The organism is Actinomadura litoris, from assembly GCF_009733595.1.
In the GTDB taxonomy this organism is placed as follows: Bacteria; Actinomycetota; Actinomycetes; order Streptosporangiales; family Streptosporangiaceae; genus Spirillospora; species Spirillospora litoris.
The window spans coordinates 57,101-112,901 of the sequence record NZ_WOFH01000016.1 but is presented as its reverse complement, the minus strand read 5'-3'; the positions used below and the strand labels follow the sequence as shown (position 1 = coordinate 112,901).

The 55,801-nt window shown below is 74.7% G+C and carries 54 protein-coding genes and 1 riboswitch (1 of these 55 only partly in view); of the genes, 36 read left to right on the top strand and 18 right to left on the bottom strand.

Features of this window, described 5'->3' with window-relative positions; genetic code table 11:
• Positions 1-22: 22 nt before the first annotated feature.
• The 4 genes from gmk to metK all read left to right on the top strand — a co-directional run bounded on the left by gmk (position 23) and on the right by metK (position 3,513).
• The gene (gmk, locus tag GNZ18_RS35280) at positions 23-589 is read left to right on the top strand and encodes a guanylate kinase (protein WP_156220996.1); all 567 of its coding nucleotides are present in this window, start codon (positions 23-25) and stop codon (positions 587-589) included.
• 26 nt (positions 590-615) lie between these two features.
• Entirely contained in the window at positions 616-870 is a 255-nt protein-coding gene (gene rpoZ, locus GNZ18_RS35275) for a DNA-directed RNA polymerase subunit omega (RefSeq protein WP_021597645.1), read from the top strand.
• A gap of 59 nt (positions 871-929) precedes the next feature.
• A complete protein-coding gene (gene coaBC / locus GNZ18_RS35270; protein WP_156220995.1) occupies positions 930-2,150 on the top strand; it encodes a bifunctional phosphopantothenoylcysteine decarboxylase/phosphopantothenate--cysteine ligase CoaBC in 1,221 nt (406 codons plus the stop codon).
• Between the two features lie 169 nt (positions 2,151-2,319).
• On the top strand, positions 2,320-3,513 hold the full coding sequence (metK, locus tag GNZ18_RS35265; RefSeq protein ID WP_214617768.1) for a methionine adenosyltransferase: 1,194 nt from the start codon (positions 2,320-2,322) through the stop codon (positions 3,511-3,513).
• A gap of 59 nt (positions 3,514-3,572) precedes the next feature.
• Here the strand turns inward: metK and GNZ18_RS35260 are convergent, their stop codons facing one another.
• Positions 3,573-5,258 (bottom strand): DUF8823 domain-containing protein, encoded by a 1,686-nt coding sequence (locus tag GNZ18_RS35260; protein ID WP_312874922.1) that lies wholly within the window; start codon positions 5,256-5,258, stop codon positions 3,573-3,575.
• Positions 5,259-5,396: 138 nt separating this feature from the next.
• Between GNZ18_RS35260 and GNZ18_RS35255 the strand changes: the two genes are divergently transcribed.
• The gene (locus GNZ18_RS35255) at positions 5,397-7,547 is read left to right on the top strand and encodes a primosomal protein N' (protein WP_312874921.1); all 2,151 of its coding nucleotides are present in this window, start codon (positions 5,397-5,399) and stop codon (positions 7,545-7,547) included.
• Here GNZ18_RS35255 and GNZ18_RS35250 read toward each other — a convergent pair.
• Positions 7,544-8,389: a helix-turn-helix domain-containing protein gene (locus GNZ18_RS35250; RefSeq protein ID WP_312874920.1), complete on the bottom strand. Its 846-nt coding sequence runs from the start codon at positions 8,387-8,389 to the stop codon at positions 7,544-7,546. The genes GNZ18_RS35255 and GNZ18_RS35250 overlap by 4 nt on opposite strands.
• Before the next feature lie 94 nt (positions 8,390-8,483).
• On the opposite strand from GNZ18_RS35250, the gene GNZ18_RS41575 reads away from it, so the two are divergent.
• From GNZ18_RS41575 to GNZ18_RS35195, 12 genes are all read left to right on the top strand, one after another.
• Positions 8,484-9,488 (top strand): ABC transporter substrate-binding protein, encoded by a 1,005-nt coding sequence (locus GNZ18_RS41575; protein WP_216651549.1) that lies wholly within the window; start codon positions 8,484-8,486, stop codon positions 9,486-9,488.
• Positions 9,485-10,300: a siderophore-interacting protein gene (locus GNZ18_RS43890; protein WP_214617772.1), complete on the top strand. Its 816-nt coding sequence runs from the start codon at positions 9,485-9,487 to the stop codon at positions 10,298-10,300. Before GNZ18_RS41575 ends, GNZ18_RS43890 begins: the two co-directional genes overlap by 4 nt.
• Complete coding sequence (locus GNZ18_RS35240; RefSeq protein WP_156220994.1) at positions 10,290-11,279, top strand: FecCD family ABC transporter permease; 990 nt, start codon at positions 10,290-10,292, stop codon at positions 11,277-11,279. Before GNZ18_RS43890 ends, GNZ18_RS35240 begins: the two co-directional genes overlap by 11 nt.
• Positions 11,276-12,319, top strand: a complete 1,044-nt coding sequence (locus tag GNZ18_RS35235) for a FecCD family ABC transporter permease (RefSeq protein WP_312874919.1) — start codon at positions 11,276-11,278, stop codon at positions 12,317-12,319. Before GNZ18_RS35240 ends, GNZ18_RS35235 begins: the two co-directional genes overlap by 4 nt.
• Positions 12,316-13,185: an ABC transporter ATP-binding protein gene (locus GNZ18_RS35230; RefSeq protein ID WP_156220993.1), complete on the top strand. Its 870-nt coding sequence runs from the start codon at positions 12,316-12,318 to the stop codon at positions 13,183-13,185. The genes GNZ18_RS35235 and GNZ18_RS35230 overlap by 4 nt, the downstream gene beginning before the upstream one ends.
• A gap of 9 nt (positions 13,186-13,194) precedes the next feature.
• Positions 13,195-14,985, top strand: a complete 1,791-nt coding sequence (locus tag GNZ18_RS35225; RefSeq protein WP_156220992.1) for a hypothetical protein — start codon at positions 13,195-13,197, stop codon at positions 14,983-14,985.
• A gap of 151 nt (positions 14,986-15,136) precedes the next feature.
• Positions 15,137-15,682, top strand: a complete 546-nt coding sequence (def, locus tag GNZ18_RS35220) for a peptide deformylase (RefSeq protein ID WP_156220991.1) — start codon at positions 15,137-15,139, stop codon at positions 15,680-15,682.
• Positions 15,683-16,609 (top strand): methionyl-tRNA formyltransferase, encoded by a 927-nt coding sequence (gene fmt / locus GNZ18_RS35215; protein ID WP_312874918.1) that lies wholly within the window; start codon positions 15,683-15,685, stop codon positions 16,607-16,609.
• Positions 16,609-18,045: an RsmB/NOP family class I SAM-dependent RNA methyltransferase gene (locus tag GNZ18_RS35210; protein ID WP_156220990.1), complete on the top strand. Its 1,437-nt coding sequence runs from the start codon at positions 16,609-16,611 to the stop codon at positions 18,043-18,045. The genes fmt and GNZ18_RS35210 overlap by 1 nt, the downstream gene beginning before the upstream one ends.
• A 23-nt stretch (positions 18,046-18,068) precedes the next feature.
• Positions 18,069-19,016, top strand: coding sequence for a phosphatase PAP2 family protein (locus tag GNZ18_RS35205; RefSeq protein WP_156220989.1), 948 nt, complete (start codon positions 18,069-18,071; stop codon positions 19,014-19,016).
• 12 nt (positions 19,017-19,028) lie between these two features.
• Positions 19,029-19,700 carry a ribulose-phosphate 3-epimerase gene (gene rpe, locus GNZ18_RS35200; RefSeq protein WP_156220988.1) on the top strand — a complete coding sequence of 224 codons (672 nt, stop codon included), beginning with the start codon at positions 19,029-19,031 and terminating at the stop codon, positions 19,698-19,700.
• The gene (locus GNZ18_RS35195) at positions 19,697-20,329 is read left to right on the top strand and encodes an HAD-IA family hydrolase (protein ID WP_312874917.1); all 633 of its coding nucleotides are present in this window, start codon (positions 19,697-19,699) and stop codon (positions 20,327-20,329) included. The genes rpe and GNZ18_RS35195 overlap by 4 nt, the downstream gene beginning before the upstream one ends.
• Here the strand turns inward: GNZ18_RS35195 and GNZ18_RS35190 are convergent.
• Positions 20,326-21,807: a P-loop ATPase, Sll1717 family gene (locus GNZ18_RS35190; RefSeq protein ID WP_156220987.1), complete on the bottom strand. Its 1,482-nt coding sequence runs from the start codon at positions 21,805-21,807 to the stop codon at positions 20,326-20,328. The genes GNZ18_RS35195 and GNZ18_RS35190 overlap by 4 nt on opposite strands.
• 253 nt (positions 21,808-22,060) lie before the next feature.
• Positions 22,061-22,191: riboswitch (FMN riboswitch) on the top strand.
• Between the two features lie 71 nt (positions 22,192-22,262).
• On the opposite strand from GNZ18_RS35190, the gene GNZ18_RS35185 reads away from it, so the two are divergent.
• From GNZ18_RS35185 to GNZ18_RS35155, 7 genes are all read left to right on the top strand, one after another.
• Complete coding sequence (locus GNZ18_RS35185; protein ID WP_156220986.1) at positions 22,263-22,886, top strand: riboflavin synthase; 624 nt, start codon at positions 22,263-22,265, stop codon at positions 22,884-22,886.
• The gene (pnuC, locus tag GNZ18_RS35180; RefSeq protein WP_156220985.1) at positions 22,883-23,524 is read left to right on the top strand and encodes a nicotinamide riboside transporter PnuC; all 642 of its coding nucleotides are present in this window, start codon (positions 22,883-22,885) and stop codon (positions 23,522-23,524) included. The genes GNZ18_RS35185 and pnuC overlap by 4 nt, the downstream gene beginning before the upstream one ends.
• A gap of 69 nt (positions 23,525-23,593) precedes the next feature.
• The gene (locus GNZ18_RS35175; protein WP_156220984.1) at positions 23,594-24,820 is read left to right on the top strand and encodes a bifunctional 3,4-dihydroxy-2-butanone-4-phosphate synthase/GTP cyclohydrolase II; all 1,227 of its coding nucleotides are present in this window, start codon (positions 23,594-23,596) and stop codon (positions 24,818-24,820) included.
• Positions 24,817-25,320, top strand: a complete 504-nt coding sequence (gene ribH / locus GNZ18_RS35170; protein ID WP_156220983.1) for a 6,7-dimethyl-8-ribityllumazine synthase — start codon at positions 24,817-24,819, stop codon at positions 25,318-25,320. Before GNZ18_RS35175 ends, ribH begins: the two co-directional genes overlap by 4 nt.
• Positions 25,321-25,419: 99 nt before the next feature.
• A complete protein-coding gene (hisG, locus tag GNZ18_RS35165) occupies positions 25,420-26,295 on the top strand; it encodes an ATP phosphoribosyltransferase (RefSeq protein WP_214617781.1) in 876 nt (291 codons plus the stop codon).
• Positions 26,288-26,734, top strand: a complete 447-nt coding sequence (locus GNZ18_RS35160; RefSeq protein ID WP_246251057.1) for a PH domain-containing protein — start codon at positions 26,288-26,290, stop codon at positions 26,732-26,734. Before hisG ends, GNZ18_RS35160 begins: the two co-directional genes overlap by 8 nt.
• A 155-nt stretch (positions 26,735-26,889) precedes the next feature.
• A complete protein-coding gene (locus GNZ18_RS35155) occupies positions 26,890-27,378 on the top strand; it encodes a Uma2 family endonuclease (protein ID WP_312874928.1) in 489 nt (162 codons plus the stop codon).
• Positions 27,379-27,383: 5 nt separating this feature from the next.
• Here GNZ18_RS35155 and GNZ18_RS35150 read toward each other — a convergent pair whose 3' ends face one another.
• From GNZ18_RS35150 to GNZ18_RS35140, 3 genes are read right to left on the bottom strand one after another with little or no spacing between them, the layout of a single operon-like run.
• On the bottom strand, positions 27,384-28,019 hold the full coding sequence (locus tag GNZ18_RS35150) for a hypothetical protein (RefSeq protein ID WP_214617783.1): 636 nt from the start codon (positions 28,017-28,019) through the stop codon (positions 27,384-27,386).
• Complete coding sequence (locus tag GNZ18_RS35145; RefSeq protein WP_156220982.1) at positions 28,016-29,431, bottom strand: selenium-binding family protein; 1,416 nt, start codon at positions 29,429-29,431, stop codon at positions 28,016-28,018. Before GNZ18_RS35145 ends, GNZ18_RS35150 begins: the two co-directional genes overlap by 4 nt.
• A 10-nt stretch (positions 29,432-29,441) precedes the next feature.
• Positions 29,442-30,719 (bottom strand): sulfite oxidase, encoded by a 1,278-nt coding sequence (locus GNZ18_RS35140; RefSeq protein ID WP_173390989.1) that lies wholly within the window; start codon positions 30,717-30,719, stop codon positions 29,442-29,444.
• Positions 30,720-30,826: 107 nt separating this feature from the next.
• Between GNZ18_RS35140 and GNZ18_RS35135 the strand changes: the two genes are divergently transcribed.
• Genes GNZ18_RS35135 through GNZ18_RS35120 form a run of 4 tightly spaced genes read left to right on the top strand, consistent with a single transcriptional unit; the run spans position 30,827 to position 34,650 of the window.
• Positions 30,827-31,753 carry an AAA family ATPase gene (locus tag GNZ18_RS35135; RefSeq protein ID WP_214617786.1) on the top strand — a complete coding sequence of 309 codons (927 nt, stop codon included), beginning with the start codon at positions 30,827-30,829 and terminating at the stop codon, positions 31,751-31,753.
• Positions 31,746-32,894: a vWA domain-containing protein gene (locus GNZ18_RS35130; RefSeq protein ID WP_156220980.1), complete on the top strand. Its 1,149-nt coding sequence runs from the start codon at positions 31,746-31,748 to the stop codon at positions 32,892-32,894. Before GNZ18_RS35135 ends, GNZ18_RS35130 begins: the two co-directional genes overlap by 8 nt.
• Positions 32,887-34,011: an XdhC family protein gene (locus GNZ18_RS35125; RefSeq protein WP_156220979.1), complete on the top strand. Its 1,125-nt coding sequence runs from the start codon at positions 32,887-32,889 to the stop codon at positions 34,009-34,011. The genes GNZ18_RS35130 and GNZ18_RS35125 overlap by 8 nt, the downstream gene beginning before the upstream one ends.
• An 18-nt stretch (positions 34,012-34,029) precedes the next feature.
• Positions 34,030-34,650, top strand: a complete 621-nt coding sequence (locus GNZ18_RS35120; RefSeq protein ID WP_156220978.1) for a nucleotidyltransferase family protein — start codon at positions 34,030-34,032, stop codon at positions 34,648-34,650.
• 6 nt (positions 34,651-34,656) lie between these two features.
• Here the strand turns inward: GNZ18_RS35120 and GNZ18_RS35115 are convergent, their stop codons facing one another.
• Positions 34,657-35,127, bottom strand: coding sequence for a MarR family winged helix-turn-helix transcriptional regulator (locus GNZ18_RS35115; protein ID WP_156220977.1), 471 nt, complete (start codon positions 35,125-35,127; stop codon positions 34,657-34,659).
• A gap of 86 nt (positions 35,128-35,213) precedes the next feature.
• Between GNZ18_RS35115 and GNZ18_RS35110 the strand changes: the two genes are divergently transcribed.
• The gene (locus GNZ18_RS35110; RefSeq protein WP_156220976.1) at positions 35,214-35,690 is read left to right on the top strand and encodes a hemerythrin domain-containing protein; all 477 of its coding nucleotides are present in this window, start codon (positions 35,214-35,216) and stop codon (positions 35,688-35,690) included.
• 6 nt (positions 35,691-35,696) lie between these two features.
• Here GNZ18_RS35110 and GNZ18_RS35105 read toward each other — a convergent pair whose 3' ends face one another.
• Together GNZ18_RS35105 and GNZ18_RS35100 are read right to left on the bottom strand one after the other, a co-directional pair.
• Positions 35,697-36,068: a nuclear transport factor 2 family protein gene (locus tag GNZ18_RS35105; protein WP_156220975.1), complete on the bottom strand. Its 372-nt coding sequence runs from the start codon at positions 36,066-36,068 to the stop codon at positions 35,697-35,699.
• Positions 36,069-36,150: 82 nt separating this feature from the next.
• Positions 36,151-37,374 (bottom strand): DUF6986 family protein, encoded by a 1,224-nt coding sequence (locus GNZ18_RS35100; RefSeq protein WP_214617788.1) that lies wholly within the window; start codon positions 37,372-37,374, stop codon positions 36,151-36,153.
• A 154-nt stretch (positions 37,375-37,528) separates the two neighbouring features.
• On the opposite strand from GNZ18_RS35100, the gene GNZ18_RS35095 reads away from it, so the two are divergent.
• A complete protein-coding gene (locus GNZ18_RS35095) occupies positions 37,529-38,335 on the top strand; it encodes an SAM-dependent methyltransferase (RefSeq protein WP_156220973.1) in 807 nt (268 codons plus the stop codon).
• A 120-nt stretch (positions 38,336-38,455) separates the two neighbouring features.
• Here the strand turns inward: GNZ18_RS35095 and fmdA are convergent, their stop codons facing one another.
• From fmdA to GNZ18_RS35075, 4 genes are all read right to left on the bottom strand, one after another.
• Complete coding sequence (gene fmdA, locus GNZ18_RS35090; RefSeq protein ID WP_156220972.1) at positions 38,456-39,703, bottom strand: formamidase; 1,248 nt, start codon at positions 39,701-39,703, stop codon at positions 38,456-38,458.
• A gap of 85 nt (positions 39,704-39,788) precedes the next feature.
• Entirely contained in the window at positions 39,789-40,412 is a 624-nt protein-coding gene (locus GNZ18_RS35085) for an AmiS/UreI family transporter (protein WP_156220971.1), read from the bottom strand.
• Between the two features lie 13 nt (positions 40,413-40,425).
• Positions 40,426-40,704, bottom strand: coding sequence for an FmdB family zinc ribbon protein (locus GNZ18_RS35080; RefSeq protein WP_156220970.1), 279 nt, complete (start codon positions 40,702-40,704; stop codon positions 40,426-40,428).
• A gap of 190 nt (positions 40,705-40,894) precedes the next feature.
• A complete protein-coding gene (locus GNZ18_RS35075) occupies positions 40,895-41,962 on the bottom strand; it encodes a substrate-binding domain-containing protein (protein ID WP_156220969.1) in 1,068 nt (355 codons plus the stop codon).
• 61 nt (positions 41,963-42,023) lie between these two features.
• On the opposite strand from GNZ18_RS35075, the gene GNZ18_RS35070 reads away from it, so the two are divergent.
• Positions 42,024-42,461 (top strand): MarR family winged helix-turn-helix transcriptional regulator, encoded by a 438-nt coding sequence (locus GNZ18_RS35070; RefSeq protein WP_156220968.1) that lies wholly within the window; start codon positions 42,024-42,026, stop codon positions 42,459-42,461.
• A 14-nt stretch (positions 42,462-42,475) separates the two neighbouring features.
• Here GNZ18_RS35070 and GNZ18_RS35065 read toward each other — a convergent pair whose 3' ends face one another.
• The 4 genes from GNZ18_RS35065 to GNZ18_RS35050 are packed head-to-tail and all read right to left on the bottom strand — an operon-like array spanning position 42,476 to position 47,324.
• Positions 42,476-43,432: an aldose 1-epimerase family protein gene (locus GNZ18_RS35065; protein WP_156220967.1), complete on the bottom strand. Its 957-nt coding sequence runs from the start codon at positions 43,430-43,432 to the stop codon at positions 42,476-42,478.
• Positions 43,433-43,463: 31 nt separating this feature from the next.
• On the bottom strand, positions 43,464-44,888 hold the full coding sequence (locus GNZ18_RS35060; protein ID WP_156220966.1) for a YlbE family protein: 1,425 nt from the start codon (positions 44,886-44,888) through the stop codon (positions 43,464-43,466).
• A complete protein-coding gene (locus GNZ18_RS35055) occupies positions 44,885-46,345 on the bottom strand; it encodes an AllF/FdrA family protein (RefSeq protein WP_214617791.1) in 1,461 nt (486 codons plus the stop codon). Before GNZ18_RS35055 ends, GNZ18_RS35060 begins: the two co-directional genes overlap by 4 nt.
• 43 nt (positions 46,346-46,388) lie before the next feature.
• Positions 46,389-47,324: an oxamate carbamoyltransferase subunit AllH family protein gene (locus GNZ18_RS35050; protein ID WP_308166041.1), complete on the bottom strand. Its 936-nt coding sequence runs from the start codon at positions 47,322-47,324 to the stop codon at positions 46,389-46,391.
• A 224-nt stretch (positions 47,325-47,548) separates the two neighbouring features.
• Here GNZ18_RS35050 and GNZ18_RS35045 point away from each other — a divergent pair, with 224 nt between their 5' ends.
• The 5 genes from GNZ18_RS35045 (at position 47,549) to cutA (ending at position 55,085) form a co-directional block, all read left to right on the top strand.
• Positions 47,549-49,375 (top strand): PucR family transcriptional regulator, encoded by a 1,827-nt coding sequence (locus tag GNZ18_RS35045; RefSeq protein ID WP_156220964.1) that lies wholly within the window; start codon positions 47,549-47,551, stop codon positions 49,373-49,375.
• A 207-nt stretch (positions 49,376-49,582) separates the two neighbouring features.
• Positions 49,583-51,034 (top strand): uracil-xanthine permease family protein, encoded by a 1,452-nt coding sequence (locus GNZ18_RS35040; RefSeq protein ID WP_156220963.1) that lies wholly within the window; start codon positions 49,583-49,585, stop codon positions 51,032-51,034.
• 11 nt (positions 51,035-51,045) lie between these two features.
• Complete coding sequence (locus GNZ18_RS35035) at positions 51,046-51,921, top strand: FAD binding domain-containing protein (RefSeq protein ID WP_312874916.1); 876 nt, start codon at positions 51,046-51,048, stop codon at positions 51,919-51,921.
• Positions 51,915-52,427: a (2Fe-2S)-binding protein gene (locus GNZ18_RS35030; protein WP_156220962.1), complete on the top strand. Its 513-nt coding sequence runs from the start codon at positions 51,915-51,917 to the stop codon at positions 52,425-52,427. The genes GNZ18_RS35035 and GNZ18_RS35030 overlap by 7 nt, the downstream gene beginning before the upstream one ends.
• A complete protein-coding gene (gene cutA / locus GNZ18_RS35025) occupies positions 52,428-55,085 on the top strand; it encodes an aerobic carbon-monoxide dehydrogenase large subunit (protein WP_156220961.1) in 2,658 nt (885 codons plus the stop codon).
• A gap of 8 nt (positions 55,086-55,093) precedes the next feature.
• Here the strand turns inward: cutA and GNZ18_RS35020 are convergent, their stop codons facing one another.
• Positions 55,094-55,801: the 3' portion of a polysaccharide deacetylase family protein gene (locus tag GNZ18_RS35020; protein WP_156220960.1), read on the bottom strand. 138 nt of this gene lie beyond the right edge of the window; 708 of the gene's 846 nt are visible here — the last part of the coding sequence; the start codon falls outside the window, past its right edge; it ends in the stop codon at positions 55,094-55,096.

Genomic DNA, 55,801 nt, shown 5'->3' with positions numbered 1-55,801 from the left:
CATTCCTGCGCCGGACGGCTCCATGCCGCATGGCCCGCTCCTCCGGCGGCTGACGGTCCTCTCCGGGCCGTCAGGCGTCGGCAAGAGCACGGTCGTCGCCGAGATCCGGCGCTCACACCCCCGGGTGTGGCTGTCGGTCTCGGTGACCACCCGGTCCCCCCGGCCGGGTGAGACCCACGGCGTGCAGTACTTCTTCGTCGACGACGCCGGCTTCGACCGGCTCGTCGCCGAGGGGGAGCTGCTCGAATGGGCGGAGTTCGCGGGCAACCGCTACGGCACCCCCCGCGGCCCCGTCGAGGAACGGCTGGCGCGCGGCGAGCCGGTGCTCCTGGAGATCGACCTCCAGGGTGCCCGGCAGGTCCGCCAGGCGATGCCGGAGTCCCGGCTGGTGTTCCTCGCCCCGCCCTCGTGGGAGGAGCTCGTCCGCCGGCTCACGGGCCGGGGCACCGAGCCCCCCGAGGTGATCGAACGCCGGCTCGACGCCGCCCGCGTGGAGCTGGCCGCCGAGCAGGAGTTCGACGTGACGCTCGTCAACACCGCCGTCCAGGACGTGTGCGCCGAGCTGCTAGCCTTGATGGCTGATCGCTAGAAGCCGAACCTAGGGAAGGCCACCGAGTGGCAGCCAGCAATGAGGGCATCACCAACCCCTCGATCGACGAGCTCCTGGAGGTCGTCGACACCAAGTACGGCCTCGTGAGCATCGCGGCCAAGCGCGCGCGCCAGATCAACGCCTACTACGCCCAGCTGGGCGAGGGCCTGCTGGAGTACGTCGGCCCGCTCGTCGAGACGCAGGTGCAGGAGAAGCCCCTCTCCATCGCCCTGCGCGAGACCCGCGAGGGCCTCCTGAACGCCGAGCCCATCGAGGGCTGAGTCCGCCCCACCGGGCCCGCCGTGCCACGGGTCGGTCGCCTGATGGGAAAGTTGAGCGCATGACCTCCCGTAAGCCGCGTGTCGTGTTGGGCGTGGGCGCCGGCATCGCCGCGTACAAGGTGTGCGAGCTGCTCCGGCGGCTCACCGAGTCGGGGCACGATGTCCGGGTCGTGCCGACCGCCGACGCGCTCCGGTTCGTCGGCGAGCCCACCTGGGCCGCCCTGTCGGGGCACCCGGTCTCCGCGCAGGTGTGGGACGACGTCCCCGCCGTGCCGCACGTGCGGCTGGGGCAGGACGCCGACCTGGTGCTCGTGGCGCCGGCCACCGCCGACCTGCTCGCCAGGGCCGCGCACGGCCTCGCCGACGACCTGCTCACGAACACGCTGCTCACCGCGCACTGCCCGGTCGTGTTCGCGCCCGCGATGCACACCGAGATGTGGGAGCACCCCGCGACCCGCGCGAACGTCGAGACGCTGCGCTCGCGCGGCGCGGTCGTCGTCGAGCCCGCGTCCGGGCGGCTGACCGGCAAGGACACCGGCCCCGGCCGGCTGCCCGACCCGGGCGAGCTGTTCGAGGTCGCCCGGCGCGTCCTCGCGCGGGGCGCGGGCGACGCCGACCTCGCGGGGCGGCACGTCGTGGTGTCGGCGGGCGGCACCCGCGAGCCGATCGACCCGGTCCGCTTCATCGGCAACCGCTCGTCCGGGCTCCAGGGGTACGCGCTGGCGCGGACGGCGGTCGCCCGCGGCGCCCGCGTGACGCTGGTGGCGGCCAACGTCGCACTGCCCGACCCGGCTGGCGCGCGGGTCGTCCCGGTGGGGTCGGCCGAGCAGTTGCGCGCGGCGGTCCTCGCGGCGGCGGAGGAGGCCGACGCGGTCGTCATGGCCGCCGCCGTCGCCGACTTCCGGCCCGCCGGCTACCGGGACTCCAAGATCAAGAAGACCGAGGGCTCGGGCCCCGAGCCCATCGCGCTGGTGCAGAACGCCGACATCCTCGCCGAGCTCGGCCGGACGCGGCGCCCCGAGCAGGTGATCGTCGGGTTCGCCGCCGAGACCGACGACGTGCTCGCCAACGGCCGCGCCAAGCTCGCCCGCAAGGGCAGCGACCTCCTCGTCGTCAACCAGGTCGGCGAGGACCTCGCCTTCGGGCGCCCCGACAACGCGGCGGTCGTGCTCGGCGCCGACGGCTCCGAGACCGAGGTGCCGCGCGGCGCCAAGGAGGCCCTCGCCGACGTCGTCTGGGACCTCGTCGCCGCCCGCCTGAAGCCCGCGGCGCCCGGGTGAGCGGCCGAGCGGGCCTGCATCGCGGCTTTAGGGCGCCTCCAGCCGATCCCGCTAGACTCGCCCTCATCATCCAAGGGGAACCGGTGGAGGGGCGGCGTCCCGCCACCGGGCACGACAAACAATCCGTCCTGCGACGTCAGTCAGCAGCCGCTGCAAGGAGCTCACGTACGTGTCTCGCCGCCTGTTCACCTCCGAGTCCGTCACCGAAGGCCACCCGGACAAGATCGCGGACCAGATCAGCGACGCGATCCTCGACTCGATGCTCAAGGACGACCCGCGCAGCCGGGTCGCCGTCGAGACGATGATCACGACCGGTCAGGTGCATGTGGCCGGTGAGGTCACCACCGAGACCTATGTCGACCTCCCCGGCGTGATCCGGGAGAAGATCCTTGAGATCGGCTACGACTCGTCCAAGAAGGGCTTCGACGGGCACTCCTGCGGCGTGTCGGTGTCCATCGGGGCGCAGTCGCCCGACATCGCGCAGGGCGTCGACGACGCCTACGAGACCCGCGAGGGCGAGGGCGTCGACGACCTCGACCGGCAGGGCGCGGGCGACCAGGGCCTGATGTTCGGCTACGCCACGAGCGAGACGCCCGAGCTGATGCCGCTGCCGATCACGATCGCGCACCGGCTCGCGCAGCGGCTCTCGCACGTCCGCAAGAGCGGCGACGTCCCCTACCTGCGCCCCGACGGCAAGACCCAGGTCACGATCGAGTACGACGGCGACCGCGCCGTCCGCCTCGACACCGTCGTGGTGTCCTCGCAGCACGCGCCCGACATCGACCTGAAGGAACTGCTCACCCCCGACGTCAAGGAGCACGTCGTCGACCCGGTGCTCGCCGCGTTCGACCTAGACACCTCCGGCTACCGGCTGCTGGTCAACCCCACCGGCCGGTTCGAGATCGGCGGGCCGATGGGCGACGCGGGCCTCACCGGCCGCAAGATCATCGTTGACACCTACGGCGGCATGGCCCGGCACGGCGGCGGCGCGTTCTCCGGCAAGGACCCGTCCAAGGTCGACCGGTCCGCCGCGTACGCGATGCGGTGGGTCGCCAAGAACATCGTCGCCGCGGGCCTCGCCGACCGCGCCGAGGTGCAGGTCGCCTACGCGATCGGCAAGGCGCACCCGGTCGGGGTGTTCGTGGAGACCTTCGGCACGGAGAAGGTCCCGGCCGCGCGCATCCAGGCCGCCGTGCCCGAGGTGTTCGACCTGCGTCCGGCCGCGATCGTCCGCGACCTCGACCTGCTCCGCCCGATCTACCAGCAGACCGCCGCCTACGGCCACTTCGGCCGGCCGGAGCCCGACTTCTCCTGGGAGTCGACCGACCGCGCCAAGGACCTGGCCAGCGCCGCCGGCCTGTAACCGCGACGGAGAAGGGCCCCGGGGACGTCGTCCCCGGGGCCCTTCCCTGTGTCCGCGTGTCAGCTCGGGCAGTGGTTGCCGCGGTGCAGGCCGTACCGGGCGGCGATGGTGTAGCGGCCGGGGGCCTTGACGTCCATCCGGACGAACTCGCCCGCGCGGGCCAGGCAGCCGCCGCCCCCGCCGGTGACGCTAAGCCAGGGCGACCAGGAGACGCGCACCAGCGTCGATCCGGCGGCGGGCACGTCGACGACGAGCTGGCCGGAGTTGACGCGCCTCACCTTCGCCGGGGCGTCCACCAGCGGCGTCGGGCGCGAGACGCGGAAGATCCGCCAGTGCTCGTCGCTCCACACCTCGGTCAGGTAGGGCTGGCCCGCCTCGACGAGGTCGGCCTCGTCCTGCGCGGACCAGTCGGTCTCCTGGGTGGGCAGGACGACGTAGTGCACCGCCCACTTGTGCAGCCAGTCGCGGTAGGACGCGGCGGTGAGCGCGCCCTCCTCGTAGAACAGCGCGTGGCGCTCGGCGTCGACCTGCCGGTTCCAGCCGCGGGCGAGGATGAAGTGGCGGCTCAGCCCCGACGCCTCCCAGTGCGAGCGCAGCGGCACGACCTCGATGCGGGTGTCGTCGGCGCCGAGCGCCTTCATCTCGTCGATGAGGCCGCGGGCGTGCCGCGCGGCGGCGTCCGCCGGCTCGGTGTGGATCACGTCGTCGACGGGCTTCACGACCTGCCAGGACGCGGTGACGATGAACGCCGCCGACAGCACCGCGATCCGCGCCCGGCCGTGGGCGCGCGCGACCGCGGGCAGCAGGAACATGCCGCCGAACAGCAGCGAGAGCCGCTCGACGTTGCTGCCGACCGGCGAGGGGATGAGCCAGGTCAGCGTGATCCCGGCGAGGTAGACGGCCGCGCCGATCCGCACGATCTTCCACTCGCGGGGCGCGCACAGCAGCACCGCGACGACGCTGGCGATGGCGGGCAGCACGATCGCGTCGAGCGAGATCGGCTGGACGCCGCTGAAGGGGAACAGCAGGCTGGTCGTGCCGACGACCAGCGGCGGCCCGGCGGCCAGGCAGATCCCGGCGCGCCGCCGCCCGGTGAGGATCAGCGCGGCGGCCAGCACCATCAGGAACAGCCCGGCGACGGGGCTGGACAGCGTGGCCAGCAGGCCGAGCCCGACCATGGCCGCCGCGCGCAGCGCCGGGGTGCCGTACTCGGTGAAGACGACGATCGTCGCGGCGAGCGCGAACAGCAGGCCGAGCCCGAAGGTGACGCGCCCCGAGGCGGAGTTGCAGACCAGCGCGAACGCCGCCCACAGGCTCGCGGGCAGCGCGACCGGCGTGCGGAAGCGCCGCAGCAGGTAGGCGGTCAGCGTGGCCGACAGGGTGCCGGTCACCACCGCGACGGTCCGGATGCCGAACACGGCCATCAGGTAGGGCGACAGGACGCTGTAGGACGCCGGGTGCATCCCGCCGTACCAGGCGAAGCTGTAGGCGGTGTCGGGGTGCTTCCAGGCGAAGTCGGTCCAGGCGGCCTGGGCGGCGAGGTCGCCGCCCTCGGTCGCGAGGTACAGCGCCCACAGCAGGTGCATGACGGCGGAGGCGACGGTGGCCGCCACCACGGGATGGCGCGGGTTCGTCCACCGGCGCCAGTCGGCGAGGGCGGTGAGTGCCGTGGACCTCGGGGAGCGGCGCTGCGGCCCCTCCCGGGGCGGCGCGTCCGTCCGTTCTGGGGTATGCGCTGCTGTCACATCGCCTACGGAGCTCGTCGGGCGGCGAGGGGGCCGGCGGGCGCCGGGCGGTCTCCCGGCGACACCCGCCCCGTTCGAAGGGACCACTCACCCTAGCGTGCGGCGGTGACTGTCGGGTTGATCTGGTAGGACGGGGACGTGACCAAGGACGGCGGGGGCGCGGACCTGATCCCGGGCCTGGACGACCTTCCCAGGGCTCCGGCGGGCGGGGCGGGGCGGGCGTCCGGCGCGGGCGGGAAGGCGGGGGCGGGCGGGCGCAGGGGCGCGAAGAAGGGTGCGCGCCGTCCGGCCGACGATCTTCCGGTCGCGCGCGTGGCCGTCGACATGTCGCTGCCGCACCTGGACCGCCCGTTCGACTACCTGGTGCCGGCCGAGCTGGCCGCCAAGGCCGTCGCCGGGTGCCGGGTGCGGGTGCGGTTCGCCGGGCAGCTCGTGGACGGATTCCTGCTGGAGCGCGTGGCCGAGAGCGACCACGAGGGCCGCCTGGCCTATCTGGAGCGGGTCACCTCGTCCGAGCCCGTGCTGACCCCGGAGATCGCGGCGCTGGCCCGGGAGGTGGCGGTCCGCTACGCGGGGACGTTCGCCGACGTGGTCCGGCTGGCCGTCCCGCCCCGGCACGCCCGGGTGGAGGCCGAGCCGGTGCCCGAGGGCGGGCCGGTGCCCGAGGGCGGGCCGGCGGCCGAGGGCGGGCCGGCTCCCGGAGGCGAGCCGGAGGAGGCGGACGCCGCCGAGGCCGGCGGGTGGGCGGAGTATCCGGCGGGCGCGTCGTTCCTGGGCGCGCTGGAGGCGGGGAGGGCGCCCAGGGCGGTCTGGACGGCCCTGCCCGGCGACGGATGGGCCCCGGCCATCGCGCGGGCCGTCGCGGCGGCGCTGGCGGGCGGGCGCGGCGCGCTGGTCGTGGTCGCCGACGGGCGCGACGTCGCCCGCGTGGACGCCGCCCTGGCCGCCGAGCTGGGGGAGGGGCGGCACGTCGCGCTGACGGCGGAGCTGGGCCCGGCCGAGCGGTACCGCAGGTGGCTGTCGGTGCTGCGGGGACGGGCCCGCGCGGTGGTCGGCACCCGCGCGGCGATGTTCGCGCCGGTCGCCGACCTGGGGCTGGTCGTCCTGTGGGACGACGGCGACGACGTCCACGCCGAGCCGCACGCGCCCTACCCGCACCCCCGCGAGGTGCTCGCGCTGCGCGCCCACCGGACGGGCGCGGGCGCGCTGATCGGCGGCTTCACCCGCACCACGGACGCGACGCGGCTCGTCGAGAGCGGGTGGGCGCACGCGCTGGCCGCCGACCGGGCGCGGGTGCGGGAGGCGATGCCCCGCGTCCGGTACGTGGGGGAGGACGCGCAGCTCGCCCGGGACGCCGCCGCCCGCACCGCCCGGCTGCCGAACGTGGCGTTCGAGGTGGCGCGGGGCGCGCTCGCGGAGGGGCCGGTCCTGGTGCAGGTGCCCAGGCGCGGCTACGTGCCGGGCATCGCGTGCGGGCGGTGCCGGAGCCCGGCGCGGTGCACGGCGTGCCAGGGGCCGCTGGCCCTGTCCTCGTCCCACGCGGCCCCCTACTGCCGGTGGTGCGGGCGCATCGCGGGCGACTGGCACTGCCCCGAGTGCGGGTTCTTCCAGGTGCGCGCCGTGGTGGTGGGCGCGAAGCGCACGGCCGAGGAGCTGGGCCGGGCGTTCCCGGGCGTGCCGGTGCGGACGTCGGGGCGGGAGGCGGTCCTCGACCGGGTGGGGCCCGAGCGGGCGCTGGTGGTGTCGACGCCGGGCGCCGAGCCGTCCGCCGAGGGCGGGTACCGGGCGGGCCTGCTGCTGGACGGATGGGTGCTGCTGGGCCGTCCCGACCTGCGCGCCGGCGAGGAGGCGCTGCGCCGCTGGATGAACGCGGCCTCGCTCGTCCGCGCGGGCGCGCCGGTGGTCGTGGCGGCCGAGGGGTCGCTGCCGCCGGTGCAGGCGCTCGTCCGGTGGGATCCGGTGACCTACGCGGAGCGGGAGCTGGCCGAGCGGCGCGAGGTGGGCTTCCCGCCCGCGGCGCGGATGGCGTCGCTGACCGCGTCCCCCGCGGCGATCCGGGAGCTGCTGGCCGACGCGCGGCTGCCCGACGGCGCGGAGGTGCTCGGGCCGGTGCCCGTCCCGCAGGCGGGGGCGGGGGACGGGCCGGAGCGGGAGCGCGCGCTGGTCCGCGTGCCGAGCGCGGCGGGGCAGGCGCTGGCGCGGGCGCTGAAGGAGGCCCAGGGGGTGCGCAGCGCGCGCAAGGCGGCCGAGACCGTCCGCGTCCAGGTCGACCCCCTCGAACTGATCTAGCCGGCCGATCCGGCCGGCCGATCCGGCCCGCGGGGCCGCGCGCCGGCGTGGCGGCCGGGCGTGTACCCGTACTCCTTGGCGAACGCGGAGATGAACGCGGACGCGCTGGCGTAGCCGACCTGGTGGGCGACCGTGCTCACCGGGCGGGAGTCCAGGAGGGCCCGTGCGGCGCGCAGCCGCAGCGCCGTCCGCCACCGGGTGTAGGGCATGCCGAACTCGCGGACGAAGTCGCGCTGGAGGGTCTTGACGCTGACGCGGAGCCGCCGCGCCCACTCGTCGAGGCCGGTGGGGTCGGCGGGGTCGTGGGAGAGGGCGCGGGCGACGGCGAGCGCGAAGCCGGTCCCCGCTCCGGGGGCCGCGTCCGTCCCGGCCACGCTCGTTCCGGCCGGGGGTGCGCCGATCCCCGCCATGATGCGGCGCCTGGCCTCCAGCGCGGCGGCCTCGTCGCAGCCCCGGCGGGCGATCACCGTGACGAGCCGGGCCGCCTCGGCGTCGATCGGCACCGGGCCCGACCGCAGGTCGCCGAGCGCGGGCGGCACCTCGCGCAGGCAGATCCGGTAGACGGTCTGCCGGTCCCCGGCCCGCACCTCGTGGCTCGTGGCGCGCCGCGCCCAGAACGCCTCGCCCGCCCCGACGAACCGGACGGCCGGGCCGTGCGTCGTGGCGAGCGGCCCGTCGGGGGACCAGTAGAGCTGGTGCAGGAAGTCCTGGCGGCCCTCGCCGAAGGCCAGCGCGTCCGCCGAGCGGTACCGCAGGACGAGGATGCCGCCGGGGTCGCCGAGCCCGTAGCCGAACTCCTCGCAGGTCTCCGGGTCGGCGGCGCCATGACGCGTCAGCGACACAGGGTGTCCTCCCAGCGATATCGCGATGGTTAAGTAAGGCTTACCTTAGTAGCTCATCCAGCCCTCCCACCACGCACGACGAGGAAAGACGACCATGCCTTCTGCCAAGCCCTGGAGACTCGCGGCGGCCGCCGCGGCCGCGCTCGTCCTGGCGTCCGCGTGCGGGTCCGGCGGTTCGGACGGGGCGTCCGGCGTATCCGGCTCGTCCCGGACGCGGGTCTTCGACGCCGAGAACGGCGAGGTCGAGATCCCCGCCCGGCCCCGGCGGGTCGTGGCGACCGGCTACGCCGTGCCGGTGCTCATCGAGCTGGGCGCGCCGCTGGTGGGGATCTCCAGCTGGAAGCGCGGCATCCCGATGATGAGCCCGGCGGACCGCGCGTCCTACGACAGGCTCGCCAAGGTCGCGGGCGAGATGGCGGCCGAGACCAACTACGAGGCCATCGCCAGGGCCGACCCCGACCTGATCGTCATCGGGGTGCCGAAGCCGGTGCTGGGCGACCTGAACATGAAGCGGCTGGAGTCCATCGCGCCCGTCGTCGTGCTCGGGCCGTCCTCGCCGTCGGACTGGCGGGACCTGTCGCGGCGCCAGGCCGACGCGGCGGGGAGCCTCGGCGGCTACACCAAGGCCAAGGCCGCCTACGAGAAGCGGGCCGGGGAGGTCGCGGCCAAATACAGGGGCACGCTGGCGAAGCTGAGGTTCGGCCATGTCGGCGGGTACGGCAAGGTCGCCGCCGGGACCTTCATGCGCGAGTACGCCGGGTCCTGGGGCACCAACATCGCGGAGGACGTCGGCGTCAGGTACTACGGCGAGGTCAAGGACAAGAAGGGCGGCGGCGCGGGCGTCTCGGAGTACCCCTCGATCGAGGAGGTGTCCACGAGCCTCGGCGGGGCCGACGTGATCACCTACACGCTGGAGCCGGACGGGACGGTCGGCCAGGCCGTCGAGTACGTGCTGGAGTCGCGGATGTGGAAGGACCTGCCCGCGGTGAAGAGGGGCCGCGCCATCGGGCTGCGCTACACGCAGGCGGCGACCTACCCGTCCGCGGCCAAGGCCCTCGACGCCCTCGACCAGGCGCTCGCGCCGCTCGCGACGCCGTGAGGGCCGACCGCGGCGACCCGCGGGGGCGGGTCGCCGAGCACCACCGCGCCGGGACGGGCGTGGCGCGCGTCGGCTACCCGATCGAGGTCAGGGAGGCCGCGGTCGTGCGCCGCGAGCGGCTCACGCCGGCCATGCTGCGCCTCACCCTCGGCGGCCCCGGGCTCGACGGCTTCCACACCTACCAGGCCGACGACCACGTGAAGATCGTCTTCCCGGAGGCGGACGGCGTGCTGCGCGCCCCCGTCCCCGGCGAGCACCAGGAACTCCACTGGCCCCACCCGCTGCCGCCCACCCGCAAGTACACGGTGCGGCGCTACGACGCGCGGGCGCGCGAGCTGGACCTGGACTTCGTGCTGCACCCCGGCGGGCTCGCCTCCGCCTGGGCGGAGGACGTCCCGGTGGGGGAGCGGGTGACGATCGCCGGACCGCCCGGCGCCAAGGCGTTCGCCCAGAACTACGACCACTACCTGTTCGCGGTCGACGCCACCGCGCTGCCCGCGTTCGCGCGCTGGCTGGAGGAGGCCCCGGCGGACGTCTCGGCGCACGCGGTCGTCGAGACCGGGGACGCCGCCGACCACGCCTACCCGCTCGCCCGGCGGTACGGGGTCGGCGTCACCTGGCTGGAGCGCGGGGACGGGGCCCCCGCGCTCGCCGACGCCGTCCGCGACCTGCCCCGGCCGGACGGGCGGACGTTCCTGTTCGCGGCGGGCGAGGCCGACGCGATCCGGCCGCTGAGGGCCTGGAGCCGCGGGCGGATGGACGCGCTGTTCACCGGCTACTGGAAGCGCGGAGTGGCCGATCTTGACGACTGACCTTCGGCGGCGGTTCGCGGTGCTGGCGGTCGCGGTCGCCGCGCTGGCCGTGCTCGCGGGCGCCAGCCTGTGCGTGGGGGCGCGGTCCGTCCCGCCGGGGACGGTGTGGGCGGCGCTGACCGGGCACACCGCGACCGACCTGGAGGCGATCGTCCGCGACGTCCGGGTGCCGCGGACGGTGCTGGCCTGCTGCGCGGGCGCGGCGCTCGCCACCGCCGGGACGCTGATCCAGACCCTCACCCGCAACCCGCTCGCCGAGCCGGGCGTCCTCGGCGTCACCGCGGGCGCCGCGTTCGCGATCACGCTCGGCACCGTGGCCGGGCTGAGCGGGTCGCAGCCCGCGCGGATGGCGCTCGCGGTCGCCGGGTCGGCGCTCGCCGCGGCCGCGGTCTACGCGGTCGGGCGCTCGTTCCCGCTGCGGCTCCTGCTCGCCGGGGTCGCGCTCACCGCCGTGCTGGCCGGGCTGACGCTCGGGCTGCGGCTGGTGTACCCCGACGCGCTCGACGAGTACCGGTACTGGTCGGTCGGGTCGCTGGCCGGACGCGAGCGGACGCCGCTCGCCCTGCCGCTCGCCGCGATCCTCCTCGCGCTCGCCGGGACGGCGCTGGTGACCCGCCCGCTCGGCGGGCTCATGCTGGGCGACGGCGTCGCGCACGCGCTCGGGGCCCGGGTCCGGCGGACGCGGGTCGCCGTGCTCGTCCTCGTCACGCTGCTGACCGGCGCCGCGACCGCCGTGGTGGGGCCGGTCATGTTCGTCGGGCTGATCGTCCCGCACCTGGCCCGGCGGCTCGCGGCCGGGTCGCTGCCGTGGCTCGCGGCCTACACGGCGGTGCTCGGGTCGGTGCTGCTCGTCGCCGCCGACATCGGCGCGCGGCTGCTGCTGCCGACCGGCGAGGTGCCGGTCGCGATCGTGACGGCGTTCCTCGGCGGCCCGGCGCTGATCTGGGTCGTCCGGCGGCACGGGGCGGTGGCCCTGTGACCGGGCCGGACGCGGTCACCCTCCGGGTGGGGCCGGTCTCGGCGCTGGTGGAGCGGCGCGCGGCGGCGGTCTCGCTCGGGCTGGCCGCGGCGGTCGCGGCGCTCGCGCTCGCCGCGCTGTGCCGGGGCGACACGTGGGACCCGCCCGGCGAGGTCGTCCGGGGCCTGCTCGGACGCGGCGGATCGGCGCTCGTCGTCCGGGAGTGGCGGCTGCCGCGCGTCGCCGCCGCGATCGTCTTCGGCGCCGCCCTCGGCCTGGCGGGGTCGCTGTTCCAGAACCTGACCCGCAACCCCCTCGGCAGCCCGGACGTCGTCGGCCTCGACGCGGGCGCCTACACCGGCGTGCTCGTCGCGATCACCGTGTTCGGCGGCACCGCGGCCGGCCTCGCGCTGGGCGCGCTCGCGGGCGGGCTGGGCACGGCGGGCGCCGTCTACGCGCTGTCGCTGCGGTCGGGGGTGAGCGGGCTGCGGCTCGTGGTCGTCGGCGTCGCCGTGAACGCCATGCTGACCGCCGCGAACTCCTGGATCGTGCTGCGCGCCGACCTGGACGTGGCGATCGCCGCCACCGGCTGGCAGGCGGGCACGCTCAACGGCGCCGAGTGGGCGGCGCTGCGCCCGGCGTTCCTCGTCATCGGCGCGCTGGCGCTGCTGACGGCCGCGCTGGCGCGGGGCATGCGGCAGGCGGCGCTCGGCGACGAGGCCGCCGCCGCGTCCGGGCTCGGCCTCGGGCGGTTCCGGTTCCTGGCCGTGCTGGCGGGGGTGGGCTGCACGGCGAGCGTCACCTCCGCCGCCGGGCCGATCGTGTTCGTCGCGCTCGTCGCCCCGCAGATCGGCCGCCGGATCACCGGCGCGGCCGGGACGCCGCCGCTGCCCGCCGCGCTGACCGGCGCGCTGCTGCTGCTGGCCGCCGACCTCGCGGCGCAGACGGTGCTCGCGCCCGTCCAGCTCCCGGTCGGGGTCGTGACGACGGTGCTCGGCGGGGGCTACCTGTGCCTGCTGCTCCTCGGAGAGGTCGCGAGAGAGGCCGGACGAGCGCCATGACGAGCGACGCCAAGGGGCGCCTCAGCGCCCGCGACATCACGCTCGGCTACGGCGACCGCGTCGTGTCGACCCGGCTGAGCCTCGACGTCCCCGACGGCGCGTTCACCGCCGTCGTCGGCGCGAACGCGTGCGGCAAGTCGACGCTGCTGCGCGCCTTCGCGCGGATCCTGGCGCCCTCGGAGGGGGAGGTGGCCTTCGACGGGCGGGACGTGCGCGGCTACCGCCCGAAGGCCATCGCGCGGCAGGTGGGGTTCCTGCCGCAGGGCGTCGTCGCGCCCGAGAACATCCTCGTCCGGCAGCTCGTCGCCCGCGGCCGCTACCCGCACCAGTCGCTGCTGTCGACCTGGTCGGCCGGGGACGAGCGCGCCGTCGCCGCCGCGATGGAGGCGGCGGGCGTCGCCGACCTCGCCGGGCGCCGCGTCGAGAGCCTGTCGGGCGGGCAGCGGCAGCGCGCCTGGACGGCGATGGTGCTCGCGCAGGAGACCCCCTACCTGCTGCTGGACGAGCCCACGACCTACCTCGACATCACCCACCAGTACCAGCTCCTCGCGCTGCTCGCCCGGCTCCGCGACGAGGGACGGACGATCATCGCCGTGCTGCACGACGTCAACCAGGCGTGCCGCTTCGCCGACCACCTCGTCGCGATGCGCGACGGCCGGGTCGTCGCCCAGGGCGCGCCCGCCGACGTCGTCGACGCGGCGCTGGTCGCGGAGGTCTTCGGGCTCTCCTGCGTGATCGCGCCCGACCCGGTGACCGGCACCCCGATGGTCGTCCCGACGGCCGAGTACGGGGGGCGGGCGGCGCCCGTCCCGGGCCCGGCGGGCTCCCGGGCCAAGATGGGCGCGCCCGGCGGTGATGACCAATAGGGTTCTCGGGTGGCCGACAACTGGGTGGAGACGACCGCGGGCGAACTGCGGCTGTGGGCGGACGAGCACGGCGGGGGGCTGGACGAGCAGGGCGCCCGGCTGCTGCTCGACCTCGTCCGCGAGGAGATGGGGCTCGGCGCGCCCGAGGAGCTGACCCCCGAGGGCGTCCGCGAGCTGCTGCTGGAGGTGTTCCCCGAGTCGGTGGTGGCGGGCGCGGAGGAGGTCCCCGCCGTCCTGGACACCCTGCGCCGCCTCGTGGCGTTCCTGCGCGACACCCGCGCGGTGCCCGCCCCGCGCGCCGCCGAGCTGGCGGCGGAGATCGAGCGGAGCGCCCCGGCCTTCGCCGAGGTCGTCGCCGCCGCCGACACCGCCGAGCGGCAGGTCGCGGCCGAGGTCATCGCCGGGCTGATGCGCGCCGACGGCGTCCCGCTGGACGACCAGGGCGCCGTCGAGGCGTGGGTGGCCGAGTTCGAGGCGCTGCCCGAGGACGAGCGCTACGCCCGCACCGAGGAGTACCTGCGGCAGACCGAGGAGCTGGTCGTGCCGCCCGTCCGGCTGCCGGCCGAGGGCGAGCTGGCCGCCGCCGTCCGCGCGTCGGAGCTGACCGGGCGGGCCGTCGCGCTCGCGGAGTGGGCGGACGGGCGGGCGCTCACCGAGCACGACCAGCTCACCGAGGCCGACGCCGAGGCCGCCCGGGACGCGCTCGGCATGAAGCTCACGCGCGGGTACGCCCAGGTCGAGGACGAGGGGGCCCTGGAGCGGCTGTGGTGGGCCGCCGTCGAGGCCGAGGTGATCTCCGTCGCGGACGGCGCCGCCGGGCCGGGCCCCGCGCTGGAGGGCCTGCGGTCGGCCGACGACGCCGCGCTGCTCGCCGCCTGGCTGCCGCTGTTCGACGCCGTCGTGGTGCCCGAGCACGACCCCGAGGACGGCCTGGACGCGATGGAGCTCGTCCAGAACGAGATGACCGGCGTCCTGATCCACCTCTACGAGCAGGAGGAGCCGACCTCTCCCCACGACCTGCTCCAGGCGCTGCGCGAGCACGTCGGGGAGAGCTACGACCTCTCCGACGAGGACGCCATGTCCGGCCTGGTCGCCGACGCGTTCCTGCTGGAGCTCGGCGCGCTGCAGGAGTGGGGGATCGTCGAGGTCGCCGGTGACGGCGGCCGCGCGCTCACGCCGCTCGGCGTGTGGGGCGTCCGGGAGCTGCTGCTGGCCGACGGGTTCACCGCGCCGCTCGTCGGCGACCTGGCGGACGCGTCGGCGGCCGGGCTGGTCGAGGGCCTCACCTGGCACCGGCCCGACACCGCCGACGAGGAGATCGCCGGCTGGCTGGCCTCCCGGGACGCCAAGGACGCCGCCGCCGACCTCCTCGACGTCATGCGGACGGGCGGCCCCGGCGCCCGCAACCTCGCCGCCGCCGTCCTGCACCGGATCGGCCCGGAGGCCGCGCCGGTGGTCCGCGCCGCGCGCGAGCACCCGCTGGTCTCGCCCTACGCCGTGCTGTGGCTGAACGCGGCGGGCGACCCCTCCGGCCGGGAGCTGGCCCGCGAGGAGTACCTGTGGGTGTTCGTCGACACCGTCGCCGGGATGCTGGAGACCGCCGAGCCCGCCGACGCCGTCGAGGCGGCGCTGGCCGACGCGCCGCCCGGCCCGGAGCTGCTCGTGATGATCGACGAGCTGTGGCGCACCCACCACGACGACGTGGCCGACGTGCTGGAGGCCCTGGGCGACCACCATCCCGACAAGGCGACCGCCAAGGCCGCCCGCACCGCCGCCTACAAGGCGCGCTCGTCACGGTAGGAGCCCGGCGGGGAACCGCGGCGGGAAACGGGGCGGGGAACGCGGCGGGCAGCACGGCCACGTGTGCCGCTCCGTAGACTGGAGGCGGTATCGCGTCCCCTGACCGTCCCGTCCGGAAACGGCTTCCCCGCCCCAGGAAACGGAGTCCTCGTTGGCCGTCAAGCCCATCCGCATCTTCGGCGACCCCGTGCTGCGCACGCCCGCGGAGCCGGTGCGGGACTTCGACAAGGAGCTGCGGCTCCTCGTCAAGGACCTCACCGACACGATGATCGACGCTCCCGGCGCCGGCCTGGCCGCGCCGCAGCTCGGCGTGGGCCTGCGGGTCTTCACCTACTACGTCGACGACCGGCTCGGGCACGTGGTGAACCCCACCCTGGACCTCACCGAGGAGCAGGAGACCGGCGACGAGGGCTGCCTGTCCCTGCCCGGCCTGGCCTTCCCCACGCCCCGCTCGGTGGGCGTGGTGGCCAAGGGCTTCAACATGCACGGCGAGCCGATCACGCTGGAGGGCACGCACCTGCTGGCGCGCTGCGTCCAGCACGAGACCGACCACCTGGACGGCATCATCTTCATCGACCGGATGGACCCCGAGCAGCGCAAGGCCGCCATGAAGGCGATCCGGGAGGCCGAGTGGTTCGGCGACCCGGCGCCGGTCGTGAAGGAGTCCCCGCACCGCACGTTCGGGAAGGCGATCTGAGTGAGGCTGGTCTTCGCGGGCACCCCCGAGACGGCGCTCCCGTCCCTGAACGCGCTGCTGGCCTCCTCGCACGAGGTCGCCGCGGTCGTGACCCGCCCCGACGCGCCCGCGGGCCGCGGCCGCCGCCTGGTGGCCAGCCCGGTCGGCGAGCGCGCCGCCGAAGCGGGCGTGGAGGTGCTCAAGCCCGCCAAGGCGCGCGACCCGGAGTTCCTCGCCCGGCTGCGCGCGATCGCGCCCGACTGCTGCCCGGTCGTCGCCTACGGCGCGCTGCTGCCGCGCGAGGCGCTGGACATCCCCCGGCACGGCTGGGTGAACCTGCACTTCTCGCTGCTGCCCGCCTGGCGCGGCGCGGCGCCGGTGCAGCGCGCGATCCTGCACGGCGACGACATGACCGGCGCGGCGACGTTCGAGATCGAGGAGGGCCTGGACACCGGCCCCGTCTACGGCGTCCTCACCGAGCCCATCCGGCCCGACGACACCACCGGCGACCTGCTGGGGCGGCTCGCCGTCGCGGGCGCGACGCTGCTGCTCGACACGATGAACGGCATCGAGGCGGGCGTGCTGGAGCCGCGCCCGCAGCCCGAGGAGGGCGTCTCCACCGCCGCCAAGCTGAACCCCGACGACGGGCACGTCGACTGGCGGTCCCCGGCGCGGCACATCGACCGGCTGGTCCGGGCGTGCACGCCCGCCCCCGGCGCGTGGACGAACTTCCGCGACACCCGGGTGAAGCTGTGGCCCGTCCGGCCCGCGCCGGACGCCGAGGCGCTGAGCCCCGGCGAGATCCGCCCGGGCAAGAAGGAGGTGCTGGTCGGCACGGCCACGCATCCGGTCGCGCTGGGCGAGGTGCAGCCGCAGGGCAAGCGCCGCATGGCGGCCGCCGACTGGGTCCGCGGCGTCAACCTCATCGGCAAGGACGCGTTGCACTGATGGCCCCCGCCCGTAACGGCCGAGCCGACCACGGCAGGAACCGCAGGCCCGGCGGGCCCCGCCGGACCGGCCGCCCGCAGGACCTCGTCCGCCGCACCGCGTTCGACGTCATCCGCGCGGTCGAGTCCCGCGACGCCTACGCGAACCTGCTGCTGCCCGCGCGGCTGCGCGACCGCGGCCTCACCGGCCGCGACGCCGCCCTCGCCACCGAACTCACCTACGGGACGCTGCGCGGGCGCGGCACCTACGACGCGGTCCTCGCGCTGTGCAGCGACCGGGAGCTGCGCCGCATCGACGCGCCGCTGCTGGACGTCCTCCGCCTCGGCGCGCACCAGATCCTCGCCACCCGCATCCCGCCGCACGCCGCCGTCGGGACGGCCGTGGAGCTCGCCCGGTCGGTGTCGGGCCCCGGCCAGGCCAAGTTCGCCAACGCCGTGCTGCGCAAGGTCACCACCCGCGACCTGGACGCCTGGCTCGCGATCGTCGCGCCCGCGGACGCCGACGTCACCACCCGCCTGTCGGTCGCGCACAGCCACCCCAAGTGGATCGTGTCCGCGCTGCGGGACGCGCTGGGCCCCGACCGCGCCGAGATCGACGCGCTGCTGGCCGCCGACAACGCCCGCCCCCGGGTCACGCTCGTCGCCCGCCCGGGGCGCGCCACCGTGGACGAGCTGCGCGCCGAGGGGGCCGAGCCGTCCTCCTACTCCCCGTACGCGGCGCTCCTGCCCGAGGGCGACCCGGCGGGCATCGCCGCCGTCCGCGAGGGCCGCGCCGCCGTGCAGGACGAGGCGAGCCAGATGGTCGCGCTGGCCCTGGCGGCGGCTCCGCTCTCCGGCCCCGACGCCCGCTGGGCGGACCTGTGCGCGGGCCCCGGCGGCAAGGCGGGCCTGCTGTCGGCCGTCGCCGCCGGACGCGGCGCGCGGCTGCTGGCCGCCGACGTCCAGCCGCACCGCGCCGGGCTGGTCGCCCGCGCCGTGGACGCGCGCACCGGCGTCGTCGTCGCCGACGGCACCGCGCCCGCGTGGCGCCCCGGCGCGTTCGACCGCGTCATGGTCGACGCCCCCTGCACCGGCCTGGGCGCGCTGCGCCGCCGCCCCGAGGCGCGCTGGCGGCGCGGCCCCGAGGCGATCGCCGAGCTGGGCCCGCTCCAGCGCACGCTGCTGGGGTCGGCTTTGGACGCCGTCCGTCCGGGCGGGGTGGTCGCCTACGTCACCTGCTCGCCGCACCTGGCCGAGACGCGCGTGGTCGTGGACGACGTGCTCCGCAAGCGGGCCGGCGTCGAGCGGCTGGACGCGCCGTCCGTCCTGGCGGCGGTCGCGCCGGAGCTCGCCGGCCTGGGGGAGGGCCCCTACGCGCAGTTCTGGCCGCACCGCCACGGCACCGACGCGATGTTCCTCGCCCTGCTGCGCCGCGCCGATCCCGACGGGACGGACTGACCGGGAGGTACCCACCGCACCCCATGCTCACCGCCTTCATGCACGTGATGTCGTACTTCGGCAGCGCCGGGTTCACCATCCCGCTGCTCGCGGCGGTGTACTGGTGCGTCGACCCGCGCCTCGCGGCGCGGGCCACGGTCATCCTGTCGTTCGGGTCGGTGCTCAACACCGTCCTGAAGCTGGTCTTCCACGCGCCCCGCCCGTACTGGACCGACCCCGGCATCGTCGGACGGGAGTCCAGGGTCTCCTTCGGGATGCCGTCCGGGCACTCGCAGAACGCCGTGATCCTGTGGGGCTTCTTCGCGGCGCGCACGCGGCGGTGGCCGCTGTGGGCCGGTGCCGCCGTCGTCGTCGCCCTCATCGGCGCCTCACGCATGTACCTGGGCGTGCACTCGGCGGGCCAGGTCCTCGCGGGCTGGGCCGTCGGGCTCGTCGTGCTCGTCGCCGCGCTCGGCCTGGAGCCCATGGTCGTCCCCTGGTGGACGCGCCGCCCCCTGGCGGTGCAGATGGCGCTCGCCCTGGCGGTGTCCCTGGTGGGGGTCGGCGCGGCCTGGGCGGCCGTCCACGCGCTGCACGACTGGCGGTGGCCGGACGCGTGGGCGCGCGCCATCGCCGCCGCCGGGGGCCGCACCCGTCCCATCACGCTGAACGAGGTGGCCGCCGCCGCCGGCGGCCTCTGCGGGATCCTCGCGGGCCTCTCGCTGATGTCGGCCCGGGGCTGGTTCGACGCCGGAGGGGCCCCCGGGCGGCGCCTGGCGCGCCTCCCGGTGGGGGTCGCGGGCGCCCTGGCCCTCTCCGCGCTCGGGTACCTGCTCGGGGCCCATCCCGTCCAGGCGTTCGCCGTCCAGACCCTGCTCGGGCTGTGGGCGACCGCGGGCGCGCCGGAGGCGTTCGTGCGGCTCGGCCTGGCGCGCCGCCCGGCCCCTCCCGCGGGGCGGCCGGGTGACGGGCTCGCGGAACTGCGGCAATAGACTCATCCCATCATGGCTCCGCAGATCTCACCCAGCATCCTGTCCGCCGACTTCGCCCGCCTCGCCGAGGACGTCGCGCTCATCGCCGACGCAGCCGACTGGGTCCACGTCGACGTCATGGACAACCACTTCGTGCCCAACCTGACCCTCGGCCTGCCGGTCGTCGAGGCGCTGCTCAAGCACAGCGCCCTGCCGCTGGACTGCCACCTCATGATCGAGGACCCCGACCGCTGGGCCCCCCGGTACGCCGAGGCGGGGGCGGGCAGCGTGACCATCCACGCCGAGGCGGCCAAGGCCCCCATCCGCACGCTGCGCACCATCCGTGCGGCGGGCGCGCGCGCCGGGCTGGGCGTGAACCCCGCGACCCCCGTCGACGGCCTCGAAGACCTGCTGGGCGAGATCGACATGCTGCTGCTCATGACCGTCGAGCCCGGGTTCGGCGGCCAGAAGTTCTTGGACGTCGTGCTGCCGAAGATCCGCCGCGCCCGCGCCCTCATCAAGGACCGCGACCTGCCCGTCTGGCTCCAGGTGGACGGCGGCGTCAGCGCCGAGACGATCGAGCGCTGCGCCGAGGCGGGCGCCGACGTGTTCGTGGCGGGCAGCGCGGTCTACGGCGCCGACGACCCCGCCGAGGCCGTCCGGGCGCTCCGCGCCCAGGCCGCGGCCGCGGGGGGCGGGGAGTGATCCTGCCCTGCCGCGCCGTGCTGTTCGACGTGGACGGCACGCTCGTCGACTCCACCCCGCTGATCGAGAGCGCGGCCCGCGAGTGGGCCGCCGAGTACGGCATCGACCCCGACGAGTACCTCGTGGGCTCGCACGGCCGCCGCACCAGCGACCGCGTCGCCGACTTCCTCCCGGCCGAGGAGGTCGGCGCGGCCACCGCGCGCCTCGACGAGCTCGAAGCGGCGCGCAGCGACGGCATCACCGCGCTCCCCGGCGTCCACGACCTCCTCGCGTCCCTGGACGGCCTGCCCTGGGCCATGGTCACCTCCATGGACCGGGAGCAGGTGGCCGTCCGCACCCGCGTGGCCGGGGTCCCGCTGCCGGACGTCGTCGTCACCGCCGAGGACGTCGTGCTGGGCAAGCCCGACCCGTCCGGCTACCTGCTGGCCGCCGAACGCCTGGGCGTGGAGCCGTCCGGCTGCCTCGTCTTCGAGGACGCGCCCGCGGGCGTCGCCGCCGGACGCGCCGCCGGGGCGACGGTCGTGGCCGTGACCACCAGCCACCCCGCCGGGGAGCTGACCTCGGCCCACCACATCATCAAGGACATGACCTGGGTCAAGTCCGCCCCGGGGGGCCTGCGCATCTCCTAACCGGCGATCCCGAGGGACGCGTGGAACATCTCGTGGACCCGGAACCGCCGCGCCGCCGCCAGGTTCAGGTGGTGGACCTGGTGGCTGCCGAGGAACCGGCCGTCGGCGGTGGGCTGCGCGGTCAGCAGCCCCGCCCGCCACAGGATCTCGATGAGGTCGTCGGGGTCGCAGAACGGCAGCCATTCCCCGGTGCCGTGCGTGGGGACGTCCCCGCAGGCGAGTTCGAGGCAGAGCATCTCCAGCCGCTCGCGGTCGAGGACCGGCGGGAGGCTGCGGAACACCTCGAAGACGCTCAGCAGCCCCGGGTACTGGGAGCGGTACTCGGCGGCGATGTCCTTGGTCCGCTCGGCGGAGTAGCCGTACTCCGACCTCTCGATCGCCGCGTAGGGGACGGGCAGCCGCGACCCGCGCCCCCGCGCCTGCTCCAGCGCCTCCGAGCAGAACTGGATCAGCTCCCTCGGCCGGTACAGCGTCCGGCCGACCATGTAGCCGAACGCGGCGTCCCGGGCCGCGCCCGGCGGCCCGGCGAACACCGCCGACCAGCACGCCCGGTCCCCGGCACGCTCCAGCGCCTCGACGTCGAAGCCCTTCTCGTGCGCCGAGAAGCGGATCCGCCTGGCGATCATCTCCAGCAGCGACTCCTCCGTCCAGGAGATCTTCTCCAACTGGTCGCGGTGCTTCTGCGCGTCCTCGTACAGGGCGGGGATGTCGTCGTAGAGCTCCTGCCGCAGCGACACGTACACGCGCAGGTTCCGGTGCAGCCCGTTGATCGACATGCACGCCTGGAACAGCCCGGCCACGAACGCCTTCGCGTCCTCGGAGGAGTCCCACCCCCGGTCGAGCTCGTCGACGAAGACGACCACCCGCTGGCCGTCCAGCACCTTCCGAAGTGCGGGAAGCAGATTGTGTATCTCCTCCAGTTTGTAGAGCCGGTCCAGCTCGCGGGTCCGTATGCCCGCCTCGATAGGCCCGAGCTTGATGGATTCGAGCCTTTTCAAATAGGACACCAATAGTGAGAGGGTGCCGAGCGCCTGGGCGCCGTGGTTGTCCCGGATGTAGTGGTGGATCTCCCGGCCGCCGCCCTTGGTGAGCCGCATGCCCTTGCGCGCCACGGCCTTCATAACGAGAACGTAGATCAGGTATTTCCACGCCGCCGCGTAGGCGCCGTGCTTGGCCCACGCGCCCGCGCTCTCCGCCGCCATCGTCGAGCTGAGCAGCTCGTAGGAGTAGTCCTCGGGGGACAGCTCGATGACGTGGGAGCCCGCGGCGCGCTCCCGTCTCGCGAGCACCTGGAATATCGCGCTCTTCCCCGACCCGCGGGTGCCCATCAGAACCGTCTTCGAGCCCGAGCGCACCCGGTGGAACGCGGGCGACTCGACGAAGTACTTCTCCAGCCCCCGGCCGATATCGCGTTCCGCGGACGGCGTGCCGAAGTCCAGGACATCGAAGACCTTCTGCGGCAATGACACCTTCGCCATGGCTCCCCAATCCTTGGCGTGCATTTCTGGACGAGTGTCGCCCCCGCTCCCGTCACGATCAACCGTTATCCCGCGCCGAAAGCGGCGAGCAGCGCGGATGGTCGAAGCGGACAGGTCGGCCTCGGGATCGGCCCGTCCGAAAAGCGGCGCCGGGACCCCCGAACAAGCGAGCGCTTGTTCGACCACATGCGGCCGTGGCGTTCCTCACACCGGATCGGGAATGTGCGGCGTGGCACACTGGTTGCCAAGCAGTAAGCGTGCTCCGGGGTCGGTGCAATTCCGAACCGGCGGTGACAGTCCGCGACCCGGCCGAAGCCATCGGCCGGTTGACCCGGTGGAACTCCGGGACCGACGGTGAAAGTCCGGATGGGAGGCAGCGCGCAGTACGCCCCTGCATGGGGGCGCTGTTCCGCCACACGCACGTCCCCCGGAGCCTTACCTAGGAGGCCCGGGAGATGTTCACCGGCATCGTCGAGGAACTCGGCGAGATCGTGGCGATCGAGCACGACGGCGACTCGGCCGTCCTCACCATCCGCGGCCCGCTGGTCACGCGGGACGCCGTGCACGGCGCGTCGATCGCCGTCAACGGCGTCTGTCTCACCGTCGTGGACGTCCGGGGCGACACCTTCACCGCCGACGCGATCAGGGAGACGCTGGACAGGTCCAGCCTCGGCGCGCTCGGCGCGGGCTCCCGGGTCAACCTGGAGCGGCCCGTCCGGCTCTCGGACCGGCTCGGCGGCCACCTCGTCCAGGGCCACGTGGACGGCGTCGGCGAGATCATCTCCCGCGAGCCCGGCGAGCGCTGGGACGTCGTCACGATCTCCCTCCCCGCCCACCTGAGCCGCTACCTGGTCGACAAGGGCTCCATCACGGTGGACGGCATCAGCCTCACCGTCGTCGAGGCCGGGGCCGACCGGTTCAGCGTCGCGCTCATCCCCACCACGCTCTCCCTCACCACGCTCGGCCGCAAGGAGCCCGGCGACCCGGTGAACCTCGAAGCCGACGTCGTCGCCAAGTACGTCGAACGCCTCATCGGCGACAGGGCGGTCGGCGAAAGACTGGCCGGTGATCCGACATGAGCTGGCTCAACGCGGACTTCTCCCTGTTCGGCGAGCACATCCTGTGGACCGACCTCATCGGCAACGTCCTGTCCCTCGCCGTCGTGTGGCTCGCCATGCGCAAGACCCTCTGGACGTGGCCCGTCCAGCTCGCGGGCGCGCTGCTCCTGCTCGCCGCGTCCCTGCACGCGCACGTCCCCGGCAACGCCCTCAAGCAGCTCCTGTTCTGCGTGCTCGCCGTCTTCGGCTGGGCCATGTGGACCCGCGGCCGCCGCCGGGAGCGCGGCCTCGCCGTCCGGCGGGCGACCCCGCGCGAACGCGCCGTGCTCCTCGCCGCCCTCGCCGTCGGGACGGTCGTCGTCGCCGAGCTGTTCATCCACCTGGACTGGCTGAAGGTCGCCTGGTCCCCGTGGGCGAACGCCTACATCTTCGTCGGCAGCGCGGTCGCGACGTTCGCGCAGAGCCGCGCCCTCGTCGACTTCTGGGTCATCTGGGTGCTCGTCGACCTCGTCGGCGTCCCGCTGGCCCTCAACTCCGGGCTGTACGTCTCCGGCGCCGTCTACGGGATCTTCTTCGTGATGGTGGTCGCCGGGTTCAGGAACTGGCTCAGGGAGTCCCGGGACGTCCGGACCCCCCGCAACGAGGCGGTGACCGCATGAGCGGCCCTGCCGACCAGACAGCCGACCAGACAGCCCACCAGGTAGAAGACGGGACAGGCGGGACACGTGATGAGCGGTAACGACGACGGGATCTTCGACTCCATCGAGGCGGCGGTCGCCGACATCGCGGCGGGACGCCCCGTCGTGGTGGTCGACGACGAGGACCGCGAGAACGAGGGCGACATCATCTTCGCCGCCGCCAAGGCGACGCCGGAGCTGCTGACGTTCACCATCCGGCACACCAGCGGCGTGATCTGCGTCCCGATGACGGGCACGGACCTGGACCGGCTCCAGATCCCCCTGATGACGGCGCAGAACAACGAGCACATGCGCACCGCCTACACCATCAGCGTGGACGCGCGCGACGGCGTCACCACCGGCATCTCCGCCGCCGACCGCGCCCGGACGATCCGCACGCTGTGCGACCCGGCGACCGAGCCCCGCGAGCTGGTCCGCCCCGGGCACATCTTCCCGCTGCGCTACCACGAGGGCGGCGTGCTGCGCCGCCGCGGCCACACCGAGGCGGCCGTCGACCTCGCGCGGCTGGCCGGGCTCGCCCCCGCGGGCGTCCTCGCCGAGGTCGTCAACGACGACGGCACGATGGCGCGGCTGCCGGAGCTGCAGGTGTTCGCCAAGGAGCACGGCCTGAAGCTGATCTCCATCGAGGGGCTCGCCGAGTACCGCAGGCGCACCGAGGCCATGGTCACCCGCGTCGTGGAGACCCGCGTCCCGAACCGGTTCGGGACGTGGCGCGCCGTCGGCTTCTCCAGCGCCGTGGACGGCGGCGAGCACGTCGCGCTCGTCCTCGGCGACGTCGCGGGCGGCGAGGACGTCCTGGTCCGCGCCCACTCCGAATGCCTCACCGGCGACGTCCTGCACTCCGAGCGCTGCGACTGCGGCCCCCAGCTCGACGCGGCCATGGAGCGGATCGCGGCGGCGGGCCGCGGCGTCGTGCTGTACCTGCGCGGCCACGAGGGGCGCGGCATCGGCCTGCTCGCCAAGCTCCGCGCCTACGCACTCCAGGACGAGGGCCACGACACCGTCGACGCCAACCTGGAGCTGGGCCTGCCCGCCGACGCGCGCGAGTACTCCAACGCGGCCCACATGCTGCGCGACCTCGGCGTACGCTCCGTCCGGGTGCTCACCAACAACCCGGCCAAGCTGAAGGGCCTGGAGGGGTTCGGCCTGGACGTGCGGGGCCGCGAGGCCATGCCGGTCGTCGTCACCGACCACAACCGGCGCTATCTGACGGTCAAGCGGGACCGTCTCGGACACCGGATCGAGGGACTGACATGAGCGGCGCCGGACGCCCCGAGGACGCCACCGTCGAGGCCGCCGGGCTCACGCTCGGCGTCGCCTGCACCCGCTGGCACGCCCAGATCACCGACCAGCTGCTGGAACGTGCCCTCGCGGCGGCCAAGGCGTGCGGGGTGGACGAGCCCGTCGTGGTCCGCGTGGCCGGGGCGCTGGAGCTGCCCGTCGTCGCCCAGCAGCTCGCCCGCGACCTCGACGCCGTCGTCGTCCTGGGCGCCGTCGTCCGGGGCCAGACCGCCCATTTCGACTACGTCTGCGACTCCGTCACCTCCGGTGTGACCCGTGTCGCGCTCGACGAGGCGACTCCGGTGGGCAACGGGGTGCTCACATGTGACACCATTGAGCAGGCACTGGACCGCAGCGGGCTGCCCGACAGCCACGAGGACAAGGGATGGGAGGCGACCGTGGCCGCACTCGACACGGCACTGACCCTGAGAGGTCTGCGGCATCACGGTCACGCCGGGCACGTCCTGGAGCATTGACGGCGGGGCACGGGGGCCTGAGCGCCCCCGACCGACCCGCGCCACCGGGCTCCTGAGACGACCGGGTCTCCGACCGCTTCCCTTCCGAAAGGCTTTTCCGTGCTGTCACTCGTCCTGCCCAAGGGCTCGCTGGAGAAGGCGACCCTGGCGCTGTTCGACGCCGCCGACCTCACCGTCCGGCGCGCCTCGGACCGCGACTACCGCGCCTCCATCGACGACCCCCGCATCGACCGGGTGCGGGTCCTGCGCCCGCAGGAGATCCCGACCTACCTCGAACAGGGCCTGTTCGACCTCGGCATCACCGGCCGCGACTGGATCACCGAGACCGACTCCGACGTGGTCAGCCTCGGCGAGCTCCAGTATTCCAAGGCGACCTCCGACCCGGTCCGGGTGATCATGGCGGTGCCCGAGGACGCGCCCTGGCGCCAGGTGTCCGACCTGCCGGAGGGCGTGCGGATCTCCACCGAGTTCCCGGCGATGACCCGCCGCTTCCTCGACCGGCACGGGGTGAAGGCGACGGTCGTCCCGTCCTACGGGGCGACCGAGGCGAAGGTGCCCGACATCGTCGACGCGATCGTCGACCTCACCGAGACCGGGTCCTCGCTGCGCAAGAACGGCCTGCGCATCCTCGACACGCTGCTGACCAGCTACACCGAGCTGGTCGCCAACCGCGCCGCCTACGAGGACGAGGCCAAGCGCGCCGCCATGGAGGACGTCGCGCTCCTGCTCCAGGGCGCGATCCGCGCCCGGGGCAACGTGCTGCTCAAGCTGAACGTGGCGCAGAGCGACCTGCGCGCCGTCCTCGACATCATGCCCTCGATGTCCTCGCCGACCGTCACCTCCCTCGCGGGCGGCGACTCCAGCGCGGTGGAGTCCGTGGTCGCCAAGCGCGGCGTCAACACCCTGATCCCGGCGCTGAAGGCCGCCGGCGCCCACGACATCCTCGAAATCCCGATCTCGAAGATCGTTGACTGACGTCCCGGCCCTGCCGACCGTGTGGCGTCCCCGCGTCACCCGGATCGTCGCCTACGCCACGGCGGGCATCATCGTGCTCGGCATGATCGTGCTCGCCGTGGTCGTGGCGCCCCAGTTCAAGCTGTTCGACCGGATCCTGCTGGTCGTGTTCGGCCTGTTCGTCGGCTGGATCCTGCACATGCTGGCCCGCTGCCGCGTCCAGGCCGACGAGGCGGGCCTCACGGTCGTCAACCCCTTCCGCACCCGCCGCCTCGAATGGGCCGAGGTGATCGACGTGACGATGGGCGAGGGCGAGCCCTGGCCCACCCTCGACCTCGCCGACGGCACGTCCTTCGGCGCCATGGGCATCAACGGCGCCGAGAAGACCCTCGCCGCCCACCAGTTGGCCGAACTCCGAGCCCTCCTCCAAACCCAAGGCGAAGCCCCCAACCCCACCTGACCCGAGTCTTCCGTTGCGCACGATGTGTACAGCGAGAATCGCTTAGGGTAGCCGAATGGATCTGGATGAGCTTCCCGACTGGTTGATCCCTCCACCGGGTGGATTCACCGCTGATGACTTCCTGAGGATGGACACCCCCCCGGCATACGGAGCTCATCGACGGGAGCCTCGTCTTCGTCGGCCCCCAGGAGAAATGGCATTCCTTCGTCCTCCGGATGGTCGAGAACGAGCTGGACAAGCAGGCTCGCGACGCGTTGCGGGCCGTCCAGAGGATGGCCGTCGTGCTGGGCGCGCGGCAGGTGCCGGAGCCGGACGTGCTGGTCGTGACCGCCGAGGCGTTCGAGCGGGACGAGCCGTCCACCTACTACGTTCCCGAGGACGTCGTGCTGGTGGTGGAGGCCGTGTCGCCGGAGTCCGTCGACCGTGACCGGGACACCAAGCCGCGCAAGTACGCGGCGGCCGGGATCCGGCACTTCTGGCGGCTGGAGAACGAGGGCGGCGAGACGGCCGCGTACGTCTACGAACTCGGTTCGGCCACCGGTGTCTACGCGCTGACCGGGATCTATCGCGGCGTCCTCAAGGTCACGGTGCCTTTCGACATCGAGATCGACCTTGCGACCGTGGGGCGGCGCGCCCGGTATTGACGGGGTCAGAGGGCGGTCAGGACGGTTATGGTGCCGGCGCCTATGAGGGCGGCGGCCCAGAGGCGGTCCAGGTTGAACCAGGCGCGGCGGAGGACGGCCAGGCCGAGGATCTCATAGACGGCCACCGCGACGACGCCCGCGACCGTGAACATGGCGAGGGTGTGGACGGCGGTGACGAACACGCCCGTCGACAGCGCGCTGCCCGAGGCGTGCAGGCCGTGGTCGTGGCCCGCCGGAGCCGTCCCCGAGGAGGTCAGGACGGGCAGGAGCATCAGCCCCGCGCCGTGCACGGACGACATCAGGAACGACCAGCCGGCGAGCTGCCACAGCGAGATCCGCATGCCGACCCAGCGGAAGTGGCGCTGCGACAGCAGCCGCCACAGGCCGAAGCCGACGAGCAGGACGCCGCCGCCGATCGCCAGCGTCTGCGTCGCGACGACCGAGCGGGTCAGCGCGACCAGGACGGCGACCGCGCCGACCGAGGCGGCGTGGCCCGCGGCGATCGCCGGGAGCGCCTGCAGGACGAGTGACCTGCTGCGCTCCTGGAGGCCGCGGGCCACCGCGAACAGCCAGCCCATCGCGGGGTTGAGGCCGTGGAAGGCGCCCAGCGCGACGAGGGCCGCGAGCGAGCCGTCGGTCACGGATAGCAGTAGGAGTCGGAGGAGGCGTCGCCGCCCTGGAGGCGGGTCTGGTGGGGACGGCGGCCGCGGAACGCCTCGCCGTGCGGGAAGAACCGCTCGTCGAGCTTGAAGCCGTTCGCGGAGGCGTCGCCCGGGTCGGAGTCGAGCTTGGCCATCCAGGCGCCGACGCCGTCGGGGTAGAACTGGTCGTCCCAGGCGCCGTAGAGGGAGTTGGTGACGTAGACGCGGCGGCCGTCGCGGCTGACCTCGACCATCTGGGGGCCGCCGGACAGCGGCAGGTCGGGGGCGGCGGGGTGCGCGGCGCGGCCGGTGATGCCGCCGAGGCGCACCGAGCCCGCCTCGACCGGGTTGAAGGGGTCGCTGACGTCGTAGCGCTTCAGCTCGCCGGTGCCCCAGCACGAGACGTACAGCCACCGGTCGTCCACCGACAGGTCGATGTCGGTGACCAGCGGCGGGACGGCTCCGAACGGCGCGATCACGGGCGGCAGGCCGGCGGCGTCGGCCGGCTCGGCGGGGATCGTGATGACCTTCTTGGCCGCCCAGCCGTCGCCGTCGCGGTGCCAGGCCCAGACGGAGGCCGACAGGTCCTCCACGCTGACGACGACGCCGACGAACCCGTACTGCTTGGTGGGGTCGTGCGCGGGACGCAGCTCCAGCGCCATCTGGTGCTCGTCGCCGAGGTCGACGGTCTGGACGTGGCGGCGCTTGCGCAGGTCCCAGAAGTGCAGCGCGTGCCCGTACTTGCGGCCGAGCAGCAGCTCGCCGACGACCCCGTCCTCGATCATGGAGGGGGTGCCCCACTCGGAGGTCACGAGCACGTCGTGGGCGATGTGCCACCACGCGTCGTAGGCGAAGTACTGCGGGCCCCGGTCGACCTCCCAGCGGCCGAGGACGTCGAAGGAGGTGTGGTCGAGCAGCGCGATGCCGCCCGGGCCGTCCTCGCCGTTCGCGCCGCCGAGCGCGGTGAGGTACAGCCCCTCGGGCCCGCAGTGGACGGTGTGCGGGCGCGAGTACCCGGCGCGCTTGGCCAGCTCGTCCGGCTCCAGGATCTTGACGATCTCGGGCGCGGTCGGGTTCTCCTTGGTGTCGATGACATAGACCCGCGACGAGCGCAGGCCCGGCACGATCAGGTAGCGGCGCTCGACGTGCGGGTGCGGCGCGTAGGGGCACAGGGCGCTGCTGCACGCGTTCCAGCCGAAGTGGTGCAGCTCGTCGCCGAGGTAGGGCAGGTCGGTCCAGCCGACGACGTCGCCGTAGGACGAGGAGCCGGGGTCGACGTCCAGCACCGCGATCGCGTCCGGCTTCTCGGCGGCGCGGTCGAACGCGGCGACGTAGGCCAGCTTCTCGGGCGGCGCGGAGACCGCGTCCCGGGGCGAGGCGTAGAACGTCGGGTCTGGCTTCCACAGTGCCATGGGGTTCCTTTCAGGCGAGGGTGACCGGGTGCCGGACGACGGCGCCGAACAGGTAGCCGAAGGTGTTGAAGGGCGCGATGGGCGGCTGGGACGTGCCGGTCACGTCGGTGGCACGTGCCATCAGCTCGTACCGGCCCGGGGCGTGCGGGCGCCACGGGAACTCCCACCGGACCCACCCGCTCGGGCTCGCGTGCGCGTCGTGGAGCCGGGCCCGCCGCCAGGTCCGGCCGCCGTCGACGCTGACCTCCGTCCGCCGGACGCGCCCGTTGCCCGACCAGGAGCGCCCGCGCAGGACGTGGACGCGGCCCGCGCGCAGCGTGGCCTCCCAGGGCAGCTCGAACGCCGCCTTGACGTTCATCCGGGTGAGCGGGGCGCTGCCCTCGGGCGGGTGGCCGGGGCCGAAGAGGCGGTAGTAGCGCGTGTTCCACGGCGAGAACAGCGGCTCGTCGGCCACCTGGATGTCGCCGAGCCACTTGACGGACGCGATGCCCACCCACGACGGCACGACCAGCCGGACGGGGAACCCGTGGTCGGGCGGCAGCGGCGCGCCGTTCATCTCGTAGGCCAGCAGGACGTCCTTGAGCGCCTTCGCGACCGGGAGGGGGCGCCGCACGCGGCCGAGGTTCTCGCCCTTGTCCACATAGTCAGCGTCCAGCCCGCGGGGCAGGATGTCCACGGCCGCGGGGGTGAGACCCGCGCGCTCCAGGACGTCCGACAGCCGGACCCCGCGCCAGCGGGCGACGCCCACCGCGCCGAGCCGCCAGGGGGTGCCGGACACCTGCTGGCCCTGCTGCGCGGTGTAGAAGCCGCGCCCGTTGCCGGTGCACTCGATGGAGGCGGTGAGGGTCTCGGCGGGGAGTCCGAGCAGGTCCGCGTACGACAGCTCGAACGGGCGGTCCTCGGTGGGCGCGCCGCGCAGCCCGGTGCCCCACAGCTTGAGCCGCCACGTCCGCGCGTCGATCCGGGGCGTCGCGACGTGGTTGCGGACGAAGAACCGGTCGGCGGGCGTGAGGTAGCCCTGGCCGGACATGGCCTCCCAGCGCATCTCGGCGTTGGTGCCGTGCGGGATGAACAGCTCGGGGGGCAGCGGCTTGACGATCCCGGTGGCCGGATCCTCGGCGGCGGCCGCGGGGGCGGTGCCGATGGCGGCGCCGAGACCGGCGCCGGCGGACAGGCGCAGCAGCCCGCGCCGGGAGATCGAGCGGGCACGTTCGTAGTTCGCCTCGTCGGTCAGGTCTTGGGCCCGGCCGTCGCTGCCGGTCAGGGGCTCCCGGTCACCGATTCGCATGTGCATGATGCTGCTGAGTGACGTAACAAAAGTCAACAATCCCTACTGATTAAGATGGGAAGATCGTCCGCATATGCCCCCCTTGTGCCGCTGGGTAGCCTGAGATCGTGGGGGAGAGCGCGCCGGCGACCGCCGACCAGGTCGGTTCGCCCGCCGAACTGGCGGGCCTGCTGGAGCGGCACGCCTACCTCTGCGACGAGGGGCTCGCGACCGCGTGCTTCCTCGCGCTGCGGATGGGCCGCCCGCTGTTCCTGGAGGGCGAGGCCGGGGTCGGCAAGACCGAGCTGGCCAAGACGCTCGCGCTGGTGCTCGGCGCGCCGCTGATCCGGCTCCAGTGCTACGAGGGGCTGGACGCCTCGCAGGCGCTCTACGACTGGGACTTCCCCCGCCAGCTCCTGCACCTGCGCGCCGCCGAGGCCGCCGGGGCGCGCGACGTCGCCCGGCTGGAGGGCGAGCTGTACGACCGCCGGTTCCTGCTGGCCAGGCCGCTGCTCCAGGCGCTGGAGACGGCGCCGAGCGTCCTGCTGGTGGACGAGCTGGACCGCGCCGACGACGAGTTCGAGGCGTTCCTGCTGGAGGTGCTGAGCGACTTCACGATCACGGTGCCCGAGCTCGGCACCATCCGGGCCGAGCGCCCGCCGGTCGTGGTCGTCACCTCCAACCGCACCCGCGAGGTGCACGACGCGCTCAAGCGGCGCTGCCTGTACCACTGGCTGGAGCACCCGTCCTTCGACCGCGAGGTCGCGATCATCCGGCGGCGGCTGCCGGAGGCGACCGGGCGGCTGGCCGCCCGGGTCGCCCGCGCGGCGCAGCGGCTGCGCGGCGCCGACCTGCTCAAGCCGCCCGGCGTCGCCGAGTCGCTGGACTGGACGCGGGCGCTGCTCGCGCTCGGCGTCCGCGACCTCGACCCGGGGACGGCGGCGGTCACGCTCGGCGCCGTGCTGAAGTACCGCGAGGACCAGCGGCGCGTGCTCGGCGGCGGCCTCGACGCCCTGCTCGCCTCCAGCCTCGCGGGAGGCGACGCGGATGCGTGACGTCACCGAGACGATGGTCGGGTTCGCCCGGACGGTGCGCGCGGCGGGCGGCGGCGCGGGGCCCGAGCGCGTCCAGGCGATGCTCGCGGCGCTCGGCCACCTCGACGTCCTGGACCCGTCGCAGGTGTACTGGGCGGGGCGGCTGACGCTGTGCGCCGACCCCGCCGACCTCGCCCGCTACGACCGCTGCTTCGCCGCGTACTTCTCCGGCGCGACGGCCCGTCCGGGGCGCAGGCCGCCGCCGGTCGCGGTGCGGCGCGCGGCGCGTCCCGTCCTGGACGGCGCCGGAGCCGGGGAGCGCGCGGGTGAGCCCGAGGCGTCGGCCGCGAGCGGCGCCGAGGTGCTGCGCGACCGGGACGTGGCGCGGCTGACCGCGGCCGAGCGCGCCGAGGTCGCCCGGCTCATCGCGCTGCTGGAGGCGGGCGCCGAGCCGCGCAGGTCGCGCCGGTTCGCCCCCGCGCCCGCCGGACGCCTCGACCCCGGCCGGACGATCCGGGAGACGCTGAGGCGCGGCGGCGAGACGGCCCTGCTCCGGCACCGCGCGCACCGGACCCGCCCGCGCCGCGTCGTGCTGATCGTGGACGTCAGCGGGTCGATGAGCCCCTACGCCGACGCGCTGCTGCGGTTCGCGCACGCCGCCGCGCGCTCGGGCGGCGCCGCCGTGGAGGTCTTCAGCGCCGGGACGCGCCTCACCCGCCTCACCCGCGACCTGCGGCACCGCGACCCCGACACGGCGATGGCGGCGGCGTCGGCCGCCATCCCGGACTGGAGCGGCGGCACCCGCCTCGGCGAGGAGCTGAAGGAGTTCCTCGACCGGTTCGGGCAGCGCGGCCTCGCCCGGGGCGCCGTCGTCGTGATCGCCTCCGACGGCTGGGAGCGCGGCGACGCCGCCCTCCTCGGCGACCAGATGGCGCGGCTGCGGCGGCTCGCGCACCGGGTCGTGTGGGCGAACCCGCACAAGGCGCGCCCCGGGTACGAGCCGCTGACGGCCGGGATGGCGGCGGCGCTGCCGCACGTCGACGACTTCACCTCCGGCCACAGCCTCGCGGCGCTGGAGCACTTGGCCCGGCTGATCGCGGGCGGCGCGAACGGGGCCGCCCGGAGGGAAGCCGGTGGGAGAGAGGAGACGGGCCTTGCGTGACGTGCTGGACGACATCGCCGGGTGGTACGCGTCGGGGGAGACGTTCGGGCTGGCGACGGTCGTGCACACCTTCCGCAGCGCGCCGCGTCCGGCGGGGGCGGCGATGGCCGTGTCGGCGGGCGGGGAGGTCGCGGGCAGCGTGTCCGGCGGCTGCGTCGAGGGCGCGGTGTACGAGCTGGCGCGGAGCGTGATCGCGAGCGGCGAGCCCGTCGTGCGGCGCTACGGGGTCAGCGACGACGACGCGTTCGCGGTCGGGCTGACCTGCGGCGGCATCCTGGACGTGCTGGTGGAGCCGGTCGGCCCCGCGACGTTCCCGGAGTTCGCCGAGGTGGCCGAGGCGATGCGGGCCCGCGAGCCGGTCGCGGTCGCGACCGTCGTCGGCGGTCCCGGGCGGCTCGGGGCGCGGCGCGTCGTCTGGCGCGACCGCGCGTCCGGTTCGCTCGCGCCCGGCGAGCCGCACGCCGCCCGGCTGGACGCGGCGGTCGACGACGACGCGCGCGGCATGCTCGCCCAGGGCCTCACCGGCTCGCGGCACTACGGCCGCGAGGGCGAGCGGCGGCTGGACGACCTGACCGTGTTCGTGCACTCCTTCGCGCCGCCGCCGCGCCTGCTGGTGTTCGGCGCGATCGACTTCGCGGCGGCGGTCGCGCGGATCGGCAAGTTCCTCGGCTACCACGTGACGGTGTGCGACGCGCGGCCCGTCTTCGCGACGCCCAAGCGCTTCCCCGACGCCGACGAGGTCGTGGTGAAGTGGCCGCACAAGTTCCTGGAGGAGTCGCGGGACCTGGTCGACGAGCGGACCGCCGTCTGCGTCCTCACCCACGACCCGAAGTTCGACGTGCCGCTGCTGGAGGTGGCGCTGCGCACCGGCGCCGGGTACGTCGGCGCGATGGGGTCGCGCCGCACCCACGACGACCGGCTGGCGCGGCTGCGCGAGGCGGGCCTGACCCCCCGGGAGCTGGCCCGGCTGCGCTCGCCGATCGGCCTCGACCTCGGCGCCCGCACGCCCGAGGAGACGGCGGTGTCGATCGCCGCCGAACTCGTCCAGCTCCGCTGGGGCGGCTCGGGGCGACCGCTCACCGACACCGGCGGCAGGATCCACGCCGCGCAGGGGTGAGCGGGCTACCCTCGCGTGATGACCCTGCACGGCGCCAACTCACGCGGTGTCTTCCCGAAGGACGAGCCCCCGGCGGGGCTGCTGCTCGCGGCGGGGGAGGGCCGCCGGTTCGGCCGTCCGAAGGCGCTGCTGGAGCTGCGCGGCGAGCGCCTGGTCGACCGGGGCGTGCGGACGCTGCGGGACGCGGGCTGCTCGCCGGTCCTCGTGGTGACCGGCGCCGCGCAGGTCGAGGTGATCGGCGCGGTGGTCGTCCCGAACCCGCGCTGGCGGGAGGGCATGGGCTCCTCGCTGCGCGCCGGGCTCGCCGCGCTGCCGCCCGGCTGCCCCGCCGCCGCCGTCGCGCTCGTCGACCAGCCGCTGGTCACCGCGGCGGCCGTCGCGCGGCTGGTCGGGGCGTACGAGGCGGGCGCGGGGATCGCCGTGGCGACCTACGGCGGCGCGTGGCGCAACCCCGTCCTGCTGCGGGCCGAGCACTTCGCGGGCGCGTCGGACGCGGCGTCCGGCGACCGGGGCGCGCGCGGCTACCTGCGCGCCCACCCGGACCTCGTCACGCCCGTCCCGTGCGACGACGTCGCCGCCCCGGACGACATCGACACCCCCGAGGACCTCGCCGCGCTCCTCGACGCGGGCCTCGGCTGACGCCGCTCAGCGCGCGCGGGCCTCGGTCACCGCGCGCTCGTAGGCGAGCAGGGTGTCGATGAACATCCCGCGCTGGGCCGGGGTCAGCGGCTCCAGCGCGGCGCGCCACGCGCCCGCGCCCCGGCCGAGCCAGCCGTTGACGGCGGGCAGGTGCTCGGCGGCGACGCTCACGATCGTCCGGCGCCGGTCGGCGGGGTCCTCGGCGCGGACGAGGATGCCCTGCCTGCTCAGGTCGCCGACCATCAGGCTCACGGTCGCGGGCGCGACCTCCAGCCGCGCGGCCAGCTCGTTGACGCCCATCGGCCCGTCGAACAGCAGGTAGGCCAGCAGGGACAGGTGCCGGGGGGCCAGGTCGAAGCCGGCCAGCTCGTCGGGGACCCGGATCCGCTTGGCGGCCGACACCAGCCGGGGCATCAGCAGCAGCATCGTGCGGATCCCGTCGTCGACGCCGGGTCCCGCGTGCTCATCGGTTGACATGCGCTGGCCGTCCAAAATAGCTTTGTTTTGCAAAAGACTTTGCTCTCAAAGCAAAGTCTGCCGGGCGTACCCAGGATAGGAGACCGATGACCGAGAACCCCGCGAACACGAGCACGCGACCCGGGCCGGGCGGTGTGGCGCTCGGCGACGCGCTGGTGCGGATCCACGACGACCTGCGGGTTCGGCTCGCCGCCCTCCGGGACGAGGTGCTCGCCGCCCTGGACGGCCGGGCCCCGGCTCCGGATCTCGGGGCGGAACTCCGCGAGCACTGCGCGGCCGTGTGCGGCGCCCTCGGCGAGCACCACGACAACGAGGAGACGCGCGGCTTCCCGCTGCTGGAGAGGGAGGCCCCGGGCCTGGCGCCGGTCCTCGACCGGCTGCGCCGCGAGCACGTCGAGGTGGAGCGGGCCCGGCGGAGCCTCCAGGCGCTGCTGGACGACCTCGGTGCGGCCGACCCCGCACGCGTGCGCGCCGAGCTGGACCGGATCACGGCCCGACTCGACGCGCACTTCGCCTACGAGGAGGATCAACTCCGCGAGGCCCTGAACGGCATCTCGGTCTGAGGGGCGTCAGGGCGCCTGCTGCGGCGACAGGTGGAGGCTCACGATGCGCCACGTGTCGTCCCGCCGGAGGTAGACCTGCGTGACGCGGAACCTGCCCTCCGTCGGGCGCCCCTGGTGGGTGGCCTCCTGGACCTGCGTGCCGATCGCGATCGCGGTGTCGCCGAAGACCCGCACCCCGACGGCCCTCAGCGTGAACGCGGTGACGTTCAGGCCGCCCTGGTAGCGGCCGAGCCACTGCTCCTTGGTGAGGACGTAGCCCACCGGCCCGACGGCGCGGAAGTCCTCGTCGAGCAGCTCGTCCAGCGTCCCGGCGTCCATGGCGCGCTCGGCGTCCGCCCACCGGCCGCTCAGCTCGCGCACCCGTTCTTCAGCCGACATGGCATCCCCCTTCTGAGTGAGTACTCACTCAAAGCTAGTCGAGGGAATGTCCGGCGGCAACCGCCGCGGGAAGCGGGAGGGGTCAGGAGACCTCGGACGCGGGCAGCGCGCTCTCGTCCAGCGCGCCGCAGTCGACGGCGCGGCGCAGCCGGCCGACGAGCGCGGTGATGGTCGCGGGCTCGTCCAGCACCCCGGCGCGGCCCGCCGCCTGGTCGTGCCAGGCCCGGACCCGCCCGATGACGTCGTCGACGCCGGTCAGGTGGAAGGCGTAGACGACGGCGTACCGGCTCGGCAGGTGCGCGGGGTGCAGGTCCCAGCCCTGGTAGAAGCCGCGCCGCAGCGAGTGCCTGACGTGCTCGGCGTGCACCGACCAGGCGGCGTTGACCTCGTCCGGCCCGTCGTTGCGGGGGATGACGTTGGTCGAGCCGTCCGACAGCCGGACGCCGGTGCCCGCGAACGCGACCTGCATGAGGTCGCGGGCGAAGTCGCAGGCCGGGTGGTCGAGGCGCTGCTCCTCGGGGGGCAGCCCGAGCGCGGCGGTGTAGTCGAACACGCCGAAGTGCGCGGCGGTGAGGCGGCCCGCGGCGGCGCCCGGGTAGCGGAGCAGGGCGACGCGCCCCTCCTCGTCCAGGAGCGCGTCGGGGGTCTCGATCTGGATCTCGAACCGCAGGATGCCCGCCGGGAGGCCGAGCGCGGTCTCCAGCCGCTCCAGGTACTCGGTGAACAACTCGACCTGGCCGGAGTTCTGCACCTTGGGGAAGGTGATGGTGAACCCGCCGGGCAGCCGCCCGAGCCGGTCGCGCAGCGTCGTGAGGAACCCGTCGAGCGTGCGCATCGCGCGGTCGTGGCCGCCGTCGGCGAACGACTTGACCCGCACGCCCCAGTAGTGGGGGAGGCTCTTGACCTGGTAGGCGGCGGCGACGGCCTCGGCGACCTGCTCGACGTGCGCGTCCTCCTCGGCGTCGCCGCGCACGCCGTAGCCGTCCTCGAAGTCGATCCGCACGTCCTCGACCGGCTCGCCCGCGAGCTTCGCCGCGACCCGCTCCCGGACCAGTCCGGCGATCTCCGGGTCCATCCCGAAGGCGGCGCCGAACGAGCCCGCGCCGGGCGTGTGGGTGTTCAGCAGCCGCAGCGCCTCGGCGCCGAAGTCGGCGGGCGCCGTGCGGGAGAACCGGTCGGCCGGGACGTAGACCGTGTGCACCGGCTGGCGCCCCTCGGCGGGCCCCGGACGGCGCTCGGCGTGGCGGGCGCGCAGGGCGGCGACGCGCGCGGACAGGTCGTCGAACGAGGAGACACTGAGGTTCACCCCGTCATGATCCCGCATGTCGCAGCGGCGCGGAAGCGATCCGGCGCGGTTGGCCGCCGATCTGCGGACGGGCGGTGGGCGGGTGGTGGGCGCTTAGCGATCAAGAAGGCATATGATCCCGAAAACAGGTCCCACTTCAGTTTCGGGGTTGTACATGACGGACAGTAGTATTGACCTAAAGACGGACATACCGCACTCCGCACGTATTTACGACTACATTCTCGGCGGAAAAGACAATTACCCCGCCGACCGGGAGGCCGCGGGCGCCATCGTCGCCGACTGGCCGAACCTCCCGAAGTCGATGCGCGCGAACCGGAACTTCATGGCGCGGCTCGCGCACCACCTGGCCGCCGAGCACGGCGTCCGCCAGTTCCTGGACATCGGCACCGGCCTCCCCACCTCGCCGAACCTGCACGAGGTGGCGCAGTCGGTCGCGCCGGAGTCGCGCATCGTCTACGTCGACAACGACCCGATCGTCCTCGTCCACGCGCGGGCCCTGCTGACCAGCACCCCCGAGGGCCGGACCAGCTACCTCGACGCCGACTTCCTCGACCCCGAGGCGATCCTCGGCTCCGCGCAGCTGCGCGACACCTTCGACCTGAGCCGCCCGGTCGCGGTGAGCCTGATCGCCATCGTGCACTTCATGCCCGACGACGCGAAGGTGCAGGCGATCCTCGACCGGCTCATGGAGCCGCTGGCGCCCGGCAGCCTGCTCGCCGTCTCCGCGTGCACCGCCGACAGCGCGCCCGAGGAGGTCACCGCCGGGGTCGCCGCCTACAACGCGAACGGGATCTCGACCGTCGCCCGCGACAAGGAGCGCTTCGGGCGCTTCTTCCGCGGCCTGGAGCTGCTGGACCCGGGCGTCGTCCTCGTCAACCACTGGCACCCCGACGCGGAGGCGGCGGCCGTCGACGACGCGCACGTCCACATGTACGGGGCCCTGGCCCGCAAGCCCGCCTGACGCCCGCCGGTCGGCCCGACGCCCGCGAGCCCGCCTGGAAAGGGCGGGCGGCCCCCACACGCCACATCGCGTGGGGGCCGCCCTGAGCGGGTCCTGTCCCGTTTCGAGGAGACGGCGCGGTCAGGACGAGACGGCGCAGCTCCCGCGGTCGGCGCGGCGCGGCCCCTCGGCGGTCGGGCGGATGTCGAAGTCGAAGATCTCGGTGGGCAGGTAGAGCGAGCAGCAGGCGTTCGGGATGTCGACGACGCCGCTGACGCGCCCCTCGATCGGCGCGGCGCCGAGCAGCAGGTACGCCTGCTCGCCGCTGTAGCCGAACGTCTTCAGGTACTCGATCGCGTTGAGGCAGGCGTTGCGGTAGGCGACGGTCGCGTCGTTGTACAGGTTGGTGTCGGTGTCGTGGTCGACCGAGATGCCGATGAACGACAGGAACTCGCTGTAGCGCGGCTCGACGTTGCCGGGCATGAAGATCGGGTTCGTGGTGACCCCGTACTTCTCCATGCCGCCCTTGATGATGTCGACGTGGAAGTCGATGAAGCCGCCCATCTCGATGGCGCCGCAGAAGGTGATCTCACCGTCGCCCTGGCTGAAGTGCAGGTCGCCGCCCGACAGCAGACCGCCCGGCACGAACACCGGGTAGAACACCCGCGCGCCCCGGCTGAAGTTCTTGATGTCGTGGTTGCCGCCGTTCTCCCGGGGCGGGACGGTCCGCGCGCCCTCGCGTCCGACCGCGTCGAGCTCGGCGCCGGTGAGCGTCCCGGCGAGCACGCCCTGCTCCAGCGGCGGCAGCGCGAGCGGGGGCACCCGGTCCGGGTCGGTGGCGATGAGCGCCCGCTCCCGCCGGTTCCACTGGTCGAGCAGTTCGGGCGAGGGTGCGGTGCCGAACAGGCCGGGGTGGGTGATGCCGGTGAAGCGCACGCCCGGGATGTGCCGTGACGTGGCCTGCTGGCCGTGGAAGTCCCAGATCGCCTTGTAGGCGTCCGGGTACTGGTCGGTGAGGAAGCCGCCGCCGTTCTGCTTGGCGAAGATCCCCGTGTAGCCCCAGCCCTGGCCGGGGACCGAGCCGGTCTCCTGCGGGATCGGCCCGATGTCGAGGATGTCGACCACGAGCAGGTCGCCGGGCTCGGCGCCCTCGACGGCGATCGGGCCGCTGAGCATGTGGCAGGGCGACAGGTCGACGTCGCGGACGTCGTTCGCCGAGTCGTTGTTGCCGATCTGCCCGTCGGTCCACTCCCGGCACTCCACCCGGAACTCCGATCCCGGGCGGACGGTCGCCGCCGCCGGGATCGCGTGGTGCCACCGGTTGTGGCCGGGGTGCGCCTGGTCGCGCATGGACCGGGCCTGGTCGACGCTGAACACTACTTCGGGCATCTGTGCCTCCGTCTGGGTGCTGTGCCGTGCTGTGCTGTGCCTTGCTGTCTCGGTGCTGGGTCTGTGTGTCGCGGACGTGGACGGGTCAGGCGGCGGGAGGCGTCGGGGGAGCGGAGGACGTGCGGCGCGGGCCGACGAGGACCCACAGGCCCGCGACGGCGACCACGGCGCAGACCGCGAACGGGACGGCGAGCGCCGGGCCCGTCGTGTAGTGGTCGGTCAGCAGGAGGAACGCGGGGAGCACGGCCGTGCCCCAGGCGGCGACGAACGTCACCCAGCCGGTGTAGCGGGTGTACTCCTCGCGCTTGAGGCCGAGGACGACGAAGAACAGGAACCACAGGAACGACCAACAGAGCCAGATGACCCCGAACGGGTGGTCCTTGACGTCGAAGAAGTTGATCGCGGAGAAGACCAGCGCGGTCACCGAGACGAACAGCGAGAACCAGCCGACGCCGGTGGTGTCGAGCCCGGCCAGCAGGCCGATGCCGACGTAGAGGTAGGTGAACCCGAACAGGTAGATCCCCGACGCCGCCGTGATCGCCGCGAGGTCGTCCCCGGCCTTCACCAGCAGCAGCGTCGGCAGCACGACCTGGAGGGCCCCGACGAACAGGTTGAGCAGGGCCGCCGCCCGCGCCTCGACGCGGCCGAGCAGCATCATGGCGTTGATGAACAGCACGGCTCCGACGTAGAGCAGGCCCACGTTTCCCATGACCGGCTCCCCGCTAGGGCCGCGGCAGCTTGGCGTGGCGGGGGTCGCTCGGCGGCGCGGGGCGGCGCGGCTCCGCGGACCGGGTCACGACGCGGGGCTCGTGCGCGGACGCCTCCTGCGCGGCCCTGGCGCGCGACAGCGGGCTCCCGGCGCGTCCGAGGGCGGGGGCGGTGAACACCCGCCGCGCGGCGCCGCCGCATTCCGCGCAGGGACGCTCGGGGGCGGCCTGCCCCATCGGGAGTGCGAGGTCGAAGCTGCCGCAGCCGGAGCAGCGGTATCGGTACGTCACCATGGCGGGCCTCCCAGCCGATTTACTTCCCACAGAAACTATTTCTTGGGGAAGTATCTGTCAATGACGGATCCGGCGGACGGAAGCGCCGTGGAACCGGCATCGGAACCGATGCCCTCGATTGCGAGGACGAATCGGATCGGCGGAGGTCAGACGGTGGATTCCCCCCGCCGGCGGGGGAGGACGGGCGGAATCAGAGGCAGTGGATGACGTCGAAGTCGAGGCCGTCGGCGGCGGCGAGGAAGACCCGCTGGCGCAGGTGCCGGTCGCGCATCTCGACCGCGCCGCGCGGGCCGTCGTAGCCGAGCCCGTCGGAGACCGCGCGCATCCGGCGCGCGTCCACGCTCTGCGCCCGCCGCGCCAGCTCGCTGAACAGCCGGACGCCCTCGTAGCAGGACTCGCCCAGGCTGTTGAGGACGGGCGCCTCCGCCCCGAAGCGGCGGTGGTAGCGGGCGCCGAAGTCCAGGCCCCCGGCGGTCGGCAGCGACTCGAAGTAGCCCGCCGCCGCGAACAGCCCGCGGGTGCTGTCGGCGCCGGTGGCCAGCAGCATGTTCTCGTCCATCAGCGGGCTGAAGCGGACCAGGTCGCGGTCGAGCCCCGAGCGCGCGAACGCCCGGTTGAAGGCGACCGCGTCGTCGCCGACCAGCAGCATCAGCACCCCGTCGGAGCCGCTGCGCGCCAGCCGCGCCAGCACCTCGCCGTAGTCCTGCGTGCCGAGCCCGACGAAGAACTCCGCGCTGATCTCGCCGCCGAGGCCGTCCAGGTAGCCGCGGATCGCCCCGGCCGTGAGCCGGGGCCACACGTAGTCGTCGCCGACGATCGCCCAGCGGCGCACGCCCAGCTCGTCGGCGAACCAGCGCAGCGCGGGCCGGAGCTGGCGGCCCGGCGTCTCGCCGGTCAGGAACACCCACGGGGCGCGCTCCCCGCCTTCGTAGAGCGGGGTGTAGACGTAGGGGACCCGCCCGGCGACGCGCGGCGCGACCAGCTCGCGCACGGCCGAGATGTGCCAGCCGGTGACGGCCTGGACGGCGCCGGAGGAGACCAGCGAGTCGACCTCCGCCGCCACCCGCTCGGGGGCGGCGCCGCCGTCGACCACCGTGAACCGCACCTCGCGGCCCAGCACGCCGTGGTGCCCGTTGATCTCCTCGGCCGCGAGCCGCGCGCACAGCTCGCAGGACGGGCCGAAGATCCCCGCGGGGCCCTGCAGCGGTATCACCAGCGCGATCGTGAGCGTTTCCGTGTCGCCGGGCGTCGAGACCATCGGCAGGTCCGCATGGTTGAGAGGTGAATAATTCGTCTGTGAACGGTACCCTGTGCCTCCGATGGAGGCAATAAGCACAGGACGCAGCGAAAGGGACTTTTCCCAGCTCCTCGCGCTCGTCGACCGCCGGGTCGCGGCGCGGCTGGCCGCCGTGCTCGCCGAGGGCGGGCGCGGGCTGGACGAGTGGCGCGTCCTCGGGCTGCTCGCCGACGGCCGGGGCCACGCGATGACGGAGGTGGCCGAGCACGCGATGCTGCCGCCGCCGACGCTCACCAAGCTGGTCGACCGGATGGTGTCGGCCAACCTCGTCCACCGCCGGGTCGACGACGCCGACCGCCGCCGCGTGCTGGTGTTCCTCACCCCGCGCGGCCGCGAGACGCACGAGACGCTCGCCGGGGCGGTCGACGCGGAGTGGGCGCGGCTCGCCGACGCCGTGGGCCCGGAGGAGATGGCGCTGCTCGGCGCCCTGCTCTCGCGCGTCGCCGCCCGCCTGGCCTGAGGCGTCCCGCGCGCTCAGGGCGCGACGGCGTGGATCCCCCAGGTGCCGGTGAAGGCCGCGCCCGGCGCCAGCTCGATGACGTCCTCGCCCGACACGAACGCGTTCGGCGGGCACGTCATCGGCTCGACGGCGAGGCCCGCGCGGGGCTCGGCCGCCTCCTCGGCGGTGTAGATCTGCGTCCACGGGTGCGCCTCGTCCGACCAGAGCGCCACCGCGCGCCCGGCGCCCGCCAGCGTCACCGTGGAGCGCCCGTCGCCGTCGCGGGCGAGGCCGGTGAAGGTGTTGTCGATCAGCCGGTCGCCGAGGAGCGGGCCCGTGCGCAGGTCGCGGTCGGTGCCGGTGACGTCCAGCGGCGGGCCGGAGGGGAGCTTGCGCGGCCCCACCGGCAGGTACCGGTCCGCGAGGAAGGTGACCGTGCACGCGTCGATCGGCACGCCGACGGTCAGGTACGGGTGCGCGCCGTGCCCGTAGGGGGCGGTGACGTCCCCGCGGTTGGAGGCGGTCAGCCGGACGGTGAGCCCCCGCTCCTCCGACAGCGCGTACTCGACGTCCAGGTCGAGGCGGAACGGGTAGCCGGCGGTTCCGAGCAGCCGGTGCCGGAGCCGCACCCGGTCCGGCTCCCGCAGCACCGCCCGCCACGGCGCCCAGCGCACCAGCCCGTGGATGGCGCAGTCGTGGTCCGGATCGGAGACGTCGAGCCGGTGGGTCGCGCCGCCGTAGGCGTAGCGGCCGCGGTCGAGCCGGTTCGGCCAGGGGGCCAGCAGCTGCCCCGACGCGGCGGGCGCGTTCTCCCCGGCGCCGTGGGCCAGCACGAGCGGCCGCCCCTCGTGGGTCAGCTCGCGCAGGGCGGCGCCCGCCTCGGTGACGACGGCCTGGTACGGCCCGGCGATGAGCGCGTGCTGCTCACCGGTGATCGGCCCGGTGGTGGTCGGCCCGGTGGTGGTCGGCCTGGTGGTGGTCGGCTCGGTCATGTGCGGGACGCTACCCGGGGGCGGCCCCGCGTCAGGCCGTTTCGGCGAGGGCGCGCAGCGCGTCCTCGAAGACGTTCGCGGGCGGCTCGACCAGCCCCGCGCCGACCTGGCCCGTTCCGGCCTCGCGTCCGGCGATCCCGGTGTCGATGACCGGGAGGATCCCCGTGCGGACGACGCGGGTCACGTCCACGCCGACGGGGGTGCCCCGGAACGACAGCAGCGGGATCTGGAGCGCCGGGTGCTCGGCGAGCGTGATCTCGTACATCCGGCGGGTCGCGGCGACCGCGTCGGGCACCTCGCCGCCGACGAACCGGACGATCGCGGGCGCGGCGGCCAGCGCGAACCCGCCCATCCCGGCGGTCTCGGTGATGGCGGAGTCGCCGATGTCGGGGTTGGCGTCGTCCGGGCCGTGGTCGCCGAGGTAGAGGCCGTGGGGGACGTTCGCCGGGCCGGTGAACCAGCGGTCGCCCGTGCCCGACACCTGGATGCCGAAGTCGGTGCCGTTGCGGGCCATCGCGACGACCATGCTGGAGCCGGGGACGCCGCGCGCCGCGTCCGCCGCCGCCTTCGCCGCCGCCATCCCCGCGTTCAGGAAGAAGTGGTCGTTGCCCGCCGCGAACCGCAGCGCCTCGGCCGCCCGGTCGCGGTGCACCTCCGGCGCGGCGGCGAGGTCGGGCGCCAGCTCGCGCAGCAGCAGCGACGTCGCCGCGCGGTTGCGGTTGTGCAGCTCGTCGCCCATCTGGAGCGCCTGCGCGATGACCGACAGCAGGTCCAGCGGGCCGTGCCGGCGCACCGCCGCGCGCAGGGCCGGGCCGAGCACCTCGCCCATCCAGGTGAGCCGCTCGATCACCTCGGGCCCGTACGCCCCGTACCGCAGGACCTTCCCGAGGCCCTCGTTCAGCGAGCAGTACGACCTGCCGCCGTGCTCGGCGTCCTCCACGACCAGCATCCACATGGACGGGCTGACCACGCCCGCCATCGGCCCGACCGCGCCGTGGTGGTGGCACGGCTCGAACGTCGCGGCGCCGCGCGCCAGCGCCCGCTCGGCGCCGAGCGGCGTCTCCGCGAGCCCCTCCAGCAGCATCGCGCCGATCAGCGCGCCGCGCATCGGCCCGGACGCGCGCTCCCACTCCAGCGGCGGCCCCGCGTGCAGGAACGCGCCGGGCTCCAGGCCGAGCGCCTCCCGCGCGGGGCGCACGTCCACCAGGTGCGGGCGCGCGGTCACCATCCGGCCCACCGCGCGGGCGTTGGCCTCCGCGCGGCCGGGGGCGCCGAGGACGGCGGCGAGCGCCGCGTCCGTCCCGGGCGGGGGCGGACGCCAGTCGACGGGCTCGACCCGCACCGCCTGGTCCGCCAGCGCGTCCGCGAGCACGTCCACCCCGGCGGTGACGACCACCGGCTCGCGCGTGAGCAGGCCCCCCAGCGGGTGCCGCTCCGCGCCGCTCGTCCCGCTCATCCCGGGGCCCCTTCCGCGCGCTCCAGCGCCTCCACCAGCTTGACGGCGCGGCGCGCCGCCTGCGCGTTGGAGGCGTACACGTCGGCGCCCGCCTCGCGCAGCGCCGCGGCCTGCCGGTCGCGGTCCTGCGGGTCGGCGGGCGTCCCGCACAGCGACACCACGGCCGCCAGATCGGAACGGTCCCTCAGCGCGGCGGCCAGCACCGGCGCCAGCGCGGCGGCGGGGTCGGGCTCGGCGCCGAAGCCGAGCACCACGTCCAGCAGCAGCACGCCCGCCTCCGGGTCGGCCGCCGCGTGGGCGAGCGCCTCCAGCCGCAGCGACGGGTCGATCATCGGGTGGGCGCGGCCCCGGGTGAAGGCGTCGCCGCCGAAGTCGACGAGGGAGTGGCCGCGCGCCTCCAGGTCCCAGCCGAGCCCGGCGCGGGCGATCACGGCGGCCTCCTCGCGCAGCGTCCCGCCCGCGAACAGGCCGCGCAGCTCCCGCCCCGCCACCGCGGCGGGGCGCCGCCGGGCGGGCCAGCGCGGCCAGCGCGGCACCGGGCGGCCGAGCGCGCGCAGCGCGGTCTCGGCGGCGCGGGTCAGGTCGTCCTCGCCGGGCATCGGCAGCGCGAACACCACGGGCGTGTCGAGCCGCCGCGCCGCCTCCCGGATCAGGTCCGCGACGCGCGGCGCGGGCGGTTTGGAGACCAGCAGGATCAGCTCGGTGCCGGGGTCGGCGTCCAGGGCCGCCAGCGCCGCGAGCGCCGACCGCCCGCTCACCTGCGAGGACAGGTCGCGCCCGCCGACGCCGAGGACGTGGCTGACGCCGGTGCCCGCCGCGTCCAGCAGGCACATGAGCTGCTGCGCGCCCGTCCCGGACGCGGCGACGATCCCCACCGGGCCCGGCCGGACCGCGTTGGCGAACCCGAGCCCCGCGCCGCCGACGACCGCGGTGCCGCAGTCGGGGCCCATCACGATCAGTCCGCGCCGCGCCGCCGCCTCCTTCAGCGCGATCTCCTGCGCGAGCGGCACCCCGGCACTGAAGATCATCACGTTGAGGCCCGCGTCGAGCGCGTCCATCGCCTCGGGGAACACGCCCGGTCCCGGCACCGACAGCAGCGCCACGGTCGCCTCGGCGCGCGCCGCCGCCGACGCGGTCGTGCGCGCCGCCGGGGCCTCGCCGAGCAGGCCGCCCCGGTCGGGGACGCGGGACGCCTCGCCGAGCAGGCCGTCCAGCGCGGTCCGCGCGGCCTCCAGCGCGGCGGCGTCGCGCGCGCGGATCGCGACGACCAGGTCGCCGGGCCCCGTCTCCGCCGGGACGTCGAAGCCCATCCGCCGCATCGTCTCGACGTTGAGCGGGGTGCCCATCGCCGCCATCGCGCCGTCCACGCCGTCCCGCTCGGACACGGCGCGGCTCACCCGCATCAGCGTCACCGAATCGTGGTAGCCGCCCGGCCGCACCTCGACCCACCGGCTCACCCGCGCCCCTCCCGAACGGCCGTCCGGCGGACCGCGCGAACGCTCATGCGGACGCCCTGCGCGTCTGGCGCGCCACCGCGGGCGCGCAGAGCGCGAGCGCGGCGCGGCAGCCCGCGAGGACGCCCCAGGCCAGGTCGGCGCCGGAGGTGTGGCCCACCGCCAGCAGCCGCCGCACGGCCGGGGCCGCCGCCTCGTGCCCGGCGACGCCGCGCAGCACCGCCGCGACCTCGCCGCCCGCGCCGCCCGCCGCCGCGAAGTGCAGCAGGGTCGCGGCGAGCGCGGTGGTGCGCGTGCCCGCGTCGGCGGTGACGGCGGCGCCGAGCCAGTCGGCCAGCCGCACGGCGGGGCCGCCGCCGGTGACGGCCGCGCCGACGAGCCGCAGCGTCACCAGCAGCCCGGACAGGATGTCGTCGCCGCTCGGCGTGAGCCCCGGGCCGAGCCCGACGATGCGCTCGGCGGCCTCCACCGCGCCGGCGAGGTCGTCCGCCGCGCAGCACTCGGCGAGCCGCGCGGGGTCGGGGTGCCCGGCGAGGCCGCCTCCGGTCATCCCGGCGGCGGCGAGCGCGGTCTCCAGCGCGCGGACGCCGCGGGCCAGCTCGGCGGGGCGCATCCCGCCGAGCGCGGGCGAGGGGTCCCACCAGCGGCGGACCCGCACGCTCAGCGGTCCGACCTCGACGCGGCCGTCGCCGACCCACGCCTCCCCGCCCTCGCGGATCGAGCGGAACGGCTGGTCGCGGCGGGCCGCGCCGACCACCATCGCGTTCGGCAGCCGGTTGGCGTCGGAGCCGACCACGGCCACCACGCGGGGCTCGCGGTCGCCGCGCGTCTCCAGGTAGACGGCGGACGGGAACACCGCGAGGACGCGCGCCGCGCGGCGCGGCGCGTCGAGCAGCGGGCGCAGCGCCAGGCTGGCGGCGCCCGCGGTCTGGGGGCGGGAGCCGTGCCGAAGCGGGATGGGCTCGCGTACCAGGGCAGTCACGGATCCTCCCGAGGCCGGGGTCGGATGCCTTCCGCCGATGCCTCCACCGTGCGGGCGGCCCGGCCTCTGCGCAGACGCTAGACCGCGCCCCCCGACGGTCGTATGGGGAAAGCTGCCAAGGATGGTTGTCATCGTTCGTCTTTGTTGTCAGGGTTGATCAGGAACTGGTAGCGATCTCGCCGCAATGGGCGATGTACGCACCAAAAGGCGAGGTGACCCCTGGCATGAGTTACACCACTGCGGACCCGGGCCCACCGGCCCTCAGGCTCGCGAGCACCGGAACGCTGACCTACGGCCTCTCCGTCGGAGAGGTCCTCGGCGTCAGCACCCTCAACGGCGCGCGCCTCATCGCGGGCCGTGCCGGCCTCGAACGCATCGTGCAGCGGCTCAACGTGATGGAGGTCCCCGACATCCTGTCGTGGGTGAAGCCGAACGAGCTCCTCCTCACCACCGGCTACCCCCTGCGCAACACCCCCCAGTCGCTCGACAACCTGGTCGCCGACCTGGACGAGCGCGGCCTCGCGGCCCTGGCCATCAAACTGGGCCGCTACCTGGAATCGCTCCCCGCGGAAATGATCGCGCAGGCCGACCGGCGCGGCTTCCCCCTGATCCTGCTCCCCAACGACGTCGGCTTCGACGACATCCTCAACCAGGTACTGACCGACATCCTGAACCGGCAGGCCGCCGTGCTCGCGCGCACCGAGGAGGTGCACCGCGCGCTCGTGCAGATCGTGCTGTGCGGCGGCGGCCTCCAGGAGGTCGTCGACGAGGTCGCGACGCTGCTCGACGTCGCCGTCGTCGTGCTGGACGGCGAACAGCGGGTGCTGGCCGGAGCCGGCCCCGACGAGCACGTCCAGGCGATGCGCGCGTTCGACGCGGGCCGCCACACCGCGTGCGGACGCGGCGGCTGCGGCATCACCGGCGCGCACGGCACGTCCGACCACCTGGTCGTGCCCGTCGTCGCGGGCGGGTTCGACCACGGCCGCATCATCGCCTTCAGCCCGGGCGGCACGCTGCGCGGCACCGACCTCGGCATCCTGGAGCGCGCCGCGACCGTGGCCGCGCTCGTGGTGACCAAGCAGCAGGCCGTCGCGGCGGTGGAGAGCAAGTACCGCGCCGACTTCCTGCGCGACATCCTCGCCGGCCGCGCCGGCGAGGACGACCGGGTCGTCGCGCACTGCGACGGGTTCGGCTGGGACCTGGACCGCCCGATGATGGTGGTCGTGGCCGAGCTGGACGGCCGCCCGCGCGGCGGCGCCCCGGGCGCCGAACCCGAGGGCCGGGCGGCGCGCGACGCGCGGCGCCGGGCGGCGGGCGCGTCCATGGGCACCGCCGTGGGCGCCGCCATGGGCGCCGGGGCCGAGCCCGACGGCGGGGCGCGCGGCGTCCGCGGCGCCGAGGAACGCTCCGCCCAGGAGCGGCTGGCCGCCGCGTGGACGATGGCCGTCCGGCGGCACGACAAGGGCGCGGCGGTCGCGAGCTTCGCGCACGAGGTCGTGGCCGTGATCGGCGCCGACGGCGACGACCCGGCGGAGCTGTCGACCGGTCCGGTGCAGGCGATGGTCAAGGAGGCGTCGTCGGTGTTCGCCGAGCACCTGCCGGTGCGGCGGACGTTCTCGACCGGCATCAGCCGGACGGTGACGTCCCCGGCGGAGCTGCCCGAGGCCTACGAGCAGGCCGTCAAGGCGGTGCGGGTCGGGCGCCAGCTGCACGGCGCGGGCGCCCGCGCGCACTTCGACCAGCTCGGCGTCTACCGGCTGCTGAGCCTGGTGTCGGACCCGGAGGAGCTGCACGCGTTCGTCCGCGAGACGCTGGGCGACCTCGCCGCCGACGACGAGCCCGAACTGGTGGACCTGCGGCGCACCCTCCAGGTGCTGCTGGAGACCAACCTGAACGTCGCCGAGACGGCGCGCCGCCTGCACTTCCACTACAACACGCTGCGATATCGCATCGGGAAACTGGAGCGGATGCTCGGGGCCTTCACCGAGGACGCGCATCTGCGGCTCAACCTCACCCTCGCCCTGCACGTGCTGCGCATGCGTGGCATCTGAGCGTAGCGGCGCGCGGCGCGGCGGGATCCCACCGACACGCGCCGTCCTCGGCATGCCCTCACCGGCCCGGGGCCGACGGAAGGCGGCCCCGGCCACCGGTCCTCCGAAACCGGTCCGCGGGCTTTGGCAGATGTCGCCGGTGCCCGCTCACCTGGGTAGATCTACCTTGCCCGCAGGAACGCGGGGCGACGAGCCGGGGAGGGCCGCATGTCGATCGGCTGGAAGCTGCACGGCGACGGGCGGACGCCGCCGCCGGGCGAGGTCGTCGGTCCCGGCGAGCGGCTGACCTGGCCCCGCACCGCCGGGATCGGCGCGCAGCACGTCGTGGCGATGTTCGGCGCGACGTTCGTGTTCCCCGTCGTGATGGGCCTGGACCCCAACCTGTCGATCATGATGTCCGGGGTCGCGACGATCCTGTTCCTGCTGGTCGTCGGCGGGCGGGTGCCGAGCTACCTCGGCACCAGCGCCTCGTTCGTCGGCGCGGTCGCGGCGATCCGCGCGGCGGGCGGCGACAGCGCGACCGTGACCGGCGCGATCCTCGTCGCCGGCCTCGCGCTCGCCGCCGTCGGGCTGACCGTGCACGTCCTCGGCGGCGAGGTCGTGCACCGGCTGTTCCCGCCCGTGGTGACCGGCGCGGTCGTCATGCTGATCGGGTTCAACCTGGCGCCGGTCGTCGCCACCGTCTACTGGCCGCAGGACCAGTGGGTCGCGCTGGGGACGCTGGGCTTCGCCGTCCTGTGCACGGTGCTGCTGCGCGGGTTCTGGGGGCGGATCTCCATCCTGCTGGCGCTGGTGTTCGGGTTCGCGCTGTCGTGGCTCCTCGACGCGACGGCCGGCAAGATCACCTCCGTGCTGCCCGGGCAGAACCTGCTGGACGCCTCCGGTAAGGCGTGCCGCGGCGAGGGGCCCTACTGCGTCGCGACGGCGTTCCCGCACGACCGGCTGAGCTTCTCCGGGGTGGACGCCGCGGACTGGTTCGGGTTCCCCGACCTGCACGCCCCCGACTTCAAGACCTCCGCGATCCTGCTGGCGCTGCCGCCGGTCATCGCGCTGATCGCCGAGAACACCGGGCACGTCAAGGCCGTGTCGGCGATGACCGGCGAGAACCTCGACCCCGTCCTCGGCCGCGCGCTCACCGCCGACGGCGCCGCGACCGCGCTCGCCACCGGCCTCGGCGGCTCCCCGACCACCACCTACGCCGAGAACATCGGCGTGATGGCCGCGACCCGCATCTACTCGACCGCCGCGTACTACGTCGCGGCGGTCGTCGCGATCGCGTTCGGGCTGTGCCCGAAGTTCGGCGCGCTGGTCGCGGCGACGCCGGGCGGCGTGCTCGGCGGCATCACCGTCGTGCTGTACGGGATGATCGGGCTGCTCGGCGCGAAGATCTGGATCGAGAACCGGGTGGACTTCGGCGACCCGGTCAACCTCGTCCCGGTCGCGGCGGCGGTGATCCTCGCGATCGGGGACGTGCGGCTCGACATCACGGACGACTTCCCGCTCCAGGGCATCGCGCTCGGCACGGTCGCGGTGCTGGTCGGGTACCACCTGCTGAACGCGGTGGCGCGCCGCCCGGAGGGGCGGGGCGGCGGCGTCATCGCGCCCGACGAACGCGAGATCGGCGGGCCGGTCCGCCCGCCGACGTCGGGCGCGGGCTGAGGGGGCCGCCGGTGAAACCGCCGCCGTTCCGCTACCACGCGCCCCGCACGCTGGAGGAGGCGCTGGACGTCCTCGCCGCCGACCCGTCGGCGAAGGTGCTCGCCGGGGGGCAGAGCCTCGTCCCGCTGCTCAACATGCGGCTGGCCGCGCCGTCCGCGCTGGTCGACATCAACCGCGTCGCCGGGCTCGACGTCCTGCGCGTCCGGGACGACGGCGTCCGCGTGGGCGCGCTCGCCCGGCACGCCCGGGTCGAGCGCTCGGCGGAGGCCGGCGCCGTCCAGCCGCTGCTGCGCCTCGCGCTCCGGCACGTCGCCCACCCCGTCATCCGCAACCGGGGGACGGTCGTCGGGAGCCTCGCCCACGCCGACCCCGCCGCCGAGCTGCCCGCCGTGCTGGCGCTGGTCGGCGGCACCGTCGAGGTGGCCTCGGCGGCGGGGCGCCGCACCGTCCGCGCGGACGCGTTCTTCCGCGGCCCGCTGGAGCCCGCGCTGGAGCCGGGCGACCTCGCCGTGTCGGCGTTCTTCCCGGCGCTGCCGCCGCGCACCGGCGCCGCGTTCGCCGAGACGTCCCGCCGCCACGGCGACTACGCGCTCGCGGGCGCCGCCGCCACCGTCGCGCTCGACCGCGACCTGCGGGTCACCTCGGCTCGCGCCGCCTACCTCGGCGTCGCCGCGACCCCGCTCGTCCTCGACCTGACCGGGGCCGCCGGGCCCGCGGGGGACTGGGCGGCGGCGTCCGCGCACGTCCTGGAGCGCGTCGAGCCGGAGGCCGACATCCACGCGAGCGCCGACTACCGGCGGCACCTGACCGGCGTGCTCACCGCGCGCGTGCTGCGCGCGGCGGCCGCCGGAGCCCTACGTGACCTGCGGAAGGCGGAGGGATGCTAGAGGAGCCGCACGACATCGCGCTGACCGTCAACGGCGTCCACCGCACCGCCCGCGCGCCCGCCCGGCGGCTGCTGTCGGACCTGCTCCGCCACGACCTCGGGCTGACCGGCACGCACGTCGGCTGCGAGCACGGCGTGTGCGGGTGCTGCACCGTCCTGCTGGACGGCGATCCCGTGCGCTCGTGCCTGCTGTTCGCCGTCACCGCCGCCGGGCACGAGGTCACCACCGTCGAGGGCCTCGCCGCGCCGGACGGGACGCCCTCGCCCGTGCAGCGCGCCTTCCGCGAGTGCCACGGCCTCCAGTGCGGGTTCTGCACGCCCGGGTTCCTGTGCACGGTCACCGCGCTGCTGCGGGAGACGCCGCGCCCCACCGAGGACCAGGTGCTCGAAGGCATCTCGGGGAACCTGTGCCGCTGCACCGGGTACCAGAACATCGTGAAGTCGGTGCGGCGCGCCGCCGAACTGGCCGCCGCCGACGGGGCCGCCACCGACGAAGGGACCGCCTAGATGGGGACGCGCGTGTTCGGCGAGCCCGTTCGGCGCCGCGAGGACGCCCGGCTCCTCACCGGCCGGGGCCGCTTCCTCGACGACCTCGGGCGGGACGCGCTCGCCGCCGCGTTCGTCCGGTCGCCGCACGCGCACGCCCGCGTCCTCGACATCGACGTCATGGACGCGCTGGACGTCGACGGCCTGGTCGCCGTCTACACCTCCGAGGACCTGCCCGGCGGGGTCGGCGAGCCGCTGCCGCTGCTCATCCCGCACCCGGCGCTCACCCACGGCCGCACCGCGTACCCGCTGGCGCGCGGTATCGTCCGGCACGTCGGCGAACCCGTCGCGATGGTCGTCGCCCGCGACCGCTACCTCGCCGAGGACGCCGCCGAGCGCGTCCGCGTCGAGTACGAGACGCTGCCCGCCGTCGTCGGGATCGAGGCGGCCACCAGGGCCGAGCACCTCGTGCACGACGACGTGCCGGGCAACGTCGGCGCCGTCCTGGTGCAGGAGACCGGCGACGCCGCGGCGGCCGTGGACGCGGCGCCGCACCGGCTGGAGTTCCGGCTGTCGATCGAGCGCAGCGCGTCCACGCCGCTGGAGGGGCGCGGCGTCTACGCGCGCTGGGACGCCGACGACGGGTCGCTGCGCGTGTACACCTCCACGCAGGCGTCCACGGGCGTCCGCGCCGCGATCGCGGCGCGGCTCGGGCTGCCGAACGGCAAGGTCGAGGTGATCGCGCCGGACGTCGGCGGCGGCTTCGGCGTCAAGATCGTGCACCCGTGGCCGGAGGAGGTGCTGGTGCCGTGGGCGGCGCGGCTGCTCGGCCGCGAGGTCAAGTGGGCCGAGGACCGCCGCGAGCACTTCGTCTCCGCGGCGCACGAGCGCGGCCAGGTGCAGGACGTGCGGGTCGGGTTCGACGGCGAGGGCCGCGTCCTCGGCCTGGACGTGCGCATCCGGCACGACCACGGCGCCTACACCCCGTACGGGATCATCGTCCCGATCGTCACCTCCACCCAGCTCCTCGGCCCCTACCGGATCGGCGCGTACCGGGCGGAGGTGACGAGCCTCTACACCAACACCGTGATGGTCACCCCGTACCGGGGCGCGGGCCGCCCGCAGGGCGTGTTCTGCATGGAGCGGACGATGGACCGCATCGCCCGCCACCTCGGCCTCGACCGCGCCGACGTCCGCGCCGCCAACCTGATCCAGCCGGACGAGTTCCCCTACGACCAGGGCCTGACGTTCCAGGACGGGCGTCCGCTCGTCTACGACTCGGGCGACTACCCCGAGCTGCTGCGCCGGGCCCGCGAGCTGGTCGGCTGGGACGGCTTCGAGGCCGACCGCGCCGCCGCCGCGTCCCGGGGCCGCCGCGTCGGCGTCGGCATCGGGATCTACGTCGAGGGCACGGGCGTCGGCCCCTACGAGGGCGGCCACGTGGAGATCGACACCGCCGGGCGCGTGCACGTCTCGACCGGGCTGACCTCGCAGGGCCAGAGCCACGAGACCGTGTTCGCCCAGATCGCCGCCGCCGAGCTGGGCGTCCCGCTCGCGGACGTCCGGGTGACCACCGGCGACACCCGCCGGTTCGGGTACGCGGTCGGCACGTTCGCCTCCCGCGCCGCCGTGATGAGCGGCAACGCGATCGCGCTGGCCTGCCGGAAGGTGCGCGCCAAGGCGCTGCGCATCGCGGGCGAGGCGCTGGAGGCCGACCCGGGCGACCTGGACATCGCCGACGGCGTCGTCCACGTGAAGGGCGACCCGTCGGCGTCGCTCCCGCTGCGGACGGTCGCGGTGCTGTCGAACCCGCTGCGGTACGCCTTCGACGCCGAGACCGCCGCCGCGACGCAGTTCGCGACCGGCCGCCCGGTGACCGAGCCGCCCGTCGCGCCCGGGGACGAGCCGGGCCTGGAGGGCCGCGACTACTACTCGCCGGTCCGCTCGACGTTCGCGGCGGGCGCGCACGCCGCCGTCGTCGAGGTCGATCCGGACACCGCCGAGATCGCGATCCTGCGGTACGTCGTCGTCCACGACTGCGGGCGGCTCGTCAACCCGATGGTGGTCGAGGGCCAGATCCACGGCGGCGTCGCGCAGGGCGTCGGCGGCGCGCTGTACGAGCGGATGGTCTACGACGGGTCGGGGCAACTGCTCAACGCCTCGTTCATGGACTTCCTCATGCCGTACGCGACGGAGGTGCCGCGGATCGAGACCGACCACCTGGAGACCCCGTCGCCGCTGAACCCGCTCGGCGTGAAGGGCGCGGGCGAGGCGGGCGTGATCCCGGTGTCGGCGGTGATCGCCTCGGCGGTCGAGGACGCGGAGGGCATCCGGATCGACGCGATGCCGCTGTCACCCGACGACCTGTTCGCACTGCGCAGGCAGGTGGAAAGCGCCGGCGGGGTTGCTTCGGCCGGAATGGGCGAGAGGGGGGCCTGCGACCTTGGGGGTGGTGCTGGCGGGGTTGCTTCGGCCGGAATAAGCGAGAGGGGGGCCTCCGACCCTGGGGGTGGTGCTGGCGGGGTTGCTTCGGCCGGAATAAGCGAGAGGGGGGCCTCCAACCCTGGGGGTGGTGCTGGCGGGGTTGCTCGGGGAGCGGGGGACCTCCAACCCCGCCAGCGTGTTGACGATAACGCGGTGGCCGCACGCCAGCGGCGCAACCGGGATACGTCCGGGTAGGTCGGGTTTCAACCACCCGCGGGGGCGTCGGGGGCGGTGCCGCCGAGCGAGGCCGGGAGGTAGTTCTGGACGGCGGCGGGCCGGAACCCCTGCTGCCTGATCCAGCCGAGGATCATCTGGAACTGCTGCGCGAGCCCCTTGCGGTAGTGCATGAGGACGATGTCGCCGGGCTTGAACTCCTTGCCCGTGCCGTCGCCGCGCGCGAAGCCGTTGAGGCCGACGCCGGGGCCGGTCGTGCCGTTGTAGAACTCGGCCGACCACAGCAGGATCGACCTGATCCCGCACTCCTTGGCGACCTTGCGGGTCGTCGCGTTGAAGCTGCCGAACGGCGGCCGGAAGATCTGCGGCGTCCGGCCGTACTGCTGGGCGATCGCCGCCGAGGAGTCGCAGATCTGCTTCTTCTGCCCCTCGGGGCTGAGCGTCACCATGTTCGGGTGGCTGACGGTGTGGTTCTCCATCGGCGAGCCCGCGTTGCGCATGGCCCAGAAGTACTGGCCCTCGCCCTTGATGTAGGTCGAGGTCAGGAACGTCATGATCGGAACCTTCTCCTTGCGGACGAGGTTCACGAACTCGGCGTCGTAGGTGTAGCCGTCGTCGATGGTGAGGAAGACGACGCGGTCCTGCGTCTCGATGCGGCTGATGACCGGCGGGAGCCCGTCGGCCGAGGGTTTGGGCATCGTCCAGGAGCCGGGCTTGGGCGCCTCCCACTTCTGGTC

Bases quoted from the DNA above. Each gene is read 5' to 3' on its own strand.
- GNZ18_RS35145 (WP_156220982.1), bottom strand. From the start codon at position 29,431: ATGGCACTGTGGAAGCCAGACCCGACGTTCTACGCCTCGCCCCGGGAC.
- GNZ18_RS35185 (WP_156220986.1), top strand. From the start codon at position 22,263: ATGTTCACCGGCATCGTCGAGGAACTCGGCGAGATCGTGGCGATCGAG.
- GNZ18_RS35080 (WP_156220970.1), bottom strand. From the start codon at position 40,704: ATGGTGACGTACCGATACCGCTGCTCCGGCTGCGGCAGCTTCGACCTC.
- fmdA (WP_156220972.1), bottom strand. From the start codon at position 39,703: ATGCCCGAAGTAGTGTTCAGCGTCGACCAGGCCCGGTCCATGCGCGAC.
- GNZ18_RS35120 (WP_156220978.1), top strand. From the start codon at position 34,030: ATGACCCTGCACGGCGCCAACTCACGCGGTGTCTTCCCGAAGGACGAG.
- GNZ18_RS35130 (WP_156220980.1), top strand. From the start codon at position 31,746: ATGCGTGACGTCACCGAGACGATGGTCGGGTTCGCCCGGACGGTGCGC.
- GNZ18_RS35210 (WP_156220990.1), top strand. From the start codon at position 16,609: ATGGCCCCCGCCCGTAACGGCCGAGCCGACCACGGCAGGAACCGCAGG.
- cutA (WP_156220961.1), top strand. From the start codon at position 52,428: ATGGGGACGCGCGTGTTCGGCGAGCCCGTTCGGCGCCGCGAGGACGCC.
- GNZ18_RS35190 (WP_156220987.1), bottom strand. From the start codon at position 21,807: ATGGCGAAGGTGTCATTGCCGCAGAAGGTCTTCGATGTCCTGGACTTC.
- GNZ18_RS35065 (WP_156220967.1), bottom strand. From the start codon at position 43,432: ATGACCGAGCCGACCACCACCAGGCCGACCACCACCGGGCCGACCACC.
- GNZ18_RS35060 (WP_156220966.1), bottom strand. From the start codon at position 44,888: ATGAGCGGGACGAGCGGCGCGGAGCGGCACCCGCTGGGGGGCCTGCTC.
- GNZ18_RS35175 (WP_156220984.1), top strand. From the start codon at position 23,594: ATGAGCGGTAACGACGACGGGATCTTCGACTCCATCGAGGCGGCGGTC.
- GNZ18_RS35105 (WP_156220975.1), bottom strand. From the start codon at position 36,068: ATGTCGGCTGAAGAACGGGTGCGCGAGCTGAGCGGCCGGTGGGCGGAC.
- GNZ18_RS35075 (WP_156220969.1), bottom strand. From the start codon at position 41,962: ATGGTCTCGACGCCCGGCGACACGGAAACGCTCACGATCGCGCTGGTG.
- pnuC (WP_156220985.1), top strand. From the start codon at position 22,883: ATGAGCTGGCTCAACGCGGACTTCTCCCTGTTCGGCGAGCACATCCTG.
- GNZ18_RS35140 (WP_173390989.1), bottom strand. From the start codon at position 30,719: ATGCGAATCGGTGACCGGGAGCCCCTGACCGGCAGCGACGGCCGGGCC.
- coaBC (WP_156220995.1), top strand. From the start codon at position 930: ATGACCTCCCGTAAGCCGCGTGTCGTGTTGGGCGTGGGCGCCGGCATC.
- ribH (WP_156220983.1), top strand. From the start codon at position 24,817: ATGAGCGGCGCCGGACGCCCCGAGGACGCCACCGTCGAGGCCGCCGGG.
- GNZ18_RS35095 (WP_156220973.1), top strand. From the start codon at position 37,529: ATGACGGACAGTAGTATTGACCTAAAGACGGACATACCGCACTCCGCA.
- GNZ18_RS35205 (WP_156220989.1), top strand. From the start codon at position 18,069: ATGCTCACCGCCTTCATGCACGTGATGTCGTACTTCGGCAGCGCCGGG.
- gmk (WP_156220996.1), top strand. From the start codon at position 23: ATGCCGCATGGCCCGCTCCTCCGGCGGCTGACGGTCCTCTCCGGGCCG.
- GNZ18_RS35085 (WP_156220971.1), bottom strand. From the start codon at position 40,412: ATGGGAAACGTGGGCCTGCTCTACGTCGGAGCCGTGCTGTTCATCAAC.
- GNZ18_RS35230 (WP_156220993.1), top strand. From the start codon at position 12,316: ATGACGAGCGACGCCAAGGGGCGCCTCAGCGCCCGCGACATCACGCTC.
- GNZ18_RS35040 (WP_156220963.1), top strand. From the start codon at position 49,583: ATGTCGATCGGCTGGAAGCTGCACGGCGACGGGCGGACGCCGCCGCCG.
- GNZ18_RS35070 (WP_156220968.1), top strand. From the start codon at position 42,024: ATGGAGGCAATAAGCACAGGACGCAGCGAAAGGGACTTTTCCCAGCTC.
- GNZ18_RS41575 (WP_216651549.1), top strand. From the start codon at position 8,484: ATGCCTTCTGCCAAGCCCTGGAGACTCGCGGCGGCCGCCGCGGCCGCG.
- GNZ18_RS35045 (WP_156220964.1), top strand. From the start codon at position 47,549: ATGAGTTACACCACTGCGGACCCGGGCCCACCGGCCCTCAGGCTCGCG.
- GNZ18_RS35110 (WP_156220976.1), top strand. From the start codon at position 35,214: ATGACCGAGAACCCCGCGAACACGAGCACGCGACCCGGGCCGGGCGGT.
- rpe (WP_156220988.1), top strand. From the start codon at position 19,029: ATGGCTCCGCAGATCTCACCCAGCATCCTGTCCGCCGACTTCGCCCGC.
- GNZ18_RS35115 (WP_156220977.1), bottom strand. From the start codon at position 35,127: ATGTCAACCGATGAGCACGCGGGACCCGGCGTCGACGACGGGATCCGC.
- GNZ18_RS35030 (WP_156220962.1), top strand. From the start codon at position 51,915: ATGCTAGAGGAGCCGCACGACATCGCGCTGACCGTCAACGGCGTCCAC.